Origin of the sequence: Anaeromyxobacter sp. SG66, from assembly GCF_022690805.1 — a bacterium.
In the GTDB taxonomy this organism is placed as follows: Bacteria; Myxococcota; Myxococcia; order Myxococcales; family Anaeromyxobacteraceae; genus Anaeromyxobacter; species Anaeromyxobacter soli.
In genome coordinates, this window is sequence record NZ_JALCZC010000013.1 from 1 (window position 1) to 57671 (window position 57671).

A 57671-nucleotide genomic window follows, 5' to 3' on the forward strand; every position below is an offset into this window, starting at 1 on the left:
CGCCGCCGAACCCGCGGCGCCCGCCGCGAACCCGCACGCGGGACACGGACGGTAGCGCCCCATGATCAAGCGAATCATCCGCTTCTCGGCGGAGAACCGGTACCTCGTCATCGCCGCCACGATCGTCGCCCTCATGGGCTCGGTCTGGGCGATGCGGAACATCCCGCTCGACGCGCTGCCGGATCTCTCCGACACCCAGGTGATCGTCTACTCGCGCTGGGACCGGAGCCCGGACATCATCGAGGACCAGGTCACCTATCCCATCACCACCGCGCTCCTCGGCGCGCCGAAGGTGAAGGCGATCCGCGGCTTCTCGGACTTCGGGTTCAGCTACGTCTACGTCATCTTCGAGGACGGGACCGACATGTACTGGGCGCGAACGCGCGTCCTCGAGTACCTGTCGAAGATCACCTCCCAGCTCCCGCAGGACGTGAAGGTGGAGCTCGGCCCCGACGCGTCGAGCGTCGGCTGGGTGTACCAGTACGCGCTCGTCGACCGCAGCGGGCAGCACTCGTCGGACGAGCTGCGCTCGTTCCAGGACTGGTTCCTGCGCTACTCCGTCCAGAGCGTCCCCGGCGTCTCCGAGGTCGCGACGGTGGGCGGCCAGGTCCGCCAGTACCAGATCACCGTGAACCCGAACGCCCTCGCCTCGTACAAGCTGCCGCTCGAGGCGGTGATCAACGCGGTCCGCAAGGGCAACAACGACGTGGGGGGGCGCCTCGTCGAGTTCAGCGGCCGCGAGTACATGGTCCGCGGCCGCGGCTACGTGAAGAACATCTCGGACCTCGAGAGCCTCGTCTTGCGCTCGGAGGGCGGCACGCCCGTGCTCGTGAAAGACGTCGCCACGGTCGCGCTCGGGCCCGAGATGCGCCGCGGCGTGGCCGACCTCGACGGCGAGGGCGACGTCGTCGGCGGCATCGTGGTGATGCGCCAGGGCGAGAACGCGCTCAACGTCATCAAGCGCATCGAGAAGAAGCTCGAGGAGGTGAAGCCCTCGCTGCCGAAGGGCGTCGAGGTGGTGACGACCTACGACCGGTCGGAGCTCATCGACCACGCCATCGAGACGGTGAAGGGGAAGCTCGTCGAGGAGATCGTCATCGTCTCGATCATCATCCTCATCTTCCTCTGGCACGTCCCGTCCGCCATCATCCCCATCGTCACCATCCCGGTGTCCGTCGCGCTCGCGTTCATCCCCATGTACGCGATGGGCCTCAACGCGAACCTGATGTCGCTCGCGGGCATCGCCATCTCCATCGGCGTGCTCGTGGACGGCGCCATCGTCGAGGTGGAGAACGCCTACAACAAGATCCACCACTGGGTGAAGGACGGGAAGAAGGGCGACTTCCACCACGTCCGGCTCGAGGCGCTCCTCGAGGTGGGGCCAGGCGTCTTCTTCTCGCTCCTCGTGATCGCGGTCGCGTTCATGCCCGTGTTCACGCTGGTGGACCAGGAGGGCCGGCTCTTCCGCCCGCTCGCCTACTCGAAGAACCTGGCGATGGCGATCGCGGCGTTCCTCGCCATCACGCTCGACCCCGCGATGCGGATGCTGTTCGCGCGCATCGACGAGTTCAGGTTCCGGCCGCGCTGGCTCGCCTGGATCGCGAACCAGGCGCTGGTCGGGAAGTACTACTCGGAGGAGGCGCACCCGATCTCGAAGCTCCTCCACCGGCTCTACGAGCCGCCCTGCCGGTTCGTGCTCCGCCACCCGAAGGCGACCATCGCGGCGAGCATCGCCCTCGTCCTCACCACGATCCCGGTGTACCTGTCGCTCGGCTCCGAGTTCATGCCGCCGCTGCGGGAGGGGACGATCCTCTACATGCCCTCCGCGGTCGAGCCCGGCATGTCCGTCGCGGAGGCCCAGAAGGCGCTGCAGGTCCAGGACAAGATCCTGAAGACGTTCCCCGAGGTGGAGCGCGTGTTCGGCAAGGCCGGCCGCGCCAACACCTCCACCGACCCGGCGCCCTTCACGATGATGGAGACCACCATCATCCTGAAGCCCGAGTCCGAGTGGCGGGAGGCGCCGCGCTGGTACTCCTCCTGGGCGCCCGAGTGGGCGAAGTCCCTGCTCCGGCCGTTCTGGCGCGATCGCATCACGCAGGAGGAGCTCGAGAACGAGATGAACGCGAGGCTCCAGCTCCCCGGCATCTCGAACGCCTGGACGATGCCGATCAAGGGGCGCCTCGACATGCTCTCGACCGGCATCCGCACGCCCGTGGGGATCAAGATCAGCGGCGCGGATCTCGCGACCATCGAGCGCGTGGCGAAGGAGACCGAGGCCATCATCCAGAAGGTCCCCGGCACCCGCAGCGCCTACGCCGAGCGCGTCGCGGGCGGCTACTTCCTCGACTTCGTCCTTAAGCGCGAGCAGCTCGCCCGCTACGGGCTCACCGTCGACGACGCGAACATGATGGTGATGACGGCCGTGGGCGGGGACAACCAGTCCACCACGGTGGAGGGGCGCGAGCGCTACGGCATCAACGTGCGCTACGCCCGCGACTACCGCGAGGACCTGTCGGCGCTGCGACGGGTGCTCCTGCCGCTGCCCGGCGGCCAGGGCCAGATCCCGATGGAGGAGATCGCCGACGTCGTGCTCGCGCAGGGCCCGTCGATGATCCGAGACGAGAACGGGCTCCTCGCCGGCTACGTGTACGTGGACTTCGACACCTCGAAGATCGACGTGGGCTCGTACGTGACGGAGGCGAAGAAGGCGGTGGCGGCGGGGCTGAAGCTCCCGACCGGCTACAGCATGGTCTGGAGCGGCCAGTACGAGAACATGCTGCGCGTGAAGGAGCGCCTGAAGCTCATCATTCCGCTGACGCTCGTGCTCATCTTCGGGCTGCTGTACATGAACACGAAGTCGTCGTTCAAGGCCACGCTCGTCATGGCTGCGGTGCCGTTCTCGGCGGTCGGCGCGGTGTGGCTCCTGTGGGCGCTTGGCTACAACGTCTCGATCGCGGTGTGGGTCGGGCTCATCGCGCTCATGGGGCTCGACGCCGAGACGGGAGTGTTCATGCTCCTCTTCCTCGACCTCTCCCACGACGAGTACAAGGCGAAGGGCCTGCTCCGCACGAGGCGCGACCTCGTCGAGGCCATCGTCCACGGCGCCGTGAAGCGCGTGCGGCCCAAGGCCATGACGGTGTTCGCCGCGATGATCGGCCTCTTGCCGATCATGTGGTCGGTCGGCACCGGCGCGGATCTCATGAAGCGCATCGCCGCGCCCATGATCGGCGGCCTCGTGACCTCGTTCCTGATGGAGCTGCTCGTCTACCCCGCGGTGTACTACCTGTGGAAGAAGAAGGAAGTGAGCGACGAGGACACGATCACGGCGGTCGCCGCCTGAAGAACGCGGCGCCGGGCACGCGTTCCCGGGGCGCGGGACCCGGTCCGTCGCGGGGCGGGCCGGGGGCGGCGGGGTTGCCGGCCAGGGGGACACGGACTTGAGTGCGCTGACATCGCCTGCCGGGAGCCTCGCGATCGCGATCTCGGCCCTGCTCCTCGTCATCGGCTTCCGTCTGGCCGCGCCGGGGCGGTTGCGCGAGTGGCTGGCCGTCGCGGCGTACGCCGGCGCGCTGGCGGCGCAGGCGCTCGGGGCCCTCGGCCTTTTCGGGCCGGCGAGCGTGCCCGCCATGAGCCAGCGCATCGCCGGGGCGGCCTTCCTCGTCGCCGGGATCCTGCTCGCCGGGGGCCCCTCGCGCGCGCGCAGGCGCACCGCGCTGGGCGTGCCCGCGTCGCAGGCTCCGGCTCCGCCGCGGGTGGATCCGGTGTACGCGGGGCTCGCGCTCGTCCTCGTCGGACAGCTCCTGCGCGGCCCCTCTCGCGTCGGGGCCACCGCGGTCGCGGTGGCGTTGCTCGTGGCCGGCTGGGTCGCGCTGTCGCCGCGGGCGGGCGGCCGTGCCCGCGAGGCCAGCGCCCGTTGAACGCGTGAGGGAAGGGACGAGCGGGTTCGTGCGGCGCGCGACGGCGTACGAGCGTGCGGATTCGATCTTCTCGGACACACCGCGGATGCGGTCGGTCCGACGGCTCGCGACTCGTCGCGGGATTCACCGACATCCCGCTGGCGGGATCCCTGGCACGCGAGAGCATGCTCCACCTCCCCGAGGCTACCTCGGAGCCTTCGCGGCCCCGAGCTTCACGGTGTCGGCGCGAAGGCGCTCGCCGACGTGCGTCCCGCGGATCACCGCGCGCTGCCCCACCTGGACGTCCTCGCGCCTGGCCGGCTTCTCGCCCCGGAAGAATCGCGTCTCCGGCGTGACCGTGAACGCGACGGAGTGTCCGTCGGCCGTCTTCACGACGAGCTGCTGGGCGGTGACGCTCTCGACGACCCCCATCGCGCGGCCGCCCTGCTCGTGCGCGGCCGCTGCCGGTGCGGTGAGCAGCGTCGCCAGCAGCGTGAGCGTTCTCGTGCGCTTCATCTGTGCTCCTTCCCGTGCGGGTGGGCCCCGTCCCCGGGCGGACGCGCCGCCGGCTCCTCGCCGCGCAGGAACGCGTCCTCCTCCTGGAGGGCGCGCCACTCTTCGGGTGACCTCGGGTTGAGCGCCTCCATGGACGCCCTTTCCTCGGCGGTGAGCGTCGGGAGGTGGCGGATGAAGTGGACGAGGTGCCAGCTCTCCTCCGCGGTCCCCGGACCGCCCCACGCCGGCATCCCCGTGAGCCGCACGCCGTTCTCGATGATGTAGAAGAGCTCCCCGTCCGTGAGCCTCTGCGTCTCCGCGGCGCGCAGGTCGGGCGCGCGCGGATAGAGGCTCCTTCCGAGCTCGGTCTGGCCGCTGCCGTCGTTCGCGTGACAGGTGGCGCAGTGGTCTGCGAAGTGCGCGAGCCCCGACTCGAGCACGCGCGGGCTCGGCGCGATCGGGTTCGTCGCCTCGCGCGCCTCCCCCGGGATCGCCCAGCCCCGCAACGCGCGGGCGACGCGCGCCTCGAGCGCCGAGGGCCGTGCGCGCGCTGCGATCCCTCCGCGCAGCACGTGCGCGCTGCCGAGCGCCGCCAGGGCGATGATCACGAGCCCGATCCCACCCACGAGCCAGCACGCGCTTCGCATCCGCGGTCCTCCAGCGCCCCCTCGCCTGCTAACGCCCGCCGCGGGCCTCGAGGTCCTCGGCGCCCAGACGCTCCGCGCCACAGTCCTCGGGGCTCATGTCCGGCGGAGGCGCGCGGCGCGCGTCCACGTAGTGGCGCGGCCCCGCCGGCTCGGCGAGTGCACCCTCTTCGAGCGCTCGGGCGCTCGCCGCGCCGCCGGCGGCGAGGGCGAGGACGCGGCGATGCGTGATCCCCTTCTCTCATTGCACGGCGCGCCTCTCATCGTGCGATCCTTTGGCGTTCCAAGCGATTTGGAGCGCGCCGCCGCGGAAGCTCCAGGCCGGCGACACTGGTGCCCGCGGGGTGCGATCGTCTGGAGGCGCGCGCTGCGGCGGCTCGAGCGAGCTGAACCGTTTCGCCACACGCCGTGTTCTCCCTGTCAGGAGATCTCATGCGAAATGACCTCAAAAGTCCGCCCCCCGAATTCCTCCCCGCCGCTCTCGGCGCGGTGCGCCGCGCCTCCCGACCGCTCGCCCTGCTCGCGATCGGGGCGGGACTCCTGCTCGCCGCGTGCGGCGGCGGCGGCGACACCGGCGGGCCGGGCACCTCGGGCGCCACGCTCAGTGGAACCGTCGTGAAGGGGCCGGTGGGTGGCGCCGCGGTGACCGCGTTCGCCGTCGCGAACGGCACCAAGGCGGCGCAGCTCGGCACGGCGGCGACGGATGCGCAGGGACGGTTCACGATGACCCTCGGGTCGCACACGGGTCCCGTCATGATCGAGGCGATCGGCGGGACGTACACGGACGAGGCGACCGGCGCGACGATGACGATGCAGGCGGGGAGCGTCATGACCGCCGTGATGCCCGCCGTCGACGCGGGAGCGGCGGCGGACGTCCAGGTGACGCCGCTCACCTCGATGGCCCAGGCTCGTGCGCAGAGCATGCCGGGCGGGATGACGGCGGCCAACGTCGGGACCGCGAACTCCGAGCTCGGCGGCTACTTCTCGGTCGGCGACCTCCTGCACACGATGCCCATGAATCCGCTCGTACAGGGCTCCGGCGCAGCCGCGACGCAGGAGATGAAGAACTACGGGATGACGATCGCGGCCATGTCGCAGTACGCGGCCATGATCGGCATGACCACCTCGTCCTCGGGCGTCGTCACGGCGATGATGCGCGACGCCTCCGACGGCGTCATGAACGGCATGTCGGGATCGACGGCGGTCTCGATGAGCGGGATGGGCGGCATGATGGGCGGCAGCCTCGCGCCCTCGGCCGGCACGGCCGATCTCGCGGACGCCATGTCACGCTTCGTGAGCTCCGGGATGAACAGGTCGGGCGTGGCGCTGGCGGACATGCAGGCGCTCATGGACAGGCTGCGCCTCTCCGACGGCCAGCTCTCGGGGACCGGCACCGGGACGACGAGCGGCATGCTGACCGGCAGGGCCTTCATGGGCACGATGTCGGGCGGGACGATCGGCGCGTTCGCTGTCCAGAACGGCCAGGTCGGCGCGATGATCGCCAGCGCCGCGCTGGACTCGACGGGGAGCTTCAGCCTGCCGCTCGGCTCGTACACGGGGCCGATGATGTTGCGGGTGAGCGGCGCGTCGTACGCGGACGAGGCGACGGGCTCCAGGATGACGATGCTCCCGCGCGACGTGCTGACGGCGGGGATCCCCGCGGCCGCTGCGGGCATGAGCGACATCCAGGTGACCCCGCTCACCTCCATGGCCGAGCTCCGGGCGCAGGCGATGACGGGGGGCTCGAGCGCCGAGAACATCGCGGCGGCGAACTCGGCCGTCGCCACCTACTTCTCGTGCGGCGACCTCCTGACGACCGCGCCCATGGATCCCTCGGTCGCGGGCTCCGGCTCCTCGGCGGACGCGAACAGCAGGAACTACGGGATGTCCATCGCGGCCATGTCGCAGTACGCCCAGATGATCGGGATGACCACGTCCTCTGGCATCGTCACGGTCATGATGGACGACGCCTCGGATGGCGTGATGAACGGCATGATGGGGACGACGCCCATCTCCATGACCGGGATGGGCGGGATGATGGGCGGCGGCGGCATGATGCAGCCCACGGTCGGTACGTCCGGCCTGGCGACGGCGATGACCACGTTCGTCGGCGACACGTCCGTCAACAGGTCGGGCGTGACGATGGCCGACATGCAGCCGCTCGTCGACCAGCTGGCGCGCTCCAACGGCGTGATCCAGTGACGCCGGCGGCCGACCCGGATCTCTGCGGGATTCCCCAGCTGTACGCCGGCGTCCTCGCGGTGACCGGGTCCCGAGCCGGCGTCCGCTTGACCTGACACCTCTCCGTTATCTAGGATGCCTCCGTTATCACGGACGGCGCGCCGCCATCCCGACGGCGCGCCCCCGTGTGGAAACGGGCAGGCATGGCGGTCGTCCCGACGTACCCCGCGAGCACGCTCTCGCACCTGGACTGGCTGGAGGCGGAGGCGATCCACGTCCTGCGGGAGGTCGCCGGTCAGTGCGCGAGCCCCGCGCTGCTCTTCTCCGGCGGCAAGGACTCGATCTGCCTCCTCCGGCTGGCCGAGAAGGCCTTCCGGCCGGGGCGCTTCCCCTTCCCGCTCCTGCACATCGACACCGGACACAACTACCCGGAGGTCCTCGCGTTCCGCGACCGCCGCGCGGCGGAGCTGCGCGAGCGGCTCGTGGTCCGCTCGGTAGAGGACTCCATCCGCGCGGGCCGCGTCGTGCTGAAGCACCCGCAGGAGTCGCGCAACAAGCACCAGTCGGTGACGCTGCTCGACGCGATCGCCGAGCTCGAGCTGGACGCGTGCATCGGCGGCGCGCGCCGCGACGAGGAGAAGGCGCGCGCGAAGGAGCGCGTGTTCTCGTTCCGCGACGAGTTCGGCGGCTGGGATCCCAAGAACCAGCGCCCCGAGCTCTGGAGCCTCTACAACGCGCGCGTCCACAAGGGCGAGAACGTGCGCGTCTTCCCGATCTCCAACTGGACCGAGCTCGACGTGTGGCAGTACATCGCGCGCGAGCGGCTCGAGATCCCGTCCATCTACTTCGCCCACCGGCGCCCGGTCGTCCGGCGCGGCGGCGCGCTCGTGCCCGTGACGCCGCTCACCCCGGCGCGGCCCGGCGAGGCGGTCGAGGAGGTCTCGGTCCGGTTCCGCACGGTCGGAGACATCACCTGCACCGCGCCGGTCGAGTCCACCGCCGACACGCTCGCGAAGATCGTCGCGGAGACCGCCACCACCACGATCACCGAGCGAGGCGCGACCCGCCTCGACGACCAGACCTCCGACGCCTCGATGGAGCAGCGCAAGAAGGAGGGGTACTTCTGATGCTCGCCGCCGAACGGCTCTCCGCCCCCGCCGCGGACGGCCTCCTCCGCTTCCTCACCTGCGGCAGCGTCGACGACGGCAAGAGCACGCTCATCGGGCGGCTCCTCCTCGACACGCGCTCCATCCTCGCCGACGCGCTGCACGCCATCGAGCGCACCTCGCGCAGGCGCGGCCTCGAGGCGGTGGACCTCTCGCTCCTCACCGACGGCCTCCAGGCCGAGCGCGAGCAGGGCATCACGATCGACGTCGCGCACCGCTACTTCTCCACCGGGACGCGCAAGTACATCATCGCCGACGCCCCCGGGCACGAGCAGTACACGCGGAACATGGTCACCGCCGCCTCCACGGCGGACCTCGCCGTCATCCTCGTCGACGCGCGCAAGGGCGTGCTCACGCAGACGCGCCGCCACTCGTACCTCGCGCACCTCGTGGGGATCCCGCACCTCGTGGTCGCCGTGAACAAGATGGACCTCGTCGGCTACTCGCCCGACGTCTTCGAGCGCATCCGCGCCGACTACCTCGCCTTCGCGGCGAAGCTCGGGATCAGGGACGGCGTGCACTTCGTCCCGATGTCGGCGCTCGCGGGCGACATGGTCGTGGAGCGCGGCGCGAACCTCCCCTGGTATCAGGGCCCGACGCTGCTCGAGCTGCTCGAGGAGGCGCCGCCCGCGCGCGACGCGTCGCAGGGGCGGTTCCGGTTCCCCGTCCAGTGGGTGTGCCGGCCGCAGACGCTCGAGCACCACGACTTCCGCGGGTACACGGGCCGCGTCGAGTCCGGCGAGGTCCGCCCCGGCGACGCCGTGCAGGTCCTCCCCTCCGGCCAGACGACGCGCGTGAAGCAGCTCCTCCTTCACGACGCGCCGCTCGCGCGCGCCTTCGCGGGCCAGTCGGTCACGATCCTCCTGGAGGACGCCGTCGACGTCTCGCGCGGCGATCTCCTCGTCCGCGCGGGCGAGGCGCCGGAGCCGACCCGCAAGCTCGACGCGACGCTCTGCTGGCTCTCGGAGCGGCCCGCCCAGGCGGGCCGGAGGGTGCTCCTCCGCCACGGGACGCGCGAGGTGCGCGCCACGCTCGCCGAGCTCGCCTACCGCGTGGACCTCGCGGAGCTCGCCGAGGCGCCCGCCGCCGCGCTCGGCATGAACGACATCGCGCGCGTGTCGCTGCGGCTCGCGCAGCCCGTCGCCGCCGATCGCTACGCGGACAGCCGCGCCACGGGCGCGTTCATCCTGATCGACGAGGCGACGAACGACACCGTGGCGGCGGGGATGATCCTGTGAGCGGCCGCACGCGCGAGGAGCTCGCCCGCTGGGCGCGAGACCTGGAGGGGAAGCACCCGGCGGAGATCCTCGCGGAGGTCACCGCCGCCTTCCCGCGCGGTCGCGTCGGCTTCGCGACCGGCTTCGGTCCAGAGGGGTGCGTGCTCCTCGACGTCGCCGCGCGCGCGGGGCTCCCCATCGACGTGTTCACCCTCGACACGGGCGCCCTCTTCCCCGAGACCTACGCGCTCTGGAACCGGCTCGAGGCGCGGTACGGGATCGCCATCCGGCGGGTGGCGAGCGCCGCGGCGGACGAGCTCGTGCCCGACGGCGCGCCCCCGCCGTGGGAGGCCGATCCGGATCGCTGCTGCGAGCTCCGCAAGGTGCTGCCGCTCCGCGCCGAGCTCGCCCGCTTCGACGCCTGGGTGACCGCGATCCGCCGCGACCAGACCGCCGACCGCGCGACCGCGGCGATCCTCGAGTGGGACGAGAAGTTCGGGCTCGTGAAGGTGAACCCGCTCGCCGCGTGGTCGAGCGCCGACGTGTGGCGGCACGTGCGCGCGCACGAGGTGCCGACGAGCCCGCTGCACGACCAGGGCTACGCGAGCATCGGCTGCGCGCCCTGCACGACGCCCGTCGGCGCGGGCGAGGACCCGCGCGCCGGCCGCTGGCGCGGCCGGTCGAAGAAGGAGTGCGGGCTGCACGCGAGGCCGGCGGCACGAACGACCGCGACCTCGACCGCGACCTCGACCTCGACCTCGACCTCGACCTCGACCTCGACCTCGACCTCGACCTCGACCCTTCCCCTCGCACCCGAGCGCCGAGGCTTCATCCTGTGGCTCACCGGTCTCTCCGGCGCGGGCAAGAGCACGCTGTCGCGCGCGCTCCGGTGCTCGCTCGCCTCGGAGCGGCCGGTCGAGATCCTCGACGGCGACGAGGTCCGCGCCTACCTCTCGGCCGGGCTCGGGTTCACGAAGGAGGACCGCGACACGAACGTCCGTCGCATCGGGTTCGTCGCGCGCCTGCTCGCGCGGAACGGGACCGCCGCCGTCACTGCGGCCATCTCGCCCTACGCCGCGACCCGGGACGAGGTGCGGTCGCTCGCCGAGCGCGACGGCGTCCCGTTCGTGGAGGTGTTCGTGTCCGCGCCGGTGGCGGCGCTCGCGGCGCGCGACGTGAAGGGGCTCTACCGGAAGGCCCTCGCCGGCGAGCTCGCGCGCTTCACGGGCGTGTCCGATCCCTACGAGGCCCCCGAGCGGCCCGACGTCGTCGTCCGGACGGACGTCGAGTCGATCGAGGAGTCCGCTGGCCGCATCCTCGAGCACCTCCGCGCGCGCGGGCTCGTCCGCGCGGCGGCCCCGCCCGCCGCCGCGGAGCGCGCCTCGTGAGCGCCGCCGCCCGCCGCGGTGTGCTGCCCGGGTTCGGGCTCTCGACGGGGTTCACCGTGCTGTACCTGTGCCTCGTGGTGCTCGTGCCGCTGTCGGCCGTCGCGCTCCGCTCGAGCAGCCTCGGGTGGCAGGAGGCCTGGAAGGTCGTCGCGTCGCCGCGCGCGCTCGCCTCCTACCGGCTCAGCTTCGGCGCGTCGCTCCTCGCGGCCGCCGCGAACGTGGTCTTCGGGGGGCTCGTGGCGTGGGTGCTCGCGCGCTACCGCTTCCCCGGTCGCGCCTTCGTGGACGCGCTGGTGGACCTGCCGTTCGCGCTCCCGACCGCGGTGAGCGGCATCGCGCTCACCGCCGTGTACGGTCCCACCGGCTTCATCGGGCGGCACCTCGAGGCGGCCGGCGTCCGGGTCGCCTTCTCGCCCCTCGGCGTGACCCTCGCGCTCACCTTCATCGGCCTGCCGTTCGTGATCCGGACCTTGCAGCCGGTCCTCGAGGACCTCGATCCCGAGGTGGAGGAGGCCGCGGCGGTGCTCGGCGCGTCGCGCTGGGAGACGTTCCGTCACGTCCTCTTGCCCGCGCTCGTCCCCGCCGCCACCACCGGGTTCGCGCTCGCGTTCGCCCGGGGGCTCGGCGAGTACGGCTCGATCGTCTTCATCTCCGGGAACATGCCGATGCGGACCGAGATCGCGCCGCTCCTCGTCATGACGCGCCTCGAGCAGTTCGACTACGCCGGCGCGGCCGCGCTCGCGACGGTGCTGCTCCTCGCGTCGTTCGTCCTGCTCCTCACGATCAACCGGCTCCAGGCCTGGACGCGGACGCGCGCGGGGGCGGCGTGACGTCCCCCGCCCTCGCGGTCCCGGCGCCCGATCGCGAGGCCCCGCCGCGCCCGGCGCCCTCCCGGCCCGCCGCGGTCCCCGCGCCGCCGCGCCGGCGACCCCGGCGCGCCACGGAGGACCCGGCGCTCGTCCGCTGGGCCCTCGTCGCCATCGCGCTCATCTTCGTCGGCGCGTTCGTGCTCGTGCCTGCCGCGACGGTGATCGCCGAGGCGCTCCGCGGCGGCGTCGCGCTCTGGTGGAAGGCGCTCGCCGACCCCGAGGCGCTCGCGGCGGTGAGGCTCACGCTGCTCGTCGCGGCGATCGCGGTGCCCCTCAACGCGCTCTTCGGGCTCGCCGCCGCCTGGTCCGTGACCCGCTTCCGCTACGCGGGGAAGAGCGTCCTCGTCTCGCTCGTCGATCTGCCGTTCGGCGTCTCGCCGGTCGTCTCGGGCATGGCCACCGTGCTCCTGTTCGGCGCGCACGGCTGGCTCGGCCCGTGGCTCCTCGCGCACGGCGTCAAGGTCGTGTTCGCCGTCCCGGGCATCGTCCTCGCGACCGTGTTCGTCACGTTTCCGTTCGTGGCGCGCGAGCTCATCCCGTTCATGGAGGCCCAGGGCGTGGAGGAGGAGGAGGCCGCGCTCGTGCTGGGCGCGAGCGGCTGGCAGATCCTCACCCGCGTCACCCTGCCGAACGTGAGGTGGAGCCTGCTCTACGGCGTCATCCTCTGCAACGCGCGGGCGATGGGCGAGTTCGGCGCCGTCTCCGTCGTCTCGGGGCACATCCGCGGCCTCACGAACACGGTCCCGCTCCAGGTCGAGATCCTGTACGGCGAGTACGCGTTCCAGGCGGCGTTCGCGGTGGCGTCCCTGCTCTTCCTGCTCGCCCTCGTGACGCTCGTCGCGAAGAAGGCGCTCGAGTGGCACCACCGCCCCCGTCCGTCCGCCGTCCGGAGCGCCCCATGAGCATCGTCGTCCGCGAAGTCGAGAAGGCCTTCGACGCCACCCCCGTCCTGCGCGGCGTCTCCCTCGAGATCCCCGACGGCGAGCTCGTCGCGCTGCTCGGCCCGTCCGGCTGCGGGAAGACGACCCTGCTCCGGATCATCGCGGGGCTCGAGTCCGCCGACGCGGGCGAGGTGCGGCACGACGGCGAGGACGTCTCCGCGCGGAGCGCGCGGGAGCGGAACGTGGGCGTGGTGTTCCAGCACTACGCGCTCTTCCGGCACATGACCGTGGAGGAGAACGTCGCGTTCGCGCTGCGCGTGCGGAGGCGCCCGAGGGCGCAGGTGGCCGCGCGCGTCGCCGAGCTGCTCCGCCTCGTCCAGCTCGAGGGCCTCAAGGGACGTTATCCGCAGCAGCTCTCGGGCGGGCAGCGCCAGCGCGTCGCGCTCGCGCGTGCCCTCGCGACCGAGCCGCGGATCCTGCTCCTCGACGAGCCCTTCGGCGCGCTCGACGCCCGCGTGCGCCAGGAGCTGCGCCGCTGGCTGCGGCGCCTCCACGACGAGCTCCACGTCACGAGCGTCTTCGTCACGCACGACCAGGAGGAGGCGTTCGAGGTGGCCGACCGCGTGGTGCTCATGAACGCGGGGCGCGTGGAGCAGGTCGGGACGCCGGCGCAGGTGTTCGAGGAGCCCGCGAGCGCCTTCGTGATGCGCTTCCTCGGCGCGGTGAACGCCTTCAAGGGCTGGGTCGAGGGCGACCGCGCGTTCGTGAGCGGCCTCGACCTCGAGCTCGTGGCGCCCGCGTCCGCGGCGCACCGCGCGCGCGCACACGTCTTCGTCCGTCCGCACGAGCTCGACGTCCACCGCGCCCCCGTCCCCGGCTCGTTCGCGGCGAACGTGGACCGCGTGCTGCCGCTCGGCGCCGCCGTCCGGATCGAGCTGTCGGCGCCAGGGTTCGGCGGGATGGTGGAGGCGGAGCTCGACGTCCGCCGGAGCGAGGCGCTCGCGCTCGCTCCCGGAGACGCGGTGCACCTCTCCCCGCGCCGGGTGCGCGTGTTCCCCTCGCGCGAGGACGAGCTCGACAGCCTCACGGCGAGCGGCCTGTGACGCGCTCCCTCCGCCAGGGCGCTCGACGCGCCGGCCCGTGAGACGGGCGCGGTCGTGGGGTATACCGGACGCGAGGACCGGCAGACCCCACCGCCCCCGAAGGAGCCCGAGATGCCCGCGCCCACCGCCCCCTCCCCCGCAGACGGCGCGCTCGCCCTCGTCGGCGGCACGCCGATGGTCCGGGTGCGCCAGCTCGACACCGGGCCGTGCGAGCTCTACCTCAAGCTCGAGAGCGCCAACCCGGGCGGATCGATCAAGGACCGCATCGGCGTCTCGATGATCGCCGCCGCCGAGCGAGACGGGAAGCTTCACGCCGGGCAGCGGCACCTCGTGGAGGCGACGGCGGGCAACACGGGCCTCGGGCTCGCGCTCGTCGCCTCGCAGCGCGGGTACCGCCTCACCCTCGTCATCCCCGACAAGATGAGCCGGGAGAAGATCCTGCACCTCAAGGCGCTCGGCGCCGAGATCGTGATGACCCGCTCCGACGTCGAGAAGGGTCACCCGGAGTACTACCAGGACCTGGCCGAGCGGATCGCGCGGGAGGAGGGCGCGTTCTACGTGAACCAGTTCGGGAACCCGGCCAACCCGCTCGCGCACGAGACCACCACGGGCCCCGAGATCGCGGAGCAGCTCGGCGGCAAGCTCGACGCGATGGTCTGCGGCGTCGGCTCGGGCGGCACCCTCACCGGGCTCTCGCGCCACTTCGCGCGGGCGATGCCCGCCTGCGAGATGGTGCTCGCCGACCCGGAGGGCTCCGTCCTCGCGGGGTTCGTGGAGACCGGCACGGTGGGCAAGGCGGGGTCGTGGCTCGTCGAGGGCATCGGCGAGGACTTCGTGCCGCCCATCGCGGATCTCTCGCGCGTGCGCCGGGCGTACCGGATCCCGGATCGGGAGAGCCTCGAGACCGCCCGCGACCTGCTGCGGAAGGAGGGCCTCCTCGGCGGCTCCTCCACGGGCACCCTCGTCGCGGCCGCGCTCCGGTACTGCCGCGAGCAGGACCGCCCGCGGCGGGTCTGCACGCTCGTCTGCGACTCGGGGAACAAGTACCTGTCGAAGATGTTCGACGACCTCTGGATGCTCGACCAGGGGCTGTCCGCCCGGCCGCTCGTGGGGGACCTGACGGATCTCGTGACGCGCCGCTTCGCGGACCGCGCGGTGGTGACGGTCGGCCCCGGAGACCCGCTCCTCGTCGCGCTGAACCGCATGAAGGCGAACGACGTGTCGCAGCTCCCGGTCGTCGACGGCCGCCGCATCGTCGGGATCGTGGACGAGTCGGACCTGCTGTCCGCCGCCCTCGAGGACGAGCGGCGCCTCGCGCAGCCGGTGCGAGACGTCATGGCCACGCGGCTCGAGACGGTGTCGCCCTCGACGCCGCTCCGCGAGCTGCTCCCGATGTTCGCCGCGGGGCTCGTCCCCATCGTGATGGACGGCGACGCGTTCGTGGGGCTCGTGACCCGGATGGACGTGCTCGGGCACCTCCGTCGCGCCGTGAAGGGGTGAGGCGAGCCCTGTCACGCGCGACGGCGGCGCTCTCCGGGCGCGAGCGGCGGGCGCCCCATGGCCTCATGGCGCCACCCGCCCGCATGGAGCCTGCTGCGACGCACGCTGCCTGCCTGCGCCGGGCGGCCTCGTCGTTGCGCTCCTCGACGTGCCTTACAGGCCTGAGGATTCGTCACATCTTCGGCTGCTGACCGGGGGAGCGGCTTCGGTCGGCCGAGCGGCGCACCACGCGCTCCGGCTGGGCATCGACGGGTCGGCACGCGCACGCCGGGAACTCTCCGGGCGGAGCACTGCGGGCGGCAGAGCGGTGAGCGTCACCGGCGGGGGCGCAGGGGTTCGGAAGCCGGAAGTAAGCGAGCGGCGAGCCGTCGCTCCAGCCTGGCGACCATGCGAGACCGGCCCTCCGTTCTGCCTGGAAGTCCCGCCAGCTCCGTGGCGGCCGCAAATCACGGCGCCCACCTCCCCAGCTGCATGACCGGACGCAGAGGTGCCACGTCAGCGTGCGCGGGCGGCGTCGGCCCGTCGCCCGCGTCGCGGCGGAAGCGATCCATGTGCTCGCGCCCGAAGCTCCTCTCTGCGTGAAGCAGATTGTGGGCTCGGCAGGCGAGCCGCAGGTTGTCGACCGTCGATGGTCCCCCGAGGGAGGCGGGTTGAACGTGGTCGAGCTCGAGCTTCCAGCGGCTCTTGCAGCGGGAGCCGTCCGGGCCGACCCAGGCGCAGCGCCCGCCGTCGCGCTTCCACACGGCGCGGCGCACTATCGCCGGGATCGTGGTCCTCCCCTCCGAAGGCTTCGCCGCGGCCGCCGTCCCGGCCTGCTCATCCGTGGCCTGCTTCGCGCCCTTCGTCTCCCGCTCCGGCGCGACCGCGCCCTTGCGCTTGCCGTGCTTCTCGATGGCGCAGCGGATCGCCTCGCGGAGCACCGCCGCGAGGTCACCGTCCGGGACCTTGTGCGACAGGAGCGAGCGGAGCGTCTCGAGGTCCTCCTTGCAGGCACGGTCGAGGGTGACGCGGAGCGACCATTGGCTCTCCGAGACGGCGAGCGTCTCGGCCCTTCGCTTCGGCTGCGCGAGAGTGGGCGGGTGCGCCGGCAGCGCGCCGGCCGTGGGACCGGGGCCGAGGGTAGGCTCCGCAGGGCCGGGTGCGGTCGCCGCCTCGGCCCGCTCGGCCTGCGGGAGCTCTAGCGCTGCGCCCACCACGGCGGGCGCGCGTTCGGTGAGCTTGCGTAGGCCTGCGCGCGGAGCGGTGCGCGCCTGGATGGAGACGACGAGGTGCTCGACCTCGGCCCGGGTCCGGAAGGCGGCGCGAGCGAGGAGATCGCCCACGTTCTGCTCCGTGAGCACCTGGCCGAGGAGCGCCACGGTGGACAGGCAAAGACGCCCATCGCGCAGCGGAGCCTCGAGGATCGGGAAGCGGCGCAGCACCCGCATCGCCTGGATGCGCCGGCCGGCGGCGCCCTCCCGGAGGTGGAGCGCCTCCAAACAGTACGCCCAGAGGGACGCATGGCCGATCTCGACGAAGGCGCGGCGCCGATCGAATTCGTCGAGGTGCAGGAGGAAGTCGACCTGGACGTTCCGTTCCTCCCCGGCGAGCTCGCGCAGGCGCAGGGCGAGGACGTTCGACTCGAGAGAAGCGGGAGTGAGCGCAGACATGGGGATGCACCTCCAGTACACCCTTCGTAGCACGCGATTTTCGAAGCTCCGGAGACGCTCCAGGCTCGCGTCTGTGCGGCGTTCTCCGGCGCACCCTCGTCGTTGCCCCAAGGAGATCGGCGCGCGCTTCACGCGCGAGAAGCGTGCGCGAGAGCGGCCTTCCCGCGCCGCCCGTGTGCCTGAGCGCAATCGGGGCGAGAGGGCGTCAATGGGGAATGTTTCACCCACCGCAACTGGGACGCCTCACCTCGCCGCGAGAAGAGCCGCGACACCGGCCGGCACTGTCGCTGGCGATAGCTGTCACCGTGGGTGAATACGGTCGACCTTCCACGACGCTCCAGCCCGTGCTCCGGGGCGAGCTGCGGAGGCGTCTTCGAGAAGTCCGCGCGCACCCCGCGCGAAGTCACTCCGTCGCCCCCCCCGACACACGGCGAGACGCTCGCCTGCTCCACCGCCCTCCCGCGTTCGACGGGGTCCGAGCACGAGCGCGTGCGCGGACCCCGTCGATGCCCGAATCCGACATGCGCACTGAAGCCGTGGTCGAACCACCCGCCGCTCGTCCGGCGAGTACCTGCACTTGTGATGAATGATGAGGCCTTACAGGCACGCCTGCGGTGCTCACTCCTCGGGGCGCCCAGCTCGGCGACGGCATCGCGCGTCTCGCGACGGCTCCATGCAAGCGAGGGGCGCCATCAGCGCCTGCCGGCCTTGATGAACGTGCCCGCCTCGAGCTCCTCGAACGCGGTTCGCAGCTCCTCCTGCGTATTCATCACGATCGGCCCGTACCAGGCGACGGGCTCGCCGATCGGCTTCCCCGAGACGAGCAGGAACCGCACCGGCTGCGCCTCGGTCGTGACGGCCACCGCATCTCCGTCGCCGAAGAGCACGAGGTGCCCGTCGTCGATGAGGGCGTCGCGCTTCAAGTCGAAGTAGCCCGCCCCCTCGGCCTCGTAGGAGTAGGGATCCCGCTGCGGGCCGAACATGGCCTCGCCGCCGAAGACGTACGCGAAGACCGTGTGTCCACGCGGCGTCTCGCGGGAGAAGGTGACGCCCGGCGGCACGGTGACGTCGAGGTACTCGGGCTGCGTCACCACGTCGGTCACCGGCCCGGTGATCCGGTTCACGGCGCCGGCGATCACCTTGATCGTGGCGCCGCTCCCGTCCTTCACCTCGGGGATCTGCGCCGCCGAGATGCCCCGGTAGCGTGGGGCCATCATCTTGTCCGCGGCCGGCAGGTTCGCCCACAGCTGGAAGCCGTACATCGCGCCCGAAGGATCCCCCTTCGGCATCTCCTGGTGGATGATCCCGCTTCCGGCGGTCATCCACTGCACGTCCCCCGGGGAGATCACGCCGCGGTTGCCGAGGCTGTCGCCGTGCTCCACCTCGCCGCGCAGGACGTAGGTGATGGTCTCCATGCCCCGGTGCGGGTGCCAGGGAAAGCCTTTCCGGTAGTGCTCCGGCTCGTCCGAGCGGAAGTCGTCGAGCAGCAGGAAGGGGTCGTAGAGCTCCGGGGGACCGAAGCCGATGGCGCGGCGGAGGTGGACGCCGGCCCCCTCGACCGTGGCCCGGCTCTTCACGACCTTGCGGATGCGTCGCTCCTCGGCCACGGGCGGCCTCCCTCTCCGGCGCGCGTTCGACGCCCGCGCCCCAGCGCGTGAGATGTCTCCGCGGGCCGGGGCTGTCAACCGAGCCGCGAGGCTGGCCACGAGGAGGAAGCCCGGGCCCATCCCGTCGCTCGCACGGCCGTCACCGCAGAGTGGAGGTGACGCGCCCTTCGCCGTGACCGAGCCGGTGACAGCGTGACCGCTCCGGCCCCGCCGCGGCCGTCGTCCGTCGCCACGATCCCCGCGATTGGCGGGCGGGCGGAGCGCGGCGGGTGCGCGCTCGAGCTGGCACGGGGGTCGCAGTCTCGATCGCTCGAACCCGTTCTCAAGGAGAAGCCGCACATGCTCGCCCGCCTCATCCCTTTCGGCCTCGCAGCACTCATGACGGCGTCGGTCGCCGCCGCGTCGGACCTGCCGCCTCACGCGGGCTCGCACGACGACGTCACCTACGGCGACATCTCTCGCTCCTCCTTCGACGTCGCCCTCGCCCGGCCCGACGGCGCGACCGGGGTCGGCTCCCCGTACGACGACACGCGCTACGCGGCCCCGGAGGAGAGGACGTCCGCGGTCGCGGCACGCGAGCGGCGCCCCCACGACCGCGCCGCGTGCACGTGCTGCAAGGCGTGATCGCCTGACGCGGGCTTCGCTCGGGTGGAGCCCGCCATGGGATCCATCCGAGCGAAGCCGTGAGGCTGCGGCGGGGGTCACAGCCGAGCGCGCCGCAGGAGCTGGGCGTTCACGGCGACGACCACGGTGCTGACGGACATGAGCACCGCGCCGATGGCCGGCGGGAGGAGGATGCCCCACGGCGCGAGGACGCCCGCGGCGAGCGGGATCGCGACGACGTTGTAGCCGGCGGCCCACCAGAGGTTCTGGATCATCTTGCGGTACGTCGCCCGGCTGAGCGCGACGATCCGCGGCACGTCGCGCGGGTCGCTCCGGACGAGCACGACGTCGCCGGCCTCGACCGCCACGTCCGTCCCGGCCCCGACGGCGATGCCGACGTCCGCGGTCACCAGGGCCGGCGCGTCGTTGACCCCATCCCCGACCATCGCGACGCGCTTGCCGCTCCGCTGCAGCGCCTCGATGACCTCGGACTTGCGATCAGGGAGCACCTCCGCGTGGACGGCGTCGATCCCGAGCTCTCCGGCCACCGCGGTCGCCACCGCGCGCGAGTCGCCGGTGAGCATCGCGACCTCGAGCCCCATCTCGTGGAGGCGGCGGACCGCGGCCGGGGACTCGGGCCGCACCGCGTCCGCGACCGCGAACGCCGCGAACGCCCTCCCCTCCTCGACCAGGAACACCACGGACTGGCCGCGCTCCGCGGCCTCGCGCGAGAACGCGTCGAGCTCGGCGGGGGGCGCGACGCCGAGCCGCCGGAGCAGGTTCGGCCCGCCGACGTGCCGCTCGCGCCCGTCCACCCGCGCGCGCACGCCGTGGCCCGGGATGGCCGCGAACGCCTGCGCCTCGGGGACGGCGAGGCCGCGCTCGCGCGCCGTGCGCACCACGGCCTGCGCGACCGGGTGCTCCGAGTCGCGCTCCACGGCGGCGGCCACGCGCAGCGCCTCGTCCTCGCCCATCCCGGCGGTGGACCGCACGCCGACCACGCGGTGCTCGCCGAGGGTGAGCGTCCCCGTCTTGTCGAAGACGATCGTGGTGAGGCGCCTCGCCTCCTCCAGGCCCCGCCGATCGCGCACGAGCAGGCCCGAGCGCGCGCCGAGGGTGGTCGAGATGGCGATGACGAGCGGGATGGCGAGCCCGAGGGCGTGCGGGCAGGCGATGACGAGGACCGTCACCACCCGCTCGACCACGAACGCGCCGGGCGCGCCGGCGAGCCGCCACGCCAGCGTGGTGAGGAGCGCCGCCGCGATGGCGGCGATCGTGAGCAGGAAGGCGGCGCGGTCCGCCAGCGCCTGCGCGCGCGAGCGCGAGGTCTGCGCGTGCTCCACCAGCCGCATGATCCCGGCGAGCGCGGTCCGCTCCCCCGTGCCGGTCACCTGCGCGCGCAGGGATCCGGCGCCGTTCACCGTACCGGCGATGACGCCGTCGCCAGGCCGCTTCTTCACCGGGCGGGACTCGCCGGTGATCATCGACTCGTCGACGGCGCTCTCGCCGGACTGGACGCGCCCGTCGGCGGGCACGCGCGCGCCGGGCCGGACGAGCACGAGGTCGCCGTCACGCAGCGCGGCGAGAGGGACCACCTCCTCGCGCCCGTCCACGACGCGCACCGCCGCCGAGGGGAGGAGCTTCGCGAGCTCCTTCAGCGCGCCCTGGGCCTGGGTGATGGACCGCATCTCGATCCAGTGGCCGAGCAGCATCACCGTGACGAGGGTGGCGAGCTCCTCCCACAACGGCATCCCGGGGTAGCCGAGCGTCACCGCGGCGCTGAAGACGAACGCGACGCCGATCGCGAGCGCGATGAGCGTCATCATGCCCGGGAGGCGGTCCTTCACCTCGCGGACGGCGCCCTGGAGGAACGGCAGGCCTCCGTAGACGAACACGACCGCCCCGAGGAGCGGCGGGATCCACGTCGACCCGGGGAACGCGGGGGCGTGCCAGCCGGTCACCGAGGTGAGCATGTGGCCCCACAGGACGGTGGGGATCGTGAGGGCGAGCGCGATCCAGAAGCGGCTGCGGAACATCGCCACGCTGTGGCCGGCGTGGCGGTCGTGCCCGCCGTGCGCGTGCTCCGCCGCGGCACGCTCGGGCGCGACTGGCCCGTGGGTCGCGGGCGCGTGCGCGCCGTGCCCGTGGCCCGCGTGAGCGCGCTGCTCCTCGCGCGCCACCTTCAGTCCTCGTCGACGTCGGCGCGCGCCCAGGGCACCGAGCGAAGCCGCTCGAACGGGATGGGCGCGCCGCTCCGCTCGCTCACGCCGTACGTCCCCGCGTCGAGCTTCGCGAGGGCTCGCTCGACCTCGGCGAGGAGCGCGCGCTCGCGCTCGACGACCCTCTGCTGGTGCTCTCCCTCCGTCGAGCGCTGCGCCACCTCCTCGAGCTCGGTGCGCTCGTCGTCCGACGGCGCGGCGCCCGCGGGCGCCGCCAGCACGCGGGCGATCCTCTCGCGCTCGACCTCGAGCGCGCGGCGTAGGGTCTCGAGCTGCGCCTTCGTGAGCACGGACGTGGAGCTCACCACGGTCCCCTCCTCTCGCCTCCGCAGATCGCGCGGGCCGCTCACTCAGATGTTTGCGCGCCGCCGCGCTGTCAACGCGCCGCGCGGTCCGCCTCGGCCGGGACGCACGGCACGAGCGCTCGCCCGTCGGGCGGCCCCGGCCGTCCACACGACGCGCACCCAAAGGAAAGGCCCCCGGCGAACCGGGGGCCTCTCGGTGCTGCCACGCTGGACGTCCGCCGCGTTACGGCTCGACGGTCGCCACGTACTTCGGCGCGTTCTTCTGGATGCCGATGATGACCGCCGACTTCACCGGGTTGTGGTCGGCGTCGAGCCGGATGGTGCCGGTGACGCCCTGCAGCGACGTGGTCTTCTCGATGGCGTCGCGGATCGCGGTCGGCGTGAGGTCCGAGGCGCGCTTCATCGCGTCGATGGCGAGGAGCGCCGCGTCGTAGCCGAGCGCGCCGAACGCGTCGGGCTTCGCGTGGTACGCGGCCTCGTACTTCTTCGCGAACTCCTGGACCACCGGCGACGGGTTCTCGACCGAGTAGTGGTTCGTGAAGAAGCTGCCGTCGAGCGCGCCCTGCGCGATCTCGTAGAGCTTCGCCGAGTCCCAGCCGTCGCCGCCCGCGAGCGCGACCTTCACGCCGAGCTCGCGGCTCTGGCGACCGATGAGCGCCACGTCGGTGTAGTAGCCGGGCACGTACACGATCTCGGGCTTCGCGAACTTCACCTTGGTGAGCTGCGCCTTGAAGTCCTGGTCGCCGGCCTTGTAGCTCACGTCGAGCACGATCTCGCCGCCGAGCTCCTTGAAGGTCTTCGCGAAGTAGTCGGCGAGGCCCATCGAGTAGTCGTTGCCCACGTCGCGCATGATCGCGGCGCGCTTCACCTTCAGGGTCTCGCGCGCGTACTTCGCCATCACGGTGCCCTGGAACGGGTCGATGAAGCAGACGCGGAACATGTACGCGCGCGTCTTGTCGCCGTCCTTCGTGACCTTGGGGTTCGTGGACGCCGGCGAGATGGCCGGGATCTTGTTCGCCTCGGCGATGGGCGCGAGAGCGAGGGTGCTCGTCGAGCCGAGCTCGCCGATGAGCAGCGTCGCCTTCTTCTCGTTGATGGCGCGGGTGGAGGCGATGGCGGCCTCCTCGGGCTTGCCCTGCGTGTCGTAGACCTGGAGCGAGAGCTTGCGGCCCTTCACGCCGCCCGCGGCGTTCGCCTCCTCGACCGCGAGCTTCACGCCGTTGTTGGCGCCCTCGCCGAACGTGGCGATGTCGCCGGAGAGCGGCATGACGTTCCCGATGACGATCGGGGCCGCCTCCGCCTGCGCGGCCGGGGCCGCCGCCTGCTGCTGCTGCTTCCCCTCTTCCTTCTTCGAGCACGCCACGCCGGCGACGAGCGTCGCGAGCGCCACAGCGCCCAGCTTCCGCATTGGTGATTCCTCCTTGTGCCGCGTCGCGCATGCGCCAGCGGGCGCAGGGCGCGGCCCGCCACGTGCATATCACGCCGGCCGGGAAAAGGGACTCGAGCGGGCCCCGCGAGGCGTGACTCGTCGCGGCATCCTGCGCCGAGCCCGGGCGCTCACGACTTCTGCCAGACGCGGACCCAGTCGACGTCCATCCTCGTGGTGCTGGTCACGCGCGAGCCGTAGCCGCCCGCCGGCACGTACCCGGCCCAGCTCGCGTCCGCGACCTCGCAGGTGAGCTGCAGGTACTCGCTCCGGTGCGAGAGCGCCGCGGCGGTCGTCCAGGCCGGCAGCCCGTCGACGTAGAACGTGTAGCCCGTCTCCGTCCACATCACCCCGAAGACGTGCCATTCCCCCTGGATCGGCGCGTTGCCGGGGAGCGACACGACCTTCTGGACGTTCTGCCGCGAGGACGCGGTGCGATCCCAGTTGAGGTTCATCGCCGACATGTCCTTCAGCGCCGTCCAGCCGTGGTCGTCCGTCGCGCGGTGCTCGACGACGTCGATCTCCACGCCCGCCTTGCCCGGGTCGCCCATCGGATCGCCGTTCGTCGGCGAGTCGATCCAGAACGCGCACCACTCTCCCGGCGAGTCGTTGAAGCGGATGCGAGCCTCGAAGTACCCGTACGTCATCTCGACCGTGCCCTGCGTGGAGAGGAAGCCGGTGTGGTGCTTGCCGGACGCGTCGGTGTAGGTCGTGAGCGTGAGGAGGCCGTCGTGCACCTGGGCGGCGTCGGGCGTGGCGATGGCGTCGAGGCGCGGGGCGGAGAGCGCGCTCCAGGCCGACCCGAGCGCGCTGCCCTCGAACTCGTCCTGCCAGACGAGCTTGTAGCCGGGCGGCGGCAGCGCGTCGGGGTTCGTGTTCGCCGGGACCTCCGTCGGAGGCGCCGTCGGCTGCTGGCGCGGCGGCTCGGGCGGCGGCGTGAGCCCGCACGCCGCCCCGAGCATCGCCAGGGCCACCGGGATCGCACTCTCCAGCCTCGATCGCTTCACGATCTCCTCCCAGCGCGCGCTAGAACGCGAGGTTCACGCCCACCGCGAGCACGCCGTTGTGGGACCAGCTCGTCGGTCCCCAGTCGTAGTAGGTGACGTAGAAGGTGCCCGGCCTCCAGTCCCACCGGCCGAACCCGTACACGACGCGCCAGCGCGGGGTGCCCGTGGGCCCCTCGAACACGCGCGGCACCGTCCACCCGATGCCGCCCATGGCGAACCACTTCCCCGCCACCGTGAGCGTCGCGCGCGCGCTCACGTAGGGACCGCCGCCGAAGGGGACCGTTCCGCCCAGGAGCGGCGAGAGGCAGAACGCGCCGCCGCAGAGGTTCGGGCCGCGGTAGCCGAGGTTGAGCTCGGCCCCGTGCATGGCGAGCCCGTCCCCGGGCCGGACCGGCCCCCAGTTGTCGAGGTGCAGGAAGAACGTCCGGCCCCGCCAGTCGTCCCAGCCGATCCCCCACAGCATCCGCGCGTTGCCGCCGGGCGAGAACGGCGTGCCCTCGGCGCCGAAGCGCAGGAACGAGGCGCGCCAGGGCCAGAGCGTCGCGACCGCCCCGGCGCCGGCGCGATCGACGCCGCGATAGTCGGTGAACAGGGAGAGCGTGAGCGGGTGCGCGTACAGCCGGGCCCGGTGCGGCGCAGTCGAGCCCTGCGTCACGGGCGAGATGGGCAGCGCCTCGGCGCGAGCGGCCTCGGGCGTCCCCGGGTAGCAGGCCCCCGCGACGCCCGGGAACGCGGCCGGGACCATGACCCCGCCGCGCCGGGCCGCGCGGGCCTGCGGCCCCCTCGGCCCGGCAGGCCACGGACCGTGCAGCGGGCCGGCGCGCGCGAACAGGATCGCCTCGAGGACGACGCCGTTCGTGTTCGCGTTGAGCGACCTGTTCATCCCGCCGCGCTCGTAGATCCCCGCGTACCAGCCGCGGGCGGGGTCGCGCGCCTGCGCGACGGCCTGGCGGAGCACGCGGGAGTACGGGTCCTCCGGGAAGAGCGCCGCCAGCGCGAACGCCGCCTTGGTGGAGAGCGCGCGGAACCGCCCGGCGTCCCCGCCGTCGGGCGTGAGCGCCTGCCAGGGGCCGCCGTCCGCCCAGATCGCGCCGTACACGAACCACGGCGCCTCGTCGACGTGGTCCTCGCTCGCGGCCGTCGGCACGCCGGTCTGCTCCCAGCGCCGCCGCTGCACCTCGAAGATCCGCCGCAGGAGCTCGCCCCGCTCGCCCCCGCGCCCGAGCTCGAACGCGCCGAGCACCCACGGATCGGTCACGAGGGCGTTCACGGCCCCGAACCGCCGCCGGTCGCGCGTGTCGTGGCGGACCGGGACGCCCAGGATCGGGGTGTCCGCTGCGAAGCGGTCGTAGTCGCGCGCGCGGGACACCGCGAAGCCGAGCCGGGCGAAGCTCTCCGCGGCGTACTGCTCGTACCCGAGCCGCCCTTCCTGGACGACCTGCACCTTGCCGCCCCCGTCGACGATCGCGCCGTGCAGCTCGCCGTCGCCGAGGAGCCGGCAGTAGCGCCAGCGCGCGAGGACGCGCGCCACCCCTGCGCGGTGCTCCGGGGCGCGCTCGGCGAGAATCGTCAGGGCCGAGGCCAGGCGGGCGAGGTCGATCGCGGAGAAGCCGATGCCGGTCGCGGTCGGCTTGTTCGCGTAGTCCGCCATCCGGCCCGTCGCGGCGTCGTACGTCTTGTTCGGCAGCTCACCCTGGAAGAGCGGCTGCATGGCCAGGGTCCAGAGGAGCGTGTCGATGCGCGCGTCGAAGGTGGAACGGTCGACGAGGCCGAGGTCGCGCGCGGCGAGCGTCGCGAGCACCGTCGAGCCGAGATCCCACATCGTCGTGTTCGGGTAGCCCTCGACCGAGTTCACGAGCCCGGTCGCCGGGTGGTAGTTCCGCTCGAAGTACCGCCAGGCGATCTGCGCCGCCTCGAGCTCGGGATCGACGGGGCGTGCCGGCTCCGCGGGAGGTGGCGCCGCCGGCTCGGACGGCGGAGGGATCTCCGACGCCGGCTCCGCGGCGAGGGCCTCCGGCGCGACGGCGTTGGGCCGCTGCGTCCCCGCGCCCGGCTCGGCCGCCGCCGCGGGCGGCGCGGGCGCTTCCGCGCGGACGGCGCCGCGTGGCGCGATCGCGAGCGCGGCGGCGAGGACGGCGGCGAGGACGCGGTCGCTCACCGGCGGGCCTCCGGGGCCTCGGGCTCCTCGGGCCGGAGCCACGGACCGCGCGCGCGGTACGCGAGCGCCTCCAGCACGAGCGCGTTGGTGTTGAGCGACAGCGCCCGGTTCACCGCGCCGTCCTGGTCGTAGCGCCCGGCGTAGAGCCCGCGCGCGTCCACGAGCGCCCGCGCCGCCGCGGCGAGGCGATCCGGGTACTCGCCGTCGAACAGCACGCCCCAGCCCACGGCCGCCTTGGTGGAGAACCCGAGGTCCTGCGGGACGGGGGTGCCGTCGGGCGCGAAGGCGGTCCAGCGCTCGTCCCCGTTCAGCACCGCCGAGTAGGCGAACCACGGCGCGCGGTCGAGCGCGTCCTCGGAGATCGCGGTGAGCTTCCCCGTCGTCGCGAAGCGCCGCTCCTGGACGCGCACGAGCGCCCGCGCGATGGGAAGCGTCGTCGCGTCGAACCCGTGCTCGAGGGCGTCGAGGATCCAGGGCTCGGAGATGACGGCGGCGTGCGTGCCGCCGTACCGGCGCGGGTGGCGATCGTCGTGCGGGATCCGTTGCCCGAGGACCTCCGAGAACGCGAGGTGGGCGCGGTAGTCGATCGCGCGTGCGACCGGAACGCCCCAGGGCAGGAGCGCCTTGGCGGCGTACTGCTCGTAGCCGAAGCGGCCTTCCTGGTACCTCTCGACGGCGCCGTCCGTCCGCCGCTGCGCGCCGACCAGGGCACCCCCGTCGCTGAGCGCCCCGAGCCGCCAGCGCGAGACCGCGCGGCGCACGAGCGGCGTCAGCTCGGGGTGGCGCCAGGTCACGATCCACAGCGGGACGAGGACGCGGGCCACGTCGAGAGCAGACCAGCCGATCCCGTTCGGCGCCGGCCGGTTGTCGTACCCCACCATCTCGAGCGTGCGCGTGTCGTACGCCTTGTTGGGCAGCTTGCGATCGAACAGCGGGATCGCGCGGAGCGACTTCAGCGCCCGGCGCAGACGGAGCGCCGCCGCGTCCGTCGAGATGACGCCGAGGTCCTCCGCGGCGAGGATCGCCATGAGCTGCGAGCCGGTGTCCCACATGGTGGTGGACGGGTAGCCCTCGACCGAGCCGGCGAGGCCGGTCGCCGCGTCGGTGTTGCGCTCGAAGTAGCTCCAGGCCGCGCGCGCCATCCGCCGCTCGTCCGCGTCGAGCGGCGCGGGCCGGCGGAGCGCGAGCGCCTCGTCCGAGGCCAGCGCGGCGAGCCCCGGGGCCGGCCCGGACTCGGCGCGCGCGAGCTTCCCGGCGTAGTGCACCGTGAAGATCGCGGCGGCGAGCCCGACGAGGAACGCGAGGTGTGAGCGCGCGGTGAGGAGTCCACCCCAGAAGCTCAAGCGACGACCTCCTTCTGCCGCCTCGGCACGAGCGCCGCCATGACGAACGGCGCGAGGCAGGCGGCGTTGTGCAGGCTCCAGAACAGGTTCGCGGCGTACGCGGTCGCCTCGCCGGGCGCGGCCAGCGGTCGCGTGAGGAGCACGCCCCGGTAGACGAGCCCGGCCGCAATCGCGCCGAGGAGCACGAGGTGCGGCACGACGAGCCCGAGCGGGCGCCGCGCCGACGCGATCTTGGGCGTGACGGGGAACCGCAGCGGGCGCCGGGCGACGACGTGGACGAGCGCGCGGAGGTTCAGCCAGAACGAGGCGAGGTGGTACTGCTCGCCGCGCCAGGTCGGCACGCCCCAGGTCCCGACCATCACGGCGAGCCGGCTCGTGAGGAGGAACGGCACGATGCGGACGGCGAACTCGCCGTCGTACGCCCGCACGGGCGTCACCCCCGCGAAGAAGAACGCGAGCGGCGCGAGCATGAGCGGGAGGACCCACAGCGGCGCGAGGTACGCGTACATCGTCGCGCCGTACATCACCTTCTGCCAGGCGGTGAGGCGGCGCAGGCGCAGCGGGTTGTCGTGGAGCGCGATGTCGAGCGTCCCGCTCGCGTACTTGAAGCGCTGGATGCTCCAGGCGAGCAGGTCCTGCGGCGAGAGCATGCGGGTGAGGACCCGCGGGTGGTAAACGGAGCGCCAGGGTCGCGGCGCCGCGTGGAGCCTGATGCTCGTGTAGATGTCCTCGGAGACGTGGAACTCGTACGGCGTGAGCTCGATGCGGCGCGCCGCCTGCGACGCGAGCGCGGTGGCGAGCGTCGCGCGGCGGGCGCGGTCCGGCACCCGCTCCGTGATCGGGCGAACGGCCGCCTCGACCGCGGCGCCGAACTCCGTCAGGGCGCCCTCCATCACCGCCTCGCGGCGGTGCACGCTGCCCGCGCCGCAGCAGAAGGCCGCGTTGCACCAGTTCCGGCAGCGCTGGACCACGTGGTAGAAGGCGCGCGGATCCGACCCGAGCCGGTCCGCGCCGACGGCGATCGGCCCGAACGCCGCCTCGATCGCGCGACCGACGGCGCGGCCGGCGCGCCCGAGCCGCGCGCGGCGCGCGAGCCAGTCCGGGAGGCGCACGCCCGGGTCGAGGTCGTAGAAGGACTGCGGCGTCTGCACCCAGGCCACGCTCGGATCCCGGAAGTACCCGAGCGTCTCCTCGAGCAGGGCGGGGAGGGGCCGCGTGTCCGCGTCGCAGATGACGACGAGGTCGCCGTCGCTGTGCTCCAGCCCGTTGCGGAGGTTGCCCGCCTTGTACCCCTCGTTCGTCGCGCGGCTGAGGTAGCCGACCCCCTCCTCCCCGGCCATCCGGCGCATCTCGGGCCGGCGCCCGTCGTCGAGCACGTACACGCGCACCGTGAGCGGGAACGGGTAGGTGAGCTGCTTCGCGTCGCGCACGGACAGGCGCACGAGCCCGACCGGCTCGTCGTAGGTCGTGAGCATCACGTCGACCTTGATGGGCCGGTCGTGAGGGAGCGGCTCGTCGCGGAGCTCGTTCACCGTGCGCGGCGCCGGCTGCGCGGGGGGATCCTCGGCGCGCCAGATCGACAGGAAGAAGAGGACCGCCCCGAGGTACGCGAGGGTCTCCGCCGCCGCGATGACGACGGCGAACCCGAGCGCGTCCGGGTTGAGCGACGCGGTCCAGCGCCAGGCGAGATACCAGCCCCCCAGCACCGTGGCGAGGACCGCCAGCACCTGGAAGGCGAAGTTCCGCACCGCGTCGCCGCGCGCCCGCACGCCGGGCGCGGCGGTCTCGGGCTCGATCCGCGGAACGTACGAGGCGTCCAAGGCGATCACTCCCCGACGGCGGCGGCCAGATCGTCGAACTGCGGGAAGAGCTCGTCGAGCCGCGTCCGCTCGAGCAGCGCGCGGACGGACGGCGAGGCGTGGACGAGGCGCAGCTCGGCGCCGGCGTCCATCGCCTTGAGGAGCGAGATGAGCGCCGCGATCGCCGAGCCGTCCATGGCCGCCACGTGCTCGAGCGAAACCACGACGCGCCGCCGCCCTCGCACCTGGTCGGCGACCCGCGCGCGCAGCTCCAGCGCGCACTCGGCGTCGAGCCGCGGCGCGAGCGGCGTGACGACGAGCGATCCGTTCCTGTGAGCGAAGCGGAGATGGAGCATGCGTGAGGATCCGGGCGGCCCCCCGCCGCACCGCATCCGCTCTGCAAACTGGAACGTCGCCCGGACGACGCAAGGGTTGACCGTTTCATCCGACCCTCGCCGGGAAGGCGCGCCGGGAGGCCCGGGCGCTGCGCACGTGGGAGCGTGGGCTCGCCGGCTCGCGCCTTCAGCGCAGCGTGCGAAACGGCCCTGTCGTCAGGGTCTTCGCCAGGGGTGGGCGTCAGCGAACGCTGACGAGGCTCGCGACGCGAAAAGGTCCTGCAGCGGACGCTCGCCCGCGGCGCGCGCGCCCCGTCGGGCGCGACCTCGCACGGGGTTCGGCCACCCGACTTCCCGGAGAGCGCTCGGTCCGCGTCGCGCGTGCTCGAGGCCTCGCTCGCTCGCGCCTGCAGCCAGCCGCCGCGCAGGCGGAGCCCCGCCAGCCCTCAGCCGTGGCCGAAAGAGGCGCCGATCACCGGGAGTCGCCGCCGGAGTCCCGGTCCGAATCCCGCCAGACGCGCCGCAGCCGGAGGAGGGAGAGCGCGACCGCCCCGAACGCTGCCACGATCGCCGCCGCGGCGGTGATCCACGGCGCGCCGAGTGACGGGAACGACGACGCGAGGACCCGCGGGACGAGCCCGACCGCGATCACCGCGAGGAGCCCCAGCCCGCCCACCTGGAGGAGCCCCAGGACGGTGAAGGCCCTTCGCCGCTCGGCCTCCTCCGCTCGCGGATCTCGCTTTTCGTCGGGTTCGCGCATGGTGGGTCCTTCCGGGCCTGCGGGACGCAGCTCGGCGTCATCGCCGCGCGGCGACGGCGGCGCGCTAGGGAGCGGCCCCGCGCGTCATGCCGGCCAGCGGGACCCGCCGGCGGTACCCCTCGAGCGCGGCGCGCGCGGCGTTCGCGTTCGCCGGATTGCCCGAGGCCTCCAGGATCGCGACCGCCCTCTGCTCCTGCTCGATCGCGCCGTCGAAGTCGCCGGTCGCCGCGTAGGCGACCGCGAGCGTCTCGAGCGAGCCCGGATCGCGGTCACCCGCCTCCTCCACCGCCGCGCGCGCGAGGCGCACCGCCTCGGGCGGATCGCGCAGGCTCGCGTCGGTCGCCAGCAGGAGGGCGAGGTGCTGCTTCGGCGCGGCGAGGTCCGGGGCGAGCTCCACGGCGCGGCGGAGCTGCTCCACGGCGTCCCCGGTGCGGCCCAGCATCGCCAGCGAGACCGCGAAGCGATCGCGCAGCGTCGCGTCCAGGGGCGACACCTGAAGCGCGTCCTCGTAGTGCTCCGCCGCCTCGCCCGTCAGCCCCTCCGCCTGCAGGATGTCGGCGAGCATCCTGTGGGCGGGTGCGAGGGCGGGGTCCTCGGCGAGCGCCTCGCGCAGCGCCGCGGTCGCGTCCGCCGTGCGCCCGCGCAGCGCGAGGACGCGGCCGAGATCGACGCTCGCCTCGACGAGCAGCGGGGACGCCTGGAGCGCGGCCCGGTAGAGGGCGATGGCGTTCTCGTAGTCCCCCCGCAGGTCGAGCCCCAGCGCGTGCCCGAAGATCGCCTCTCCGACGATCTGGTGGACCACGCCGAAGTCCGGCGCGTCGGTGAGCGCCCGCCAGAGCAACCCCTGCGCGCCGGTCGTCCCGCGCGCGTCGCCGACGAGCCCGTCGAGGAGATCGCCGACCGCCCGCGAGCTCGCCTCGAGCGCCGCGGCGTCCCCACCGACCAGCGCGACGTCCCGGAGGCCTCTCCGGCGAAGCTGCGAGATCTCGGCGAGGTTCCCGGTGACCCGCTCGGCGTCCGCGCCGGCGAGCGCTCCGGGCGGGTAGAACTCGAGGATCGGGCGCTCGCGAGAGTTCGTGGTGCTCCCGCCGGACACCCAGGCGCGCAGCGCCGCCGTGTCCGCGACGAGCAGGCTCGCCACGTCGGTGGCGCGGCGCCAGCCGTAGCGGCGGAGGTCGTCGGTCTCCGGCGCGTCGAGGACGCGCTGGACGTGGGCCATGTCGAGGGTCAGCGCCTGCTTCGAGCCGACGAGGAAGCTCGAGTGATGGCCCAGCCACATGTACGCGTGGGGGAACACGCCCGTGAAGGTGCGGACGATGATCTGCAGGTCCTCCGGCTCGACGTCGAGCGGCACCCACTGGATCATCGTCCCGTCCGCGGCGAGGTGGTCGAGCGCGCTCCGGTAGTAGTCGCTCGAGTAGAAGAGCCCGTTCCCCGCGTGCCCCGAGCGCGACTTGCCGTCCGAGATGATGGCGTCGTAGCGGGCGCGGCTGCGCTCGAGGTAGTTGACCCCGTCGTCGTTCACGACGCGGATGGCGGGGTGCTCCAGGGCGCCGCCGTTCCAGGGCGCGAACTCGCGCGCCGCCTCGATGACCGAGGGGGAGAGCTCGACGCACTCGACGCTCGCGACGCCCGGATGGCGCGCGACCTCGCCGACCAGGATCCCCGTCCCGAGCCCGATCGACAGCACGTGCTCCGGGGTCCTCCGCGAGAGCATGAAGGGCAAATGGGCGAGGACCTGCTGCTTCATGTCCACGCCAGCGCTGCTCTGGCCGATCGTGACCCCGTCCACGGCCATGACGAGCTGCCGCCCGTCCCGCGCGCGCCGGAACACCTTCACCGTCGAGACCGGCCCCTCCTGATAGAAGAGCACCGGATCCAGGGCCTCGCCGCCGCTGGCGGGCAGCGGCTGGGGCCGCCACGCCCACAGGAGGACGACGCTGCTGCACAGGCACACCGCGACGGGCGCCGCCCGGAGCAGCCTCGCTCGCCAGGGGCTCCGCTTCAGCTCCTCGGAGAGCCCCCAGCCCGCGCCGAAGAGGTTGAACGTGGCGACGAGCGCGATGCCCTTCTGCATCCCGAGCAGCGGCAGCACCACGAACCCGCCGAGCGCCGCTCCGGCGACGTTCCCCAGGGTGTTCGCGCCGTAGAGCTGGCCGAGGCGCCGGCCCAGCGTGTCCACCGAGCGCGCCCAGATCACCGCCGCGATGGGCAGCGTCGAGCCGATGAGCGTCGTCGGCACGATCATGATGAGGAAGCTGAGGGCGAACCTGCCCCACAGGGCGGTGGTCCAGCCCGGCTCGGCGGCCTCGAACCAGCGCTTCCCGTACTCGAGCACCCAGCGGGTCAGGGGGATCGTGGCGAGCGTAGACGCCGCGATGGCGACCTGGATCCAGCCGAGCGTGCGGCGCGGCTGGCGCAGGCGATCGACGAACGCCCGCGCGACGAGGCTGCCGAGCGAGATGCCGACGAGGAACGTCGAGAGCATCGTCACGAAGGCGTACGTCGAGGTGCCGACGAGGACGGCGAGCATCCGCGTCCAGAGCACCTCGAGGCACAGCGAGGCGACGCCCGAGAGCATCATGACGACGAGCAGCCGCCGGTCGGTGCTGCCGGGCGCCGCGTCGGAGACCCCCGGCGCGGACCGCGGCTCGGACGTGCGGGAGGGCTCGGCGCCCGGCGCCCTGCGACGAAGGGCGGCGACGCCGAGCGCCGCGACGCCCACGGCGCAGTTCACCGCCACCGCGATCCACAGCGTCCCGTGGACGCCCAGCGCGCGGATGAGCACGAAGCCCGCGGCGACGCTGCCCAGCACCGCGCCGGCGGTGTTGAGCCCGTACAGGAGGCTCAGCCCGCGCCCGAGGTTCCCGATGCGCTGCACGAGCGCGCGGGTGATCGCGGGCAGGGTCGCCCCCATGAGCAGCGTGGGCGGGAGCACCACCACGGACGCGAGCACGATCCGGAACAGGAGCAGGGCCGGCGAGCCCGGCGGGAGCTGGGCGGCGGCCCACGTGTGCACGGGGTGGAGCAGGCGGATCGCCACGGTGCCGGCGATCGCCGTGGCGGCGATCCCGAGCTCGAGCCACCCGTAGACGCGGAGCGGGTCGCGACTCCGATCCGCGACCGGGCCGAGCGCCCATCCCCCGAGCGCGAGGCCGCCGAGGTACGTGGCGAGGACGGCCGTGATCGCATGGATGCTGACGCCGAAGACGTCGTTCAGCATGCGCGACCAGACGACCTGGTAGACGAGCCCGGCCGCACCGGAGACGAGGAAGATCGCGGAGACGACTGCGAGATCGCGTCGGCGTTGCATGGAGCGCGGACTGTACCCGTTCGGCGCGGCCGACCCAAGCCGCGCCGTGCCGCCGCCCGGCGGCTCCCCGCGACTGCGGAGAGGCGGGCGAGCGCCCGCGCGCCCTACCCCGCCCGCACGGCCAGCCGCTCCCGCGCGGCCCTCCCCGCGCGAGCGGAGCGCGCCGCCTCAGCGACCGCGGCGGACGACGAGGGCGACGAGGAACATCCCGGCCGCGATCGAGATGATCACGGGGCCGGTCGCCCGGTGGAGGCGCGAGGCCAAGAGCTCGCCGGCGAGCGTGGAGGTGACCGCGACGCCGACCGAGATCGCGAACATCTGGTCGAGGGTGCGCGCGAGGTGCTTCGCCGTCGCGGCGGGGATGATGACGAGCGAGCCCATGAGCAGGACGCCGAGGTAGCGAAGCCCGAGGGCCACGGTGAGCGCGAACGCGAGGAGGAAGAGGAGCTCGAGGCGCGCGACGCGGATCCCGGAGGTCCGCGCGATGTCGGCCGAGACCAGCGTGATGACGAGCCGGTTCCGCTGCGTGAGGACGAACGCGACCACCGCGGCGGCGCCTGCGAGCCCGAGCGCCAGCTCCCACCCGCCGAGGGTCCCCGGCGCGCCGAGGAGCGCGTCAACCAGCTCGTCTCCGGTGGCGAGCATGCTCCCGAGCGCGAGCGCGAGCGAGAAGACCACGCCGATGACCGTCTCGGTCGAGCTGCGGGTCTGTCGCTCCAGCCCCCAGACCAGGAGCGTGCCGGCGAACAGGGCCGCGAGCCCGCCCAGCACCGGATGGAAGTGGAACACCAGGGCGAGCCCGATGCCGGGCAGCGCGACGTGGGACATCGCGTCCGACGCGAGCGCCATCCGGCGCATCAGCGCGAAGCAGCCGACGAGGCCGGCGGCCACCGCCATCCCGATCGAGAGCGTGAGCCCGGTCCACTGCATCAGTGGTGATGGTACTTGAGCGGCGTGCCGTACACCTGCTCGATCCGCTCGGGCGTCAGGATCTCCTCCGGGGCCCCGAAGCACGGCGCCTCGCGCGAGAGGCACAGCACGTTCGTGGCGTACCGGTAGACCACGCTCAGCTCGTGCGAGATGAGGAGCAGCGTGAGCCGCTCGGTCTCCTGGACCCGGTGGATCATCTCGTACAGCCGCTCCTCGCCGGGCTCGTCCACGCCCGCCGTGGGCTCGTCGAAGAGGAGGACCGTGGGCTCGCCCAGGAGCGCGGACGCGAGGAGCAGGCGCTGGAACTGGCCACCGGAGAACGCCCCGATGGCCAGGTCCGCGGCGCTCGGCGGCAGGTTCACGAGCTCGAGGGCCCGCGCGAGGTCGGCGCCGGGGGCACCCGACACGTGGGCCTTGGCGCGGAGGAAGTCGCGCCCGGTGACGGGGAGGTCGCGCTCGATGTCGAGCTTCTGCGGCACGTACCCGATGCGCGTCCCGGGCGCCCAGCGGACCACGCCGCCGTGCGGCAGCGCCCCGATGAGCGCCCGGAAGAGGACCGTCTTCCCAGCGCCGTTCGGCCCGATCACGGCGAGGGCGCTGCCGCTGCGGACGCTGAAGCTGAGCTCGCGCAGCACCTCGGTCCCGCCGAGCCGCACCGAGAGCCCCTCGACCTCGAGCGCGTTCTCCATGCCTCAGCCCCTCTCCTCGGGCCGCCCATCACGAGCGGCCGACGCCCGGCCGACGGCGGCCCTCGCGACGGCGAGCCCCGCGAACGCGCACAGTGTGCCCCACGCTGCGCCGGCGAGCACGTCCGTCGGCCAGTGCACCCCCACGTACACGCGGCTCAGCGCGACCGCCGCGGCGATCGCCAGCGCCGCGACCCCGGCGCGCCGGTCCGCCGCCCACGCGACGACGCCCATGGCGAAGAAGTTCGCCGCGTGGAGGCTCGGCAGCGACCCGACGTCGCTCGCCGGCGCGAGCCACCGCACCGCTTCACCCAGCGCGAAGCACGGACGCATCCTGGCGAACAGCGGCCGGAGGACCCGCGCCCCGAGGAAGTCGCTCGTCGCGAGGGCCGTCGCGAAGGCGACCAGCAGCGCGCGCCGCCTCGTCCCGCTGGCGACGAGGATCGCGACGACGATCGCCGCCCCGACGACGGCTCCGAACCACCGGCTGGAGAGCGCCACCGCGAGCGCGTCGAGCACGCGCCCGCCGTCGAGGTTCAGGGCCCGGAAGATCTCCTCCTCGAGTCGCGTGTGGTGGTCGGACGTCATGCGTTCCTTCATTTCACGAGACGCGCCTCCTGCCTACGCCTTGGGAGGCAGGGGGCGGCGGGAACGCGACCCGGAGGCGGACGGAGACGTCGACCGTTCCCTCGCGGTGCCCCCAGTGCCGAACCGCGGCCCGGGTGCGCACGCTCATGCCATGAAGACGCTGCTCAAGCTGGGCGCGGGCGTCGGTCTCTGCGCGGGTGCGTACGCGCTGCTCGTTCGCCCGCGCATGCTCCGGTGGGGCGCGACGCGAGAGGAGGTCCAGAGGCGATCCCCGGGCGACGACCTCCTTCCGGACGGCAAGCGCGGCTCGACCATGGCCGTCACCCTGGACGCCGCGCCCTCCGCCGTGTGGCCATGGCTCGTGCAGATGGGGTTCGGCCGAGCGGGGTGGTACAGCTGGGACCGTCTCGATCACTTCGGCCGGCCGAGCGCGAGCCAGATCCATCCGGAGTGGCAGTCGCTCTCCGTCGGAGACCGTCTGCCCGCCACTCCGGACGGCAGGTACTGGTTCGACGTGGCGGCGGTGGATCCCGGGCGCTTCCTCGCGCTGCGCGTCCTCACCTCCGGCGGTCGCCAGCACGACTCGGCGGATCCGCGGCCACGCTCCGCGAAGGACTTCGTCGATTCGCTCTGGGCGTTCCAGCTCGACGAGCTGCCCGGCGGGCGGACGCGGCTCGTCGTGACCGTCCATTCCGCCGGCCGGCCGCGGCTCCGCGACACCGCGCTCGGCTTCGTCTTCTGGGAGCCCGCCCACTTCATCATGCAGACCCGCCAGTTCACGAACCTCGCGCGCCGAGCCGGGGGCGCGCTCCGCGAAGCGCGGCGAGAGCGCTCCGCGGGGCCGCCGGATGAGGTGCCGCTCGCGCCGCACCCGCAGACCTGACGAGGCGGGACCGCCGCCCTCAGAGCGCCACAGCGCGTCAAGCTGAACCGGTCTCGGAAGCCACGGGACCCGGCTCGCTCCGCCGCAGCCTCATCTGGCTGCGGGCTGCGCTTGTCCCCGGTCACGAGCCTCGACGCCGCGCCGCGCTGTGCGAGCTTCGCCTGATCGCCGACAAGCTTTTTCTCCGCACAATGCGGCAGCGTGCCTCATCCCCTCCAGGATTGCTTCACAAGTAGTCTCGTAGCCTGATCGGCACCGCCGTCCCCACACAGAGGTCCTCCATGCGCCAACTGCTCGCCGCGACGATCGCGGTGTGTTGCGTCGTCGTCTGCCTGAGCTGCGGCTCGGGCGTCCCGGGCAAGGACGAATCGTCGACCGCGACCGCCGGCCGCTTCTCGATCACGGTGCAGGGCGCAGAGCGCGCTCAGGAGGCGGCTGCCGCCGGGCGGAGCGACCGTGGCGCCGAGGAGCCCCCGACGTCGGCTCCGGGACGCCTCATCGTCAAGTTCCGGGACACGCTCGGCGAGCCCGCCGACGTCATCCACCGGTTCGGCCTGAGGTTCGCGGCGAACGCGCGCTCCGGCGGCGCCGACCTGGACCGGCTCGACGCCGAGTACCGCGTGAGCGCGGTGAGGCCGGTGTTCTCGTCCCTCTTCGCGCGCGCGATCTCCGCCCCTGGCAAGGGCGCGATCGCGGATCGGCGGAGGAAGCTCCTCGAGACGGTGAACGCGTCCAGGGCCCGGTTCGCCGCGAGGGCTTCGCGCGCAGGACGCGCCGAGCTCCCGGACCTGGTCCGCACCTACGTGTTCGAGGTCCCCGCGGACACCGACGTCGCGAAGATGGCGCTCGATTACGCGGCCAACCCGAACGTCGAGTACGCCGTCCCGGATCGCCTCGCGAAGACGCAGGCCCTCCCGGACGATCCGTATCTCCAGTCCTCCGGCTCGTGGGGACAGGCCTACGGCGATCTCTGGGCCCTCGCCAAGATCGGCGCACCGGCCGCCTGGGACGTCGCGACGGGCGCCGGCTCCGTGGTCGCGGTCGTGGACACGGGGCTCGACTACAACCACCCCGACATCGCCGCGAACGTGTGGGCCAACCCGGCCGAGCTCGGCGGCGTTCCGGGCGTGGACGACGACGGGAACGGCTACGTGGATGACGTCCGCGGATGGGACTTCGCCTACGGCGACGCCGACCCGATGGACCGGATGGGCCACGGAACCCACGTCTCGGGGACGATCGCCGCAGCCGGGAACAACGGCGCCGGGGTGATCGGGGTCGCGTACCAGGCCCGGATCATGCCGGTGAAGGGGCTCGACGACTCCGGCTACGGGCCGTTCTCGACCCTCGCGGCCGCCGTCACGTACGCCGCGATGAACGGCGCGGACGTGATCAGCAACAGCTGGGGCTGCTACGGCACCGGCTGCACCGACGCCGCCATCGCCGACGCCGTCGCGCTGGCGCGGAGCCTCGGCTGCGTGATCACGTTCGCCGCCGGCAACGACGACGCCGACGTCAAGGATGCCTTCCCCGCGAAGCTACAGGACGTGATCACGGTCGCGGCGTCCGGCGCCGACGACTCGAAGGCGTCCTTCTCGAACTGGGGCTACCTCGTCGACGTCGCCGCTCCCGGCGGCGGCCCCGACGCCGCCTCCCCCTACGCCGCGGCCCGCAACATCCTCTCGCTGCGCGCCGCGGGCACCGGCGATGCGAACCTCGTCGTCGGCGGCAGCTACCTCCGGCAGGCCGGCACGTCGATGGCGACGCCTCACGTCTCCGCCGTCGCCGCGCTGGTGCTGTCCGCCAACCCGCAGCTGACGGTGGCGCAGGTCGAGTCGATCATCCGTCACACGGCGCGCGACGCGGTCGGGGACCCGGCGCTCGACACCGCGGGGTACGACCCATACTACGGGTGGGGCAGGCTCGACGCCGCCGCCGCGGTCGCCAGGGCGTTCGATCCGCCGGCGGACCCGCCCCTCCTGAAGGTGCTCGCGGAGCCGCTGGAGTTCGACGTCCCGGCGACGGCGTGCGCGGGCCAGCAGTGGACGCTGCCGGTGGACGTCTACAACCTCGGCGGCGGTACGCTGAGCTGGTCGGCGGACGCTCCCGCCTGGCTCACCGTGCAGGCCTCCACGGCGACGACGCCTTCGTTCACGTCCGTCTCGTTGAGTCGCCTCGAGGACGCGACCGGCGTCCTGACGATCCACTCTCCCGAGGACCCGGGTGGCTCCACGGCGCTGCCGGTGATCGCGCGCCTGGCCTCCGGCATCACGATCAGCAACTGCAGCACCGCCCTTTCGAAGGCGTACTCCACCCAGCAGTGGGATCCCTTCCACCACCTCAGCACGCAGCCCCCTGGCGTCCCTGACGGCGCCGGAGGGGCGTTCTACGTCTGGACCGACACGCGGTACGGGAACCCCGATCTGTTCATGCAGCGGGTGGACGCCTCCGGGAATCCGCTCTGGAGCACGGACGGGATGGCGTTGACCTCCGCCTCGCCGGGAGCGGAGATCCGCCCCGCGATCGTCTCCGACGGAGCAGGAGGCGCGATCGTCGCCTGGGTCGAGGGCGCCAACACGGGCAACGTCTACGACAAGCACATCCGGGCCCAGCGAGTGAGCGCCACCGGGCAGAAGCTCTGGGGGACCTACGGGGTCTGGGTGTGTCAAGCCTCCGGAGGACAGGAGCGGCCGACCCTGCTCTCCAAGGGCAGCGGGACGGCGATCGTCGCCTGGACGGACTATCGCAACGGCAATGCGGACATCTACGCGCAGAAGATCGACGCGAGCGGAACGATCGCGTGGCAGACCGACGGCGTTCCGGTGGTGCAGGCGGCCAGCTCCCAGTCCGAAGTCGCGATCGCGACGGACAACTACGGCGGCGCGATCCTGACCTGGGTCGATGCGCGCACGGGATACCAGACCGTCTACGCCCAGCGCCTGACCTCGCTCGGCCAGGCGCTCTGGGCTCAGAACGGCCTGCTCCTCACGCCGGAGACGTCGATGACCCCGGGCGTGCCGGAGATCGCCCTCGGGCCCAGCATCCTCCCGGATGGCCAGGGCGGCGCGATCATCGCCTGGCACGACTTCCGGAACTTCCCCTTCAAGCCCGGCCCCAACTTCCTCTCGCGGAGCGACCTCTACGCGGTGCGGGTGGACCACCTCGGCCAGAGCCTCTGGACGCCCGGCGGCGTTCCGCTCACGTCGGGCCTGACCGCCACTCCGAGCACCTTCGTGCCCGGCTATTCTCCCTCCCGGCTCACGATGGCGCCGGACGGCCGTGGCGGCGCGTTCGTGGTGTGGCACGACAGCCGTAACGCCAGCTGGGACGTGTACACGCAGCGGTTCGACCGAGACGGGAACCGGCTGTGGGGCACGGACGGCGTGCCGGTCACGACGGCGGCGGGCAATCAGCTCTCGCCGTCCGTCGCGTCGGACGGCGCGGACGGCGCGGTGTACGCGTGGAGCGACGATCGGCCGGGCCACCAGGACGTGTTCGTGCAGCGCCTCGGGCCGACGGGCGCGCCGCTCGCGCCGCCGAACGGCCTGTGGATCGAGGGCAAGCCGGGGGACCAGTCCTATCCGTACGTCGTGCCGCTCGCGCGCGGCAAGTTCCTCGTCACGTGGGACGATTCGAGCAACTGCGCTCCCACGGGGTGGTGCGCCGGGACCGGCATCGACTTCGTCGGCAAGGTGATCGACATCGGGACGGGGTTCCTGCTCGACGTCTCCCTCACCGGCGACGGCGTGGGGACGGTCACCTCGACTCCGGCCGGGATCTCCTGCGGCGTCACGTGCTCGGCCGACTTCGCGGCCGGCACGTCCGTCACGCTCACCGCCCAGCCGGCGTCCGGCTCGATCTTCTCCGGCTGGAGCGGCGCCTGCGCCGGCACGGCTCCGACCTGCACCGTCAGCATGGACGCCGCGCGGACGGTGGCCGCGAGCTTCTCGCTCGCGAGCTATCCGCTCACCGTCGAGCTCTCGGGCTCGGGACAGGGCACCGTGACGGGCGACGGGATCTCCTGCCTGACCCCTGGGGCGGCGGGGTGCACGGCCACGGTCCCCAACACGTCGCCGCCGGCGACCGTGACGCTCACCGCGACGCCGACCGCGCCGTCGGTCTTCGCGGGCTTCACCGGGTGCACGTCGGTCTCCGGGAACGTCTGCACGGTCTCGATGACGGGGGCGAAGACGGTGACCGCGACGTTCCACTCGGTCGCGCTCCTCACGGTGAGGACGTCCGGGCTGGGGCGCGGGACGGTGACGGGCGAGGGCATCGCCTGCACCACCGGCTCGACGGACGGGTGCACGGCCTCGGAGCCCCTCACCTCGCCGGCGACGACCGTGACGCTCACGGCCACGCCGGACGCGACCTCGCTCTTCTCGAGCTGGACCGGCTGCACCTCCGTGTCCGGGAACGTCTGCACGGTCTCGATGACCGGCGCGAGGACCGCGACGGCGACGTTCCAGCCGGCGACCTGGCTCCTCACGGCGAAGACGGCCGGAACCGGGCGCGGGACGGTGACGGGCGAGGGCATCGCCTGCACCACCGGCTCGACGGACGGTTGCACGACCTCGGTGCCCAACACGACGCCTGCGACGACCGTGACCCTCACGGCGACGCCGGACGCGACCTCGGTCTTCTCGACCTGGAGCGGCTGCACCTCGGTGTCCGGGAACGTCTGCACGGTCTCGATGACCGGCGCGCGCACCGCGACGGCGACGTTCCAGCCGAGCACGTATGCGCTCACCGTGAAGACCGCCGGGACGGCCTCCGGCGGGGCCGTCCAGGGTGACGGCATCGACTGCAGCTCCACGACGGGGTGCACCTACGTCGAGCCGAACGGGGCCACGATCACGCTGACGGCGGTCCCTGACGCGACGTCGCTGTTCAAGAGCTGGACCGGGTGCACGACGACGAACGGCGCGACCTGCACGGTCACCATGGCGTCGGTGAAGACGGTCACGGCGACGTTCCAGCCGAGCACGTACGCGCTCACCGTCAAGACCGCGGGCGTGAACGCCAGCGGCACGGTCCAGGGCGACGGCATCGACTGCAGCTCCACGACCGGCTGCACCTACGTCGAGGCGAACGGGGCCACGATCACGCTGACCGCGACGCCGGGAGCGGCGTCGGTCTTCGCGAGCTGGACCGGCTGCACCTCGTCGTCCGGCAACGTCTGCACGGTCTCGATGACCGGGGCGAAGACGGTCACGGCGAGCTTCCAGCCGAGCACGTATACGCTCACGGTGAACGCGACGGCCCAGGGTGGGGCCGGGACGGTGACCGGGCCGGGCATCGCCTGCACCACCGGGGTCACCGGAGGCTGCACCACCGCCGTCGCGAACGGCACGACCGTGACCCTGACCGCCGCCCCCGACGCGAGCTCGATCCTGAAGAGCTGGAGCGGCTGCACCTCCGTGAGCGGCGCGACGTGCACGGTGTCGATGACCGGAGCCAAGACGGTCACGGCGACGTTCCAGCCGAGCACGTACGCCCTCACGGTGAAGACCGCCGGGACGGGCGCCGGCGGCGCCGTCCAGGGCGACGGCATCGACTGCAGCTCCACGACCGGGTGCACCTACGTCGAGGCGAACGGGGCCACGCTCACGCTGACGGCAGTCCCGGACGCGACGTCGCTGTTCAAGAGCTGGACCGGGTGCACGACGACGAGCGGCGCGACCTGCACGGTCACCATGGCGTCGGCGAAGACGGTCACGGCGACGTTCCAGCCGAGCACGTACGCGCTCACCGTGAAGACCGCCGGCGTGAACGCCAGCGGCAGCGTCCAGGGAGACGGGATCGACTGCGGCTCCACGACCGGCTGCGTTTACGTCGAGGCGAACGGGGCCACCCTCACGCTGACCGCGACGCCGGGGGCGGCGTCGGTCTTCGCGAGCTGGACCGGCTGCACCTCCGCGACCGGCGCCACGTGCACGGTCACCATGACGTCGGCGAAGACGGTCACGGCGAACTTCCAGCCGAGCACGTATGCGCTCACCGTGAACGCGACGGGCCAGGGTGGGGCCGGGACGGTGACCGGACCGGGCATCGACTGCACCACCGGGGTCACCGGAGGTTGCACCGCCGTCGTGGCGAACGGCGCCACCGTGACCCTGACCGCCACCCCGGACGCCAGCTCGATCGTGAAGAGCTGGACCGGCTGCACCTCCGCGTCCGGGAACGTCTGCACGCTCACGATGACCGCCGCGAAGACGGTCACGGCGACGTTCCAGCCGAGCACGTACGCGCTCACGGTCAAGCCGGCCTCGAGCTACGGCGCGACCGGCACGATCAGCGGGGCGGGGCTCGTGTGCAGCGATCCGGCTGGCTGCGTGACGACCGTCGCGAACGGCAGCGCGGTGACGCTCACGGCCTCGCCCGCGGCAGGCGCCCTGCTGAAGAGCTGGACCGGCTGCACGAGCTCGAGCGGCGACACCTGCACCGTCACGATGTCGTCGGCGAAGACGGTGACGGCCACGTTCCAGCCGAGCACGTTCCGCCTCACCGTCACGCCGGCGGGGACCGGCTCGGGCACCGTCACGGGCCCTGGCATCGCGTGCACGTCGGGCAGCGCCGACGGCTGCGCGGCGGACGAGAGCACCGGCTCGTCCGTCACCTTGACGGCGACGCCGGGCGCCTGCGCCACGTTCACCTCGTGGAGCGGCGCGTGCTACGGCACCGCGAGCCAGTGCACCGTCACGATGTCGGTGGCCAGGTCGGTCACGGCCACGTTCGCCGCCGGCACCTGCCCGCTGTCCGCGGCGGCGCGCTGAGGACGGCCGGGGACGGCGGCTCGCCGTCCCCGGCTCCCATCGCAGCGGAGGGGCGCTCGCCTCGTCGCGTGATCAAGCGGTGGGCGTGCAGTCGGAGCGAGGCCACGTGAGCGTGAACGTCGTGCCAGCCTCGCGGGATGAGCTCACTGCGACCGTTCCGCCGTGCGCGCGCATGATCTCGCTGACGATGTAGAGCCCGAGGCCGAGCCCCTCTCGGTTGCCTGCACCTGCTTCGCCGCGCTGGAACGGATCGAAGAGCCTCAGCAGGCGATCCTCGGTGATGGGCTCACCGTGATTCGTGACCTGCACGACCGCGCCTTCACTTGCACATGCCGCAGTGACGACCACCGGCCCCTCACCGTAATTGAGGGCGTTCGCGAGGAGATTGCCGACCGCCTGGAACGCACGGTCGCGATCCCAGTGACCCCAGAGATCACCGCTGGCGTTCAGGATGATCTCTCGATCAGGATTCGTGAGGATCGCGTCCTCGACGGCGGCGTGGCAGACCTCGCCCAGGTCCACGTGCGTCGTCGTGTCGACCGGGATGCCGTCGCCGAGGCGCCCGCGGGAGAGGTCCAGCAGGTCGCGCACCATCCTGCTCATGCGCTCCGCGTTGCGGGCGATTCGCCCGGCGGCGCGGTCGAGACCCGGCGCGAGGCGGCCCGACCGCAGCATGTGGTCTGCGCTCATCAGGATGGCGCTGAGGGGCGAGCGGAGATCGTGGCCCAGCACTCCGATGAAGCGCTCGCGGATTCGCTCCCGCTCCTCCACGAAGTATTCGACGGAGTCGCTGATCGCCTGATCGAGGCCCGCGTTCAGCCGCGCGAGCTCGACGACGCGGCGCTCCATTCCTTCCATGAGATCGACGGAGCCTGCCTGTTCCTCGGCCTCGGCGTGCAGCAAGAGCCGCAGGATCGTCGCTCTCAGCACGCGGAACTCGGTGATGAGCTGGGCGAGCTGGTACGCGTGCTTCAGGCGCTGCTTCGCATGCGTGATGGGAAGGCCCTGGAGCATGCCACCGGCAGGTGCATCCGGCGCCTTCATCCAGGTGGCCAGCGCGTCGAGGAACTCCGGAAGATCGTTCCGGAGGGCCGAGTCCTCCAGCGGGATGGGTCTCGGCTCCGCGTGGATCGCGCGCTCCCACTCCGCCATGATGCGGTCGCGTTCGCGCGTCAGAAACTCGTGTGTGATCAAGGTCATGCTCCGCTCCGCGAGCCAGCAATCCTGGGTGGGCGGAGTAGTACACCATGAGGGCGCAGGCGGCTGCGAGCTCGCCGGCTTTCATGCGACTGGGGACTGGTTACTGCCCGGCGAAAGCCTAATATTTACAGCCAAGATGCCTGGCACCGGCGCGTTCCTGCCGGGCACGAGCAGGTCGTGAGCCTCTACGACTTCATCACCAGCGACAAGAACGACATCCTCTCTCTCGCCCGAGCGAAGATCATGGCGAGGAGGTGGCCCACCGTCTCCGCCCTGGAGCTGGAGCACGGGCTACCGCTCTTCTTGTCCCAGCTCTCGGAGACGCTGCGGCTGCGGTCGAGCTCCGAGCCGTTCTCCAGCACCGCCATCGGGAACAGCGCAGGCAAGCACGGCGGCGAGGCGCTGGCGAAGAACTTCAGCGTGGCTCAGCTCGTTCACGACTACGGGGACCTCTGCCAGGCCATCACGGAGACGGCGGTCGTCAAGCACGTGGAGATCAGCGCGAAGGACTTCCAGACCCTGAACGGCTGCCTCGACGACGCCATCGCCGGAGCGGTGACCGAGTTCAGCCGCCAGCGAGAGGAGGCGCTCGGCGAAGGCGAGGCGGAGCGGCTCGGCTACCTGACGCACGAGCTGCGCAACCGTCTGTCGACGGCGATGCTCTCGTTCGCGGCGGTGAAGAGCGGGCGGGTGGCGGTCGCCGGGAGCACCGGGTCCATCGTCGAGCGCAGCCTCGCGGCGATGCGCGACCTCCTCGACACGACGATCTCCGAGGTGCGACTCGCCGCCGGGAGCCAGGAGCCGAAGCGGATGTCCATCGCCCGGTTCCTGCACGAGGCGGAGGGCGCGGCGTCGTTGCAGGCGGCGCAGCGCGAGATGAACGTGACCTTCGCCGACGTGCCGGACGACGTGATGGTCAAGGCCGACCCGCAGCTCCTCTCGTCGGCGCTCTTCAACCTCATCCAGAACGCCTTCAAGTACTCGGTCCCCCACGGCTACGTGACGGTGCGCACCGTCTGCGCGGACGCCCTCGTCTCCATCGAGGTGGAAGACGAGTGCGGCGGGCTCCCCGAGGGGAACTCCGAGGCGTTCTTCACGCCGTTCGGCAAGCGACGGGGCCAGGACCGCACGGGACTGGGGCTCGGGTTGAACATCAGCCGCAAGGCGGTGAAGGCCTTCGGTGGAGACATCACCGTCCGCAACCTGCCCGGCAAGGGCTGCATCTTCACCATCGAGATGCCGGTCTCGGCGTAACCCGACGGCTCCCTTCGTCGCTGTCCCGCCGGTCATGCCGCAACCAATCCCTGCCGCCAGCTCGGGTGCGCCGGGCGCCACGCCAGCTCGCGCTTGGTCATGACCACGAACGACAGGGGCTGAAGGTTACAGAACCCACTCCTGGGAAGCGGTGGCCGCGAGGCGCCGACCGTCGCGCGGCTCGGTCATCCCACGTATCGCGAGCTGCTGCCGTCCCGCTCGCTCGTTCCAGCTCTCGCCGCGTCGATGATCCGCGCGACGTTCTCCTCGGACATGAACTCGGGGAGGGGCGTCGCACCGGTCATCGCCGACAGGTAGGCATCCGTCGCGGGCTGGTTGTGTTGCAGCGCGGCGAAGAGCGCCTGGAGCGGGGGCGGCGGCGGCTCGAGCGTGGCGATCTCGTTGGTGAGCTCGTACATCGGTCGAACGCGCTCGTTCCGGGCCGCCTCGTGAGCGGCCAGGAGGTCCTCGAGCGGGCCGCGGCCGGACAGGCCTGCATCGAGCGCCTCGACGAGCCGCTCGGCGTCGATGAAGGAGTCGCTGATGCCCTGCGCCGTCATCGGGTCCTTGCAGTAGCCGGCGTCGCCGACGAGCGCCCACCCGGCGCCGTACGGCCGCCGGAAGTAGCCGGGCACGCCGGCGACACCGTACCAGCGCTCCTCGCGCGTTCCCTGCGATACCCGGGCGCCGAAGTCCGACGCCAGCGCGAGCGCCTGCGCGACGTGGGCCTCGACGTCGGCCCGCACCTCGGCGAAGCGCTGGGCGGGCCAGTTCACCATCACGAGGTGGAGCCCGTCATGGGTGGGGGCTCCGCCGAACGCGCAGCGCTCGCGCAGATACAGCTCGAGGTCTTCCTGCCGAACGCCGCTGAAGTAGGAATAGTAGGCGCAGACGGCGATCGGGCGCGTGTCGTACTCGGGGGCCCGCACGGCCGCGGCGACGAAGGAGTGAACGCCGTCAGCGCCGATGACGATCCGGGCCCGCTCCTCGACCTGCTTCCCCCCGGCGCCTCGCCCCCGGAGCCCGACGACCGCGCCGTCTGCGAAGAGCAGGTCGTCGACCGTGAAGGACTCGCGCACCTCGGCGCCGCTCCGCGCCGCGGCGTTCACGAGGAGGCCGTCGAGGATCGTGCGCCTCGGACAGAATCCCCCCCGGCCGCCATTGGCGCCGCGGATGGTGCCCCGGAGCACGAAGGGGCCGACGTCGAGGGACATGCGCCGGCAGATCGGCGGAAGCCCCGTGGCCGCGAGCGCGTCGAGGAGACCCCACCGCGCCAGGGCCTCGGCGCCATGGGGCCAGAGAATGTGCGTGGAGATGGTGTCGCTGGGAAACCTCGCCCGATCCACCAGCAGCACCCTGTAGCCCTTCCGTGCAAGCAGCATGGCGGTGGGCGATCCGGCGCAGCGGGCGCCGACGACGATGGCATCGTACATTCCGTCCTCCCGGTGAAGCCCATGCGACAGGGCGAAGCGCTCTTCGACCAGACGCATGCGTAGGAAGGAGCCGCGCCGCCGGCATCGGGAGAACCACCCATCGCCGGTGCCCAGGCGATGGGTGGTTCTCCGCACTCCCGGCGGAGCGGATCAGACGAGCTCGTGCTCGTACGCGAAGGCGGTCGCGGCCGCCCGCGAGGGGACGTGCAGCTTCCCCAGGATGCTGCTCACGTGTCGGTCCACCGTCTTCTCGCTCAGGCGGAGCGCGGCGGCGATGGCCTTGTTGGTCTTGCCCGCAGCGACGAGGCGGAGGACCTCGAGCTCCCGTGGCGTCAGGCCGTGAGGGCGGCGGGAGCTGTCGAGCCTCGCGAGCGAGTCGACGTGGGCGGCGTCGGGCGCGGCTCCGAGCTTCGCGAACATCCGCCGCGCCGCCTCCAGCTCCAGCCGGCCCCCCTCGTCGTCGCCGAGCGCGCGGCACGCCAGCCCGGTCACCAGGCGCGCCTGCGCAGCTTGATAGGGCGCCTCCATCTCGGCCCAGATGCTCCAGGCCCTGCGCACCAGGTCGAGTGCCGCCGTCGCGTTCCCCTCCGCAAGCTCGACCGTGCCGCGCGCCTGCAGCGCCAGCGCGCACAGCACGCCCGTCTCGAAGCGCTGCGCGATGGCCTGCAGCTCGTCGCTGGCGGCGCGGGCCTCCTCCACCTTGCCGCCGGCGAGCAAGATCTCCACGTAGGCCGGGAGCAGGCGAGTCCGGACCAGGGGATCTGCCGTCCCTCCCACCACTCGACGGAGGGCGGCGACTGCGGCACCGACGCGCCCCTGCGCCAGGCGCAGCAGGGCCAGCCCGGGTTGAGGCTCTCGCCCCTCCTCGTTCGCGCTGAGGAACCACGCCTCGGCAGCCGCCTGCTCGCCACGCAAGCGGCTGATCTCGCCCAGCTGATAGGCTGCCTCAGCAGCCGACGGCCGATCGGTCGCGGCCCGCTCGCGGGCGCGCCGCGCCTCGTCGATGGCCGCTGACCAGTCGCCGCCCAGCTGCAGCACCTCTGCCCGGTGGACGCGGCAGGCTCCGGTGAACGACACCATCTCCGGCTGGCCGTCACACCAGCGTGCCAGCGCGGCCGTCCATTCCCTGGCGCGCTCCAGCGCGTGAACGCTGCGGCAGCATTCGACGATGCTGCAGTACAGAAGCCCGGTAGGAATGGGCGACAGCTCCCCGGAGGTCACCGCCAGCATGGTCTCGTCGAGGAGCGCCAGCCCTTCCTTCACCCGCCCTTCGTGCAGCCGTGCCCGTCCCTGCAGGTGACGGGCGATGGCCACGAGGTCCTCCTCGCCAGAACGCTCGCCCGTGTTCGCGGCCGCGCCGGCGATGGAGAACGCACCCTGCGTGTCGCCCGACCGGAGCCGCTGCTCCGCGACCGGCAAGAGCATGTAGCCGCGCTCCACGCATTCGCTGCTCTCATGCTCGAGCAACCGTCCCGCGCGCGCGTGCCATGCGGTCGCCCGTCCGGCCTCTCCCCGGAGCAGGAATCGCAGGCCGATCCAGAACGCGCACCGGGCGGCGCGAGCCGACCTCGATGCGGCGAGGTGGGCGCGGTAGGCGTGGTCGAGGGCATCCAGGTATTCGCCGTCCCGGCCGACGAGGTACGCCGACACCGCCAGGAGCTCGAGATCCTCGGCGCCGAGCGGGGAGCGCCCATCGGCGCGGGTCAGCGAGGTGTACGCCTCGCCCCAGGCCTTGAGCCGGTAGTGCTCGCGCCCGCGAGCGAGGTCGCCGGTCGAGTCCTCCATGAGACGGTCCTTAGGGTGACCGGCAGCGACGCGCACGCGGACGCGCCTCCCATCGCCCACCGCGTGGCGGCCACGTCGAGGCGAGACCTCGCTGCACCGTCATCGACCGGAGGTCCGTCTCACGGCAGTCCCACGACCTCCGTCGGCACGTCTCGTGGGCTGGTCGAGTCGTCGCCCAGCTGGCCGGCGCCGTTGGCGCCCCAGCAGTAAAGGGTCCCCGAGGTCGCACGGGCACAGGTGTGGCGGTAGCCGGCATCCAAGGCGTTGAATGAGAGATCGCCTGCGACCGCCGAGGGCGCGAACCTATCGATCGTGGAGTCGTCGCCGACCTGCCCCAGCTCGTTTTCGCCCCAGCAGTACGCCTTTCCGCTCGCCGTCAGCCCACAGGTATGGCCGATGAACCCACCGGCTATCAACTGGACGAAGGCCAACCCGCCGGACACAGGGACTGGCACGAAGCTGTCGCCCACCGAAGGATTACCCAGCGCACCGAAGCTGTTCTGGCCCCAGCAATAGGCAGAACCCGCGGCGGTCACACCACAGGTGTGACTGGCAAGCCCGGTGGTCAGCGCCACGAACTTGATGTCCCCGGAGACGGGCGCGGGCACTGGGTGCGCAGTGAGGTCGCGCCCTCCGATCCCGAGCTGCCCCGATTCGTTATCGCCCCAGCAGTACGCCGCGCCGGTGAGGGTGAGCGCACAGCTCTGGCCGATCCGATAACCCGGTTCGGAGACTTCGAAACCGCCAGCCGCTATCTGCTGGAAGGTGTGGCCGCCAGTCACGGCCACGGGTACGGAGCTGGAGCTCGTCGTCCCGGTGCCCAGCTGCCCCCGGTCATTGGCTCCCCAGCAATACGCGGCGCCATCACTGGTCAGCCCACACGTGTGCTGGGCACCCGCGTCGATGGCGACGAACCTGAGCTCGGTCGCGACGGGTACCGGAGTGTCGCGATTGTTGCTGGAGCTGTCGCCGAGCTGGCCACTCACATTGTTTCCCCAACAATGCGCCACCCCCTCGTTCGTTAGACCGCACGTATGGGAGCCGCCCGCCGCCAGCTGCGCGAACGCGAGCCCGCCCCCGACCGCGACCGGGACACGGCTGCACGGAAACGTCCCCGTCTGCAGTTCGCACGTCGTCGTCGGAATCGGTATCCCGAGCTGCCCGCTCTCACCGCGACCCCAGCAGAACGCAGATCCCCCCGTCGTGAGGGCGCAGGTGTGAGCGCCGCCAGTCGCAAGCGACGCGGATCTCGGAAGAGCGACCGACACCGTGACCGTGGCGCTGCCGCTCTTTCCCTCCGAGCTGGCGGTGATCGTCGCCGACCCTGCACCGACGGCCGTCACGTTGCCCGCGTCGGAGACGGTGGCGACCGCTGGCTCGGTGCTCGACCAGGTGATGGCCCGTCCGGTCAGTGGATTACCGGCCTCATCTCGGACACTCGTCGTCAATTGCTGCGATGCGCCGACCACCAACGTGAGCTCGCCCGGCGTGACCGTGACAGAGCCGACCGGCGTCTGTGGACCGCTTTGCTCGCCCTTACCACCACCACCACACGAGGCGAGGCTCAGCATGCATGCGAGCATCCAAGGTCCGAGGAGCCGCTGCATGGGGTACCTCCTGCGCGCGCCCACGAGAGGTCGTTCACCGGACGGGCCGCGGCGCCGCCGCCGACGACCACTGCGGGTCGCTCTCCCGCTCGGGCTCCGCGATCCCGCTTCACGCGAGTTCGAGGCCGCCCTCTGTCTCTATTGGTCTCGAGGGTGAGGGCGATGCCCAGGCAGGGCCGCCCGTCGGCAGGGCCGTCCGCGCCGCCGGTGACGACCGCGCGTCACCCCGGCATGTCGTAGGGCATCGCGGTCCAGTACGCGTAGAACGCGTCGTCGAGCTTCCGCCAGGCCGCCGCGACCTCGGGCTGGTGCTCCCGAGTCCACCGCAGAAAGTGCGGACGCGTCCCGTCCGCGTCGGTGACGCCGTACTCCTCGCCGAGATCCCAGGACGCGAAGACCCGCCCGCTCTTCGCGGCGACGTTCGGGTCGGCGGCGAGCGCGGCGATCCCTCGGCCGACGAAGAGCGGCGTCTCCGACGCGATGAACGGCTTCACCTTCTTCGCCGCGTCGCGCCAGTTCGCCTCCGTCACCCCGAAGTGATCGAGCATCCACTCCGAGCGGAGGAACCCCGGCGTCACCGCGAGCGCCGTGACGCCGCGGCCGCTCAGCTCCTGCGAGAGCGCGAACGCCATCCGGATCACGGTCGTCTTCACGAGGTCGTAGAAGAAGTGGCCGCGGTAGAAGTAGCCGTCGCCGTCGGTGATCTCCACCACGAGCCCTCCCCGACGGATGCGCGGGAGGCCGTGGTAGCTCGTGATGACGTGCGTCTTGATCGCCCGGTCGATGAGGGTGAGGCCGTCCTCGAGCTTCGTCTCCCAGAGCCGCTTGCCCCACGCGACGAGGTCGTCGCCGCCCCAGATGTCGTTCACCAGGATGTCGAGCTCGCCCACGCGCTCGAACAGCCGCGCCACCTCGTCCGGCACCGTGTGATCGACCCGGACGGCGATGCCCCGGCCGCCGCGCGCGGTGACGAGGGCGGCGGTCTCGTCGATGGTCTCCGGCCGCCCCTTCATCCCGGGGCTCCCGGGGACGCTGCGCCCGGTGCAGTAGACGGTGGCGCCCGCCTCGCCGAGCGCCGTCGCGATGCCCCTCCCGGCCCCGCGCGTGGCGCCCGCGACGACGGCGATCTTTCCCTCGAGCGGTCTCATGGAATCCCCCCAGTTGCGCCTCGCGCATAACCGGAGCCCGGCGCTGGCGCAGGCGCGCGGCGGGTCCCCAGATGAGCGGCCACGGCCGTCCGCGCGCCGGGACTTCACGCCGAGCGGCGCGCGCGCCGCGCGCACCCACCGGGGATCGCGGCACGCCGTAATTCGATGATGGCGCTCGGAAATCCGAGGTGGCGAGCTGAGGGCGGGCGGAGCACATCCGCGGAACGCCGCGCACTCGACCCTCCGCGCGCGGCGGATACCGGGTCCACGTAAACCCCGGGTTATTTTGACGTCACACGATCATGGTGCTTCTCGGTCGGCATTCGTGCTCCGCCACGCGGCATGGCGGCGTCCTGCGTGCAGCAGGGGGCACCCGCTGCACGCGGGATGAACCCGCAGCAGGGGCGGTCTCCGAGCCCCCTCATCGCCGGGCGAGTCGCCCGGAGAAGGGAACACGATGCACCGGATCAAGCACCTCGCCGTCGTCGCCGTACTCGCCGGGGTTGTTGCCGCGCCGCTCTCCGCGAGCGCGCTCTCCACGTACCTCTCGACGTTCAACTCCAAGTACGGGACCTCCGGCACGGCCCTCGACAGCTGCACGACCTGCCACGGCAGCGGCGGAACGAGCACGTTCAACCCGTATGGCACCGACGTGCGCGCCGGGATCGCCTCCGGCATCACGTCAGCGCTCACGGCCGCCGAGCCCAAGGACTCCGACGGCGACAAGGTCACGAACGTCGACGAGATCACCGCGCGCACGCTGCCGGGAGACGCGACGAGCTTCCCGGTCGCGCCCGCGCCGAAGATCGCGGTGGCGCCGACCTCCATCGCGTTCGGCACCGTGGCGGTCGGCAGCTCCGCCACGCAGACCGCGACCGTGTCGAACACGGGGAGCGTGGATCTCACGGTGACCTCGGTGTCGAGCTGCACCGGCACGTCCGCCGAGTTCAGCGCGTCGCCCTCGGCCTCGTTCACGGTCGCGCCCGGCGGCTCCCAGACGCTCACCGTGAAGTACGCGCCGACCGACGCGTCGGCGGACAGCGGGTGCTTCCAGATCGCGAACGACGACGCCGCGACCGGGACGGTCCAGCTCACCGTCAGCGGCACGGGCCAGAGCCAGCCGAGCGCGGTGGTGGACGTGGACGTCACCCGGTTCTCGGTGCCGAAGCGGCTCGACCTCTCGCGCGGCGGCACGGCCGCGCCGAAGGTGTCGGTCGTGAACGCCGGGACGGTCGCCGGGACCGTGGCGGTCCACGTGGAGGGCTCCGTCACCGACGCCCAGGGTGTGACGGAGATCGTGTACTCGGCCAGCCAGGACGTGACGCTCGCGCCCGCCGCCACCGCGAAGGTGTCCTTCCCCACCTACGCGCCCGCGGGGCCAGGAGTCGTCACCTGGACCGCGACGGTGGTCGACCCGGATCCCGACGCCGACGTCGCGACGGCGACGAGCAAGGTCGTGCCGTAGCAGGTCTTCGCGGATGGTGAACGAGGGGGAGGGCGCCAGCGCGGCCCCTCCCCCTCTGCTTCTCACGGCGCTGCGTCCCTTCTACCGGGCGCTTTCCGAGCGGCTCGGGTGGGTGCGGCCACCGCAGAGGAGCGCCTGGCTGCGCGCCGGCGAATCGAGCATCGGGCAGCGCGAGTCGCTCATCCCACTTACCTACCGGTCGAGCCAACCGCTACGCAGAGGAGGCGCCGCGAGTACGCCCGGCCGTCCGTTGCGTGTCGGGCGTGGTCGCGAGGAGATCGCAGGGAGGAGCTCCGGTGCCTCGATTGCTCTCGGTGAACGTCGGTCTGCCGCGCGATGTCGCCTGGTACGGGCGCATGGTCCATACCTCCGTCTGGAAGGCTCCCGTCACCGGCCGCCGCATGGTGCGGCGCCTCGACGTGGACGGGGACGCCCAGGGAGACCTCATGGGCCACGGCGGCGAGCACCGGGCCGTGCTCGTCTACCAGATCGCGTCGTATCGGTACTGGGAACGAGCGCTGGGGCGCGGTCCGTTGGACCCTGGACAGTTCGGAGAGAACTTCACGGTCGAAGGGCTCGCCGACGACGAGGTGTGCATCGGCGATCGCTACCGGATCGGAGGTGCGGTCTTCGAGGTGACGCAGCCCCGCGTGACCTGCTTCCGCGTCGGGATGCGCATGGGGGAGCCGCGCATGGCGGCCCTGCTCGTGGCCCACCACCGGCCCGGCTTCTACTTCCGCGTGATCCAGGAGGGCGAGGTCGGAGCGGGCGACGACATCATCCGCGTCGCTCGGGGCCCTGAGGAGATGACCGTCGCCGAGATCGACGCGCTCCTCTACCTGCCCGGGCACCCACCCGATCGGCTGGAGCGGGCGTTGCGCATCCCGGCGCTGAGCGCCGGATGGCAGGGGTCCTTTCGCGCGCTCCTCGCGCAGGAACGAGCGGGCGGGCCGCCGGCCGGCAATTCCGGGCTCGCACCCGACGTCGCGCCGGCGCCCGCGTGGGAGGGCTTCCGACCGATGCGCGTCGCCCGGCTGGCGCAGGAGAGCGCGAGCATCCTCTCGGTCACCCTGGAGGCCGTGGACGGATCACCGCTGGCCGTGCCGCTCCCCGGGCAGTTCGTGGTCTTGCGCGTCCGCCCGGATCCTTCCGCACCGCCGGTCGTGCGCAGCTATTCGCTCTCCGACGTCCCCAGCGCGGAGCGCTACCGCGTGAGCGTGAAGCGCGAGGTGAACGGTGTGGCGAGCGGCTACATCTTCGACCACGTCCACGCCGGCGACACGCTCGACGTGAGCGCGCCTCGCGGGAGCTTCACGCTCCGTCCTGGATGGAACGCAGTGGTGCTCGCCAGCGCGGGGGTCGGCGCCACGCCGGTGCTCGCGATGCTGCACGCGCTCGCGGCCGCGCGCACGCCACGCCACGTCTGGTGGCTGTTCGGTGCCCGCGATCGCGCGAGCCATGCCTTCGCCGCGGAGTCGCGGGCGCTCCTCCGAGCGCTCCCGAACGCCCACGCGCACGTGCGCTACAGCCGGCCCGCCCCGACCGACCGCCTGGGCGTCGATTTCGACGCGCCCGGGCACCTGACCGTCTCGGCGTTCGAGGAGCTCGGGGTACCCCACGACGCCGACTTCTACCTGTGCGGGCCCCCGGCGTTCCTCGCCGACCTGCGGGCTGGCTTCGCGGGCCAGGGCGTCGCGCCCGGCAGGATCCACACCGAGGTCTTCGGTGCCGGACCGTCCTTGACGCCTGGGATCGCTCCTGGGGCCCGCGTTCGTCCGCATCAGCCCGAGGGCCGCCCCGGTGAAGGGCCGATCGTGTCCTTTGCCCGGAGCGGGCTCGAGACGCGCTGGTGTTCGCGGTTCCAGAGCCTGCTGGAGCTCGCGGAGGCGTGCGACGTGCCCGTGCGCTGGTCCTGCCGGACGGGCGTCTGCCACAACTGCGAGAGCTTCCTCGTCTCCGGCAGCGTCCGCTACGAGCCCGAACCCGTCGAGCCGCCGGGCCCTGGCGCCGCGCTCATCTGCTGCTCGCGACCGGAGGGCGATGTGGTGCTCGACCTGTGAAGCGCGAACGACGATCGCCTTGACGCTCATTCAGTTCTCGCGGCCAAGTCCCGCCGGATCCCTGCCCTGTCGCAGGGAGTCGCGGGCGGGCGGCGCCGGGTGACACCGGACGCGCGTGCACAGCGCACGCGCCCGGGCGAGCTCCGGCAGGTCGCGGTCGGCGTTGCGCCAGTCCGAAAGGAATCTCTGCACGAGGCCGCGCGCCTCGTCCACCTGGCCCTGCCGCTCCAAAACCTCAGCGAGGAGCAGCGCCGAGCGGGGGAACATCCAGTTCTGGAACAGGACGACCGGCGAATGGTCCGTCCTGTACTGCCGCAGCGCAGCGACGGCGCATCCGAGATCGCCGTCCTCGGCGCACGCCTGTCCGAGGGCGAACGCGCAGACGAGTCGCGCCTTGAAGCGCCGTGATGCCACGAGGTCGCGGAGCATGGCGCGGCCCGTCGCTGGATCGCCGCGCGCACGCGCGGCGACTGCTCGGACGAAGGTCGCGACGGAAAGGACCTCGTCCGGGAAGACGGTGCTGCCCGGATCCGCTTGGTCGCGCGACAACGCCCCCGCGTAGCGCTCGGCCTCCGGCACGTCGCCCGCGAGCGCGAGCGCGAGCGCGGCGAGCCAATCGAGTGACGGCTGGGCGGCGACCAGCGCCCGGGCGCGCGCGCGGAGTCGCTCGGTCGGTCCATCGGCGGCGGCGATCCCGAGGGCGGCGTAGGCTGCCAGCGAGCCGCCGCGCGAGGCCTCTTCCAGGACCGCGAGCGCCTCTCTCCTGCGCCCCTGGTACGTGAGCGACACCGCGAGCCAGCCGATTCCCTTCCCGGATCGCTCGATACGCTCGCGTGCCACCCGCTCGGCCTCGACGTACTCGCCCCGGGCCAGGTGAATCGCCTCGAGCGTCGATCGACCCGGGGACAGGAGGTCCTCGCGCTTCGCAGCCTCGAGCGCACCGTCGAGATCACCGGCGGCCGCGAGGGCCAGCGCCGCCGCCCCCAGGCGACGAGGTGCCGGCGGCTGCGCGAGCCACGTACGCGCGAGCGGGAGCAGCTCCGCCTCGCGACCGAGGTCACGCAGGGCACCGACCATCTGCTCCTGTGCCGGGACGTACATGGGATCGGCCAGGAGAGCCCGTTCGAGGTACGCGAGCGCCTCCTCGGGCGAAGCCGCCACCGACGCGTACAGCGCGAGGGCCTCCTTGTCGTCGGGATGACGCTCCAGGACCTCCTTGAAGAGCGCTCGAGCATCGGCCACGCGCCGCTCCACGATCGCGTTCCAGGCGCGGATCAGCCGTGCCTCGCGCCAGGGGGCGCGGTCGGCCACCTGGATCGCCGCGGTGGCGATCGCCCCGAGCTCGCCGATGGGGGCCTTCTCCCGAGACGCCGCGGTGACGAGCGCGAAGTGGGCGAGCGCGAACTCGGGGTCGAGCTCGATCGCCTCGCGGTAAGCGTCCTGTGCGCCGGGGAGGTTCCGCTCCTCGAGCGACCTTCCCGTCGCGTAGTGCCGATACGCCTCGAGGTTCGGCGTGACGAGCCGTGCGATGGGTGCCGAGTAGGTCGAAGGACCGCGATCCCCGAGGAACTGCTGCCTCGCCCGGACCGCGAGTCGATCGACGAGCGCCAGCACCTCGGACTTGCCCCGCGCCTGTTCGCGGTGCGTGAAGAGGTACTCGTCGCGCTGCGGATCGATCGCTCGCAGCTCCACGAGGACCAGCTCGCCCATGCGGCTGACGGAGCCCACGAGCAGTCCCCCGACCCCCGCGCGCTTCGCGATCTCGCGCCCCGTCGACTCGTCGATGCGGTCCCCACCCTCGTCTCCGATCGTGCGCTGGAGGTCGCGCATGCGGCTGCGGGTGAGCACGCGCAGTCCCGGCGACTCCTGGAGCGCGGTTCCGACGAGGCCCCCCAGGCCGTCGAGATCGGGGTCCCCCGTCTCGTTCGTGAAATCGGCGACGGCGACGAGCGGCGGCCGTGCGGGAGCAAGCGACCGTGGCCCCGGAACGAA

General features: G+C 72.5%; 38 protein-coding genes and 2 pseudogenes (1 of these 40 running past the window's edge). 17 read left to right on the forward strand and 23 right to left on the reverse strand.

What is annotated here, in order from left to right; genetic code table 11:
- Positions 1-61 precede the first annotated feature (61 nt).
- Positions 62-3340 carry an efflux RND transporter permease subunit gene (locus MNZ39_RS06155; RefSeq protein WP_242336100.1) on the forward strand — a complete coding sequence of 1093 codons (3279 nt, stop codon included), beginning with the start codon at positions 62-64 and terminating at the stop codon, positions 3338-3340.
- A gap of 97 nt (positions 3341-3437) precedes the next feature.
- Positions 3438-3917 (forward strand): hypothetical protein, encoded by a 480-nt coding sequence (locus tag MNZ39_RS06160; RefSeq protein ID WP_242336103.1) that lies wholly within the window; start codon positions 3438-3440, stop codon positions 3915-3917.
- A 183-nt stretch (positions 3918-4100) separates the two neighbouring features.
- On the opposite strand, the gene MNZ39_RS06165 is transcribed toward MNZ39_RS06160, so the two are convergent.
- Positions 4101-4412 carry a DUF5666 domain-containing protein gene (locus MNZ39_RS06165; RefSeq protein ID WP_242336106.1) on the reverse strand — a complete coding sequence of 104 codons (312 nt, stop codon included), beginning with the start codon at positions 4410-4412 and terminating at the stop codon, positions 4101-4103.
- Positions 4409-5038 carry a c-type cytochrome gene (locus MNZ39_RS06170; RefSeq protein WP_242336109.1) on the reverse strand — a complete coding sequence of 210 codons (630 nt, stop codon included), beginning with the start codon at positions 5036-5038 and terminating at the stop codon, positions 4409-4411. The genes MNZ39_RS06165 and MNZ39_RS06170 overlap by 4 nt, the downstream gene beginning before the upstream one ends.
- Positions 5039-5467: 429 nt before the next feature.
- Between MNZ39_RS06170 and MNZ39_RS06175 the strand changes: the two genes are divergently transcribed.
- The 9 genes and pseudogenes from MNZ39_RS06175 to MNZ39_RS06215 all read left to right on the forward strand — a co-directional run bounded on the left by MNZ39_RS06175 (position 5468) and on the right by MNZ39_RS06215 (position 15340).
- Positions 5468-7237, forward strand: coding sequence for a carboxypeptidase-like regulatory domain-containing protein (locus tag MNZ39_RS06175; RefSeq protein ID WP_242336112.1), 1770 nt, complete (start codon positions 5468-5470; stop codon positions 7235-7237).
- Between the two features lie 182 nt (positions 7238-7419).
- Positions 7420-8343: a sulfate adenylyltransferase subunit CysD gene (gene cysD / locus MNZ39_RS06180; RefSeq protein ID WP_242336115.1), complete on the forward strand. Its 924-nt coding sequence runs from the start codon at positions 7420-7422 to the stop codon at positions 8341-8343.
- The gene (locus MNZ39_RS06185) at positions 8343-9620 is read left to right on the forward strand and encodes a sulfate adenylyltransferase subunit 1 (RefSeq protein ID WP_242336118.1); all 1278 of its coding nucleotides are present in this window, start codon (positions 8343-8345) and stop codon (positions 9618-9620) included. Before cysD ends, MNZ39_RS06185 begins: the two co-directional genes overlap by 1 nt.
- Positions 9617-10297, forward strand: a pseudogene (locus MNZ39_RS06190) (phosphoadenylyl-sulfate reductase); the annotation flags it as partial. The gene MNZ39_RS06185 and the pseudogene MNZ39_RS06190, both read left to right, overlap by 4 nt.
- A gap of 126 nt (positions 10298-10423) precedes the next feature.
- Positions 10424-10987 (forward strand): annotated as a pseudogene (gene cysC / locus MNZ39_RS06195) (adenylyl-sulfate kinase); the annotation flags it as partial.
- Positions 10984-11817 carry a sulfate ABC transporter permease subunit CysT gene (gene cysT / locus MNZ39_RS06200; protein ID WP_242336121.1) on the forward strand — a complete coding sequence of 278 codons (834 nt, stop codon included), beginning with the start codon at positions 10984-10986 and terminating at the stop codon, positions 11815-11817. The pseudogene cysC and the gene cysT, both read left to right, overlap by 4 nt.
- Complete coding sequence (cysW, locus tag MNZ39_RS06205; protein WP_308197187.1) at positions 11814-12758, forward strand: sulfate ABC transporter permease subunit CysW; 945 nt, start codon at positions 11814-11816, stop codon at positions 12756-12758. Before cysT ends, cysW begins: the two co-directional genes overlap by 4 nt.
- Positions 12755-13840, forward strand: a complete 1086-nt coding sequence (locus MNZ39_RS06210; protein ID WP_242336124.1) for a sulfate/molybdate ABC transporter ATP-binding protein — start codon at positions 12755-12757, stop codon at positions 13838-13840. Before cysW ends, MNZ39_RS06210 begins: the two co-directional genes overlap by 4 nt.
- 111 nt (positions 13841-13951) lie before the next feature.
- Entirely contained in the window at positions 13952-15340 is a 1389-nt protein-coding gene (locus MNZ39_RS06215) for a cystathionine beta-synthase (RefSeq protein ID WP_242336127.1), read from the forward strand.
- Positions 15341-15786: 446 nt separating this feature from the next.
- On the opposite strand, the gene MNZ39_RS06220 is transcribed toward MNZ39_RS06215, so the two are convergent.
- Together MNZ39_RS06220 and MNZ39_RS06225 are read right to left on the reverse strand one after the other, a co-directional pair.
- Positions 15787-16989 carry an HNH endonuclease gene (locus MNZ39_RS06220; RefSeq protein ID WP_242336130.1) on the reverse strand — a complete coding sequence of 401 codons (1203 nt, stop codon included), beginning with the start codon at positions 16987-16989 and terminating at the stop codon, positions 15787-15789.
- A gap of 692 nt (positions 16990-17681) precedes the next feature.
- On the reverse strand, positions 17682-18596 hold the full coding sequence (locus MNZ39_RS06225; protein WP_242336133.1) for a pirin family protein: 915 nt from the start codon (positions 18594-18596) through the stop codon (positions 17682-17684).
- Positions 18597-18935: 339 nt separating this feature from the next.
- Here MNZ39_RS06225 and MNZ39_RS06230 point away from each other — a divergent pair, with 339 nt between their 5' ends.
- The gene (locus tag MNZ39_RS06230; protein ID WP_242336136.1) at positions 18936-19220 is read left to right on the forward strand and encodes a hypothetical protein; all 285 of its coding nucleotides are present in this window, start codon (positions 18936-18938) and stop codon (positions 19218-19220) included.
- A 77-nt stretch (positions 19221-19297) separates the two neighbouring features.
- Here MNZ39_RS06230 and MNZ39_RS06235 read toward each other — a convergent pair whose 3' ends face one another.
- From MNZ39_RS06235 to MNZ39_RS06295, 13 genes are all read right to left on the reverse strand, one after another.
- On the reverse strand, positions 19298-21379 hold the full coding sequence (locus MNZ39_RS06235; protein WP_242336139.1) for a heavy metal translocating P-type ATPase: 2082 nt from the start codon (positions 21377-21379) through the stop codon (positions 19298-19300).
- A 2-nt stretch (positions 21380-21381) separates the two neighbouring features.
- Positions 21382-21723: a TraR/DksA family transcriptional regulator gene (locus MNZ39_RS06240; protein ID WP_242336142.1), complete on the reverse strand. Its 342-nt coding sequence runs from the start codon at positions 21721-21723 to the stop codon at positions 21382-21384.
- Between the two features lie 223 nt (positions 21724-21946).
- Positions 21947-23131: an ABC transporter substrate-binding protein gene (locus tag MNZ39_RS06245; protein WP_242336145.1), complete on the reverse strand. Its 1185-nt coding sequence runs from the start codon at positions 23129-23131 to the stop codon at positions 21947-21949.
- 149 nt (positions 23132-23280) lie between these two features.
- Entirely contained in the window at positions 23281-24156 is an 876-nt protein-coding gene (locus MNZ39_RS06250; protein ID WP_242336149.1) for a glycoside hydrolase family 16 protein, read from the reverse strand.
- Positions 24157-24175: 19 nt separating this feature from the next.
- On the reverse strand, positions 24176-26314 hold the full coding sequence (locus MNZ39_RS06255) for a DUF3131 domain-containing protein (RefSeq protein WP_242336152.1): 2139 nt from the start codon (positions 26312-26314) through the stop codon (positions 24176-24178).
- Positions 26311-27657: a DUF3131 domain-containing protein gene (locus MNZ39_RS06260; protein WP_242336155.1), complete on the reverse strand. Its 1347-nt coding sequence runs from the start codon at positions 27655-27657 to the stop codon at positions 26311-26313. The genes MNZ39_RS06255 and MNZ39_RS06260 overlap by 4 nt, the downstream gene beginning before the upstream one ends.
- Positions 27654-29477 (reverse strand): glycosyltransferase, encoded by a 1824-nt coding sequence (locus MNZ39_RS06265; protein WP_242336159.1) that lies wholly within the window; start codon positions 29475-29477, stop codon positions 27654-27656. Before MNZ39_RS06265 ends, MNZ39_RS06260 begins: the two co-directional genes overlap by 4 nt.
- A 5-nt stretch (positions 29478-29482) precedes the next feature.
- Positions 29483-29812 (reverse strand): STAS domain-containing protein, encoded by a 330-nt coding sequence (locus MNZ39_RS06270; RefSeq protein WP_242336162.1) that lies wholly within the window; start codon positions 29810-29812, stop codon positions 29483-29485.
- A gap of 451 nt (positions 29813-30263) precedes the next feature.
- Complete coding sequence (locus MNZ39_RS06275; protein ID WP_242336165.1) at positions 30264-30551, reverse strand: hypothetical protein; 288 nt, start codon at positions 30549-30551, stop codon at positions 30264-30266.
- A gap of 64 nt (positions 30552-30615) precedes the next feature.
- A complete protein-coding gene (locus MNZ39_RS06280) occupies positions 30616-33864 on the reverse strand; it encodes a fused MFS/spermidine synthase (RefSeq protein ID WP_242336168.1) in 3249 nt (1082 codons plus the stop codon).
- Between the two features lie 168 nt (positions 33865-34032).
- Positions 34033-34794, reverse strand: a complete 762-nt coding sequence (locus tag MNZ39_RS06285) for a metal ABC transporter permease (RefSeq protein ID WP_242336171.1) — start codon at positions 34792-34794, stop codon at positions 34033-34035.
- Positions 34794-35483 carry a metal ABC transporter ATP-binding protein gene (locus tag MNZ39_RS06290; RefSeq protein ID WP_242336174.1) on the reverse strand — a complete coding sequence of 230 codons (690 nt, stop codon included), beginning with the start codon at positions 35481-35483 and terminating at the stop codon, positions 34794-34796. The genes MNZ39_RS06285 and MNZ39_RS06290 overlap by 1 nt, the downstream gene beginning before the upstream one ends.
- A gap of 3 nt (positions 35484-35486) precedes the next feature.
- Complete coding sequence (locus tag MNZ39_RS06295; RefSeq protein ID WP_242336177.1) at positions 35487-36068, reverse strand: phosphatase PAP2 family protein; 582 nt, start codon at positions 36066-36068, stop codon at positions 35487-35489.
- A 151-nt stretch (positions 36069-36219) separates the two neighbouring features.
- On the opposite strand from MNZ39_RS06295, the gene MNZ39_RS06300 reads away from it, so the two are divergent.
- Positions 36220-36951, forward strand: a complete 732-nt coding sequence (locus MNZ39_RS06300) for a hypothetical protein (protein WP_242336180.1) — start codon at positions 36220-36222, stop codon at positions 36949-36951.
- A 281-nt stretch (positions 36952-37232) separates the two neighbouring features.
- Positions 37233-43727, forward strand: coding sequence for a S8 family serine peptidase (locus MNZ39_RS06305; RefSeq protein ID WP_242336183.1), 6495 nt, complete (start codon positions 37233-37235; stop codon positions 43725-43727).
- 72 nt (positions 43728-43799) lie between these two features.
- Here the strand turns inward: MNZ39_RS06305 and MNZ39_RS06310 are convergent, their stop codons facing one another.
- A complete protein-coding gene (locus MNZ39_RS06310) occupies positions 43800-44927 on the reverse strand; it encodes a sensor histidine kinase KdpD (protein WP_242336186.1) in 1128 nt (375 codons plus the stop codon).
- Between the two features lie 177 nt (positions 44928-45104).
- On the opposite strand from MNZ39_RS06310, the gene MNZ39_RS24830 reads away from it, so the two are divergent.
- Positions 45105-46181, forward strand: a complete 1077-nt coding sequence (locus tag MNZ39_RS24830; protein WP_242336189.1) for a sensor histidine kinase KdpD — start codon at positions 45105-45107, stop codon at positions 46179-46181.
- A 185-nt stretch (positions 46182-46366) separates the two neighbouring features.
- On the opposite strand, the gene MNZ39_RS06320 is transcribed toward MNZ39_RS24830, so the two are convergent.
- The 4 genes from MNZ39_RS06320 to MNZ39_RS06335 form a co-directional block, all read right to left on the reverse strand.
- Positions 46367-47614 (reverse strand): NAD(P)/FAD-dependent oxidoreductase, encoded by a 1248-nt coding sequence (locus MNZ39_RS06320; protein WP_242336192.1) that lies wholly within the window; start codon positions 47612-47614, stop codon positions 46367-46369.
- 150 nt (positions 47615-47764) lie between these two features.
- Entirely contained in the window at positions 47765-49264 is a 1500-nt protein-coding gene (locus MNZ39_RS06325) for a helix-turn-helix transcriptional regulator (protein ID WP_242336195.1), read from the reverse strand.
- A gap of 254 nt (positions 49265-49518) precedes the next feature.
- A complete protein-coding gene (locus MNZ39_RS06330; protein WP_242336198.1) occupies positions 49519-51006 on the reverse strand; it encodes an Ig-like domain-containing protein in 1488 nt (495 codons plus the stop codon).
- A gap of 221 nt (positions 51007-51227) precedes the next feature.
- A complete protein-coding gene (locus MNZ39_RS06335; protein ID WP_242336200.1) occupies positions 51228-52154 on the reverse strand; it encodes an SDR family oxidoreductase in 927 nt (308 codons plus the stop codon).
- 457 nt (positions 52155-52611) lie between these two features.
- On the opposite strand from MNZ39_RS06335, the gene MNZ39_RS06340 reads away from it, so the two are divergent.
- Entirely contained in the window at positions 52612-53619 is a 1008-nt protein-coding gene (locus MNZ39_RS06340) for a choice-of-anchor D domain-containing protein (RefSeq protein WP_242336202.1), read from the forward strand.
- Positions 53620-53915: 296 nt separating this feature from the next.
- Entirely contained in the window at positions 53916-55679 is a 1764-nt protein-coding gene (locus tag MNZ39_RS06345) for an MOSC and FAD-binding oxidoreductase domain-containing protein (protein ID WP_242336205.1), read from the forward strand.
- Between the two features lie 30 nt (positions 55680-55709).
- Here MNZ39_RS06345 and MNZ39_RS06350 read toward each other — a convergent pair whose 3' ends face one another.
- Positions 55710-57671: the 3' portion of a protein kinase gene (locus MNZ39_RS06350; protein ID WP_242336208.1), read on the reverse strand. 966 nt of this gene lie beyond the right edge of the window; only the last 1962 of its 2928 coding nucleotides appear in the window; the start codon falls outside the window, past its right edge — the gene reads right to left on this strand; its stop codon occupies positions 55710-55712.

Coding starts and splice junctions, on each gene's coding strand:
- MNZ39_RS06175 (WP_242336112.1), top strand. CDS start 5,468: ATGCGAAATGACCTCAAAAGTCCGCCCCCCGAATTCCTCCCCGCCGCT.
- MNZ39_RS06305 (WP_242336183.1), top strand. CDS start 37,233: ATGCGCCAACTGCTCGCCGCGACGATCGCGGTGTGTTGCGTCGTCGTC.
- MNZ39_RS06285 (WP_242336171.1), bottom strand. CDS start 34,794: ATGCAGTGGACCGGGCTCACGCTCTCGATCGGGATGGCGGTGGCCGCC.
- MNZ39_RS06300 (WP_242336180.1), top strand. CDS start 36,220: ATGAAGACGCTGCTCAAGCTGGGCGCGGGCGTCGGTCTCTGCGCGGGT.
- MNZ39_RS06210 (WP_242336124.1), top strand. CDS start 12,755: ATGAGCATCGTCGTCCGCGAAGTCGAGAAGGCCTTCGACGCCACCCCC.
- MNZ39_RS06245 (WP_242336145.1), bottom strand. CDS start 23,131: ATGCGGAAGCTGGGCGCTGTGGCGCTCGCGACGCTCGTCGCCGGCGTG.
- MNZ39_RS06230 (WP_242336136.1), top strand. CDS start 18,936: ATGCTCGCCCGCCTCATCCCTTTCGGCCTCGCAGCACTCATGACGGCG.
- MNZ39_RS06335 (WP_242336200.1), bottom strand. CDS start 52,154: ATGAGACCGCTCGAGGGAAAGATCGCCGTCGTCGCGGGCGCCACGCGC.
- MNZ39_RS06330 (WP_242336198.1), bottom strand. CDS start 51,006: ATGCAGCGGCTCCTCGGACCTTGGATGCTCGCATGCATGCTGAGCCTC.
- MNZ39_RS06220 (WP_242336130.1), bottom strand. CDS start 16,989: ATGTCTGCGCTCACTCCCGCTTCTCTCGAGTCGAACGTCCTCGCCCTG.
- MNZ39_RS06290 (WP_242336174.1), bottom strand. CDS start 35,483: ATGGAGAACGCGCTCGAGGTCGAGGGGCTCTCGGTGCGGCTCGGCGGG.
- MNZ39_RS06275 (WP_242336165.1), bottom strand. CDS start 30,551: ATGCGCGAACCCGACGAAAAGCGAGATCCGCGAGCGGAGGAGGCCGAG.
- cysD (WP_242336115.1), top strand. CDS start 7,420: ATGGCGGTCGTCCCGACGTACCCCGCGAGCACGCTCTCGCACCTGGAC.
- MNZ39_RS06270 (WP_242336162.1), bottom strand. CDS start 29,812: ATGCTCCATCTCCGCTTCGCTCACAGGAACGGATCGCTCGTCGTCACG.
- MNZ39_RS06185 (WP_242336118.1), top strand. CDS start 8,343: ATGCTCGCCGCCGAACGGCTCTCCGCCCCCGCCGCGGACGGCCTCCTC.
- MNZ39_RS06320 (WP_242336192.1), bottom strand. CDS start 47,614: ATGTACGATGCCATCGTCGTCGGCGCCCGCTGCGCCGGATCGCCCACC.
- MNZ39_RS06215 (WP_242336127.1), top strand. CDS start 13,952: ATGCCCGCGCCCACCGCCCCCTCCCCCGCAGACGGCGCGCTCGCCCTC.
- MNZ39_RS06295 (WP_242336177.1), bottom strand. CDS start 36,068: ATGACGTCCGACCACCACACGCGACTCGAGGAGGAGATCTTCCGGGCC.
- MNZ39_RS06170 (WP_242336109.1), bottom strand. CDS start 5,038: ATGCGAAGCGCGTGCTGGCTCGTGGGTGGGATCGGGCTCGTGATCATC.
- MNZ39_RS06155 (WP_242336100.1), top strand. CDS start 62: ATGATCAAGCGAATCATCCGCTTCTCGGCGGAGAACCGGTACCTCGTC.
- MNZ39_RS06165 (WP_242336106.1), bottom strand. CDS start 4,412: ATGAAGCGCACGAGAACGCTCACGCTGCTGGCGACGCTGCTCACCGCA.
- MNZ39_RS06310 (WP_242336186.1), bottom strand. CDS start 44,927: ATGACCTTGATCACACACGAGTTTCTGACGCGCGAACGCGACCGCATC.
- MNZ39_RS06280 (WP_242336168.1), bottom strand. CDS start 33,864: ATGCAACGCCGACGCGATCTCGCAGTCGTCTCCGCGATCTTCCTCGTC.
- MNZ39_RS06340 (WP_242336202.1), top strand. CDS start 52,612: ATGCACCGGATCAAGCACCTCGCCGTCGTCGCCGTACTCGCCGGGGTT.